55 protein-coding genes and 1 pseudogene (1 of these 56 only partly in view) are annotated in these 57,671 nt (G+C 33.0%); 36 read left to right on the top strand and 20 right to left on the bottom strand.

The window, feature by feature from the left end; all coding sequences use genetic code 11:
* Window positions 1–15: 15 nt before the first annotated feature.
* The 7 genes and pseudogenes from NNL09_RS24070 to tilS form a co-directional block, all read right to left on the bottom strand.
* Window positions 16–457: pseudogene (locus tag NNL09_RS24070) on the bottom strand (DUF4494 domain-containing protein); the annotation flags it as partial.
* 307 nt (window positions 458–764) lie between these two features.
* Window positions 765–2,636, bottom strand: a complete 1,872-nt coding sequence (locus NNL09_RS24075; RefSeq protein WP_196911457.1) for a DUF885 family protein — start codon at window positions 2,634–2,636, stop codon at window positions 765–767.
* Between the two features lie 27 nt (window positions 2,637–2,663).
* Complete coding sequence (locus tag NNL09_RS24080) at window positions 2,664–4,520, bottom strand: CocE/NonD family hydrolase (RefSeq protein WP_025664063.1); 1,857 nt, start codon at window positions 4,518–4,520, stop codon at window positions 2,664–2,666.
* A gap of 196 nt (window positions 4,521–4,716) precedes the next feature.
* Entirely contained in the window at window positions 4,717–7,047 is a 2,331-nt protein-coding gene (locus tag NNL09_RS24085; protein ID WP_196911456.1) for a spondin domain-containing protein, read from the bottom strand.
* Window positions 7,048–7,259: 212 nt separating this feature from the next.
* Window positions 7,260–7,907 carry a Crp/Fnr family transcriptional regulator gene (locus NNL09_RS24090; RefSeq protein ID WP_025664061.1) on the bottom strand — a complete coding sequence of 216 codons (648 nt, stop codon included), beginning with the start codon at window positions 7,905–7,907 and terminating at the stop codon, window positions 7,260–7,262.
* Window positions 7,908–8,004: 97 nt separating this feature from the next.
* Window positions 8,005–9,984, bottom strand: coding sequence for a thioredoxin family protein (locus NNL09_RS24095; protein ID WP_196911455.1), 1,980 nt, complete (start codon window positions 9,982–9,984; stop codon window positions 8,005–8,007).
* Window positions 9,984–11,330 (bottom strand): tRNA lysidine(34) synthetase TilS, encoded by a 1,347-nt coding sequence (gene tilS / locus NNL09_RS24100; protein WP_231389226.1) that lies wholly within the window; start codon window positions 11,328–11,330, stop codon window positions 9,984–9,986. Before tilS ends, NNL09_RS24095 begins: the two co-directional genes overlap by 1 nt.
* A gap of 129 nt (window positions 11,331–11,459) precedes the next feature.
* On the opposite strand from tilS, the gene NNL09_RS24105 reads away from it, so the two are divergent.
* Window positions 11,460–12,161, top strand: a complete 702-nt coding sequence (locus NNL09_RS24105; protein WP_196911454.1) for a hypothetical protein — start codon at window positions 11,460–11,462, stop codon at window positions 12,159–12,161.
* Window positions 12,162–12,200: 39 nt separating this feature from the next.
* On the opposite strand, the gene pabB is transcribed toward NNL09_RS24105, so the two are convergent.
* Window positions 12,201–13,505, bottom strand: a complete 1,305-nt coding sequence (pabB, locus tag NNL09_RS24110) for an aminodeoxychorismate synthase component I (RefSeq protein ID WP_196911453.1) — start codon at window positions 13,503–13,505, stop codon at window positions 12,201–12,203.
* Window positions 13,506–13,512: 7 nt separating this feature from the next.
* On the bottom strand, window positions 13,513–14,049 hold the full coding sequence (locus tag NNL09_RS24115) for an NADPH-dependent FMN reductase (protein WP_196911452.1): 537 nt from the start codon (window positions 14,047–14,049) through the stop codon (window positions 13,513–13,515).
* 88 nt (window positions 14,050–14,137) lie between these two features.
* On the opposite strand from NNL09_RS24115, the gene NNL09_RS24120 reads away from it, so the two are divergent.
* The 8 genes from NNL09_RS24120 to NNL09_RS24155 all read left to right on the top strand — a co-directional run bounded on the left by NNL09_RS24120 (window position 14,138) and on the right by NNL09_RS24155 (window position 21,772).
* Window positions 14,138–15,493 (top strand): DEAD/DEAH box helicase, encoded by a 1,356-nt coding sequence (locus tag NNL09_RS24120; protein ID WP_025664055.1) that lies wholly within the window; start codon window positions 14,138–14,140, stop codon window positions 15,491–15,493.
* 47 nt (window positions 15,494–15,540) lie between these two features.
* On the top strand, window positions 15,541–16,290 hold the full coding sequence (locus NNL09_RS24125) for an NYN domain-containing protein (RefSeq protein WP_025664054.1): 750 nt from the start codon (window positions 15,541–15,543) through the stop codon (window positions 16,288–16,290).
* Between the two features lie 25 nt (window positions 16,291–16,315).
* Window positions 16,316–17,308 carry a DUF1028 domain-containing protein gene (locus NNL09_RS24130; protein ID WP_196911451.1) on the top strand — a complete coding sequence of 331 codons (993 nt, stop codon included), beginning with the start codon at window positions 16,316–16,318 and terminating at the stop codon, window positions 17,306–17,308.
* An 81-nt stretch (window positions 17,309–17,389) separates the two neighbouring features.
* A complete protein-coding gene (locus NNL09_RS24135; protein WP_196911450.1) occupies window positions 17,390–18,409 on the top strand; it encodes a serine hydrolase in 1,020 nt (339 codons plus the stop codon).
* Window positions 18,410–18,428: 19 nt separating this feature from the next.
* Window positions 18,429–18,965 (top strand): metal-dependent hydrolase, encoded by a 537-nt coding sequence (locus tag NNL09_RS24140; RefSeq protein WP_025664051.1) that lies wholly within the window; start codon window positions 18,429–18,431, stop codon window positions 18,963–18,965.
* 13 nt (window positions 18,966–18,978) lie between these two features.
* Window positions 18,979–19,728: a subclass B1 metallo-beta-lactamase gene (gene bla, locus NNL09_RS24145; protein ID WP_196911449.1), complete on the top strand. Its 750-nt coding sequence runs from the start codon at window positions 18,979–18,981 to the stop codon at window positions 19,726–19,728.
* Window positions 19,729–19,731: 3 nt separating this feature from the next.
* Window positions 19,732–21,504 carry an ABC transporter ATP-binding protein gene (locus NNL09_RS24150; protein ID WP_196911448.1) on the top strand — a complete coding sequence of 591 codons (1,773 nt, stop codon included), beginning with the start codon at window positions 19,732–19,734 and terminating at the stop codon, window positions 21,502–21,504.
* A gap of 28 nt (window positions 21,505–21,532) precedes the next feature.
* Window positions 21,533–21,772 carry a CDGSH iron-sulfur domain-containing protein gene (locus NNL09_RS24155; protein ID WP_025664048.1) on the top strand — a complete coding sequence of 80 codons (240 nt, stop codon included), beginning with the start codon at window positions 21,533–21,535 and terminating at the stop codon, window positions 21,770–21,772.
* A gap of 76 nt (window positions 21,773–21,848) precedes the next feature.
* Here the strand turns inward: NNL09_RS24155 and NNL09_RS24160 are convergent, their stop codons facing one another.
* Genes NNL09_RS24160 through NNL09_RS24170 form a run of 3 tightly spaced genes read right to left on the bottom strand, consistent with a single transcriptional unit; the run spans window position 21,849 to window position 24,671 of the window.
* The gene (locus NNL09_RS24160; protein WP_196911447.1) at window positions 21,849–22,766 is read right to left on the bottom strand and encodes a redoxin family protein; all 918 of its coding nucleotides are present in this window, start codon (window positions 22,764–22,766) and stop codon (window positions 21,849–21,851) included.
* Between the two features lie 4 nt (window positions 22,767–22,770).
* On the bottom strand, window positions 22,771–23,208 hold the full coding sequence (locus NNL09_RS24165) for a MotA/TolQ/ExbB proton channel family protein (protein WP_196911446.1): 438 nt from the start codon (window positions 23,206–23,208) through the stop codon (window positions 22,771–22,773).
* Between the two features lie 23 nt (window positions 23,209–23,231).
* The gene (locus NNL09_RS24170) at window positions 23,232–24,671 is read right to left on the bottom strand and encodes a hypothetical protein (RefSeq protein ID WP_196911445.1); all 1,440 of its coding nucleotides are present in this window, start codon (window positions 24,669–24,671) and stop codon (window positions 23,232–23,234) included.
* Between the two features lie 216 nt (window positions 24,672–24,887).
* Between NNL09_RS24170 and NNL09_RS24175 the strand changes: the two genes are divergently transcribed.
* Together NNL09_RS24175 and NNL09_RS24180 are read left to right on the top strand one after the other, a co-directional pair.
* Window positions 24,888–25,958: a sensor histidine kinase gene (locus NNL09_RS24175; protein WP_025664044.1), complete on the top strand. Its 1,071-nt coding sequence runs from the start codon at window positions 24,888–24,890 to the stop codon at window positions 25,956–25,958.
* Window positions 25,955–26,665 (top strand): LytTR family DNA-binding domain-containing protein, encoded by a 711-nt coding sequence (locus NNL09_RS24180; RefSeq protein ID WP_196911444.1) that lies wholly within the window; start codon window positions 25,955–25,957, stop codon window positions 26,663–26,665. The genes NNL09_RS24175 and NNL09_RS24180 overlap by 4 nt, the downstream gene beginning before the upstream one ends.
* A 107-nt stretch (window positions 26,666–26,772) precedes the next feature.
* Here NNL09_RS24180 and lpdA read toward each other — a convergent pair whose 3' ends face one another.
* On the bottom strand, window positions 26,773–28,179 hold the full coding sequence (gene lpdA / locus NNL09_RS24185) for a dihydrolipoyl dehydrogenase (protein WP_196911443.1): 1,407 nt from the start codon (window positions 28,177–28,179) through the stop codon (window positions 26,773–26,775).
* Between the two features lie 251 nt (window positions 28,180–28,430).
* Here lpdA and NNL09_RS24190 point away from each other — a divergent pair, with 251 nt between their 5' ends.
* From NNL09_RS24190 to NNL09_RS24215, 6 genes are all read left to right on the top strand, one after another.
* Window positions 28,431–29,987 carry a hypothetical protein gene (locus NNL09_RS24190; protein ID WP_196911442.1) on the top strand — a complete coding sequence of 519 codons (1,557 nt, stop codon included), beginning with the start codon at window positions 28,431–28,433 and terminating at the stop codon, window positions 29,985–29,987.
* Window positions 29,988–30,127: 140 nt separating this feature from the next.
* Window positions 30,128–31,567 (top strand): hypothetical protein, encoded by a 1,440-nt coding sequence (locus tag NNL09_RS24195; RefSeq protein WP_025664040.1) that lies wholly within the window; start codon window positions 30,128–30,130, stop codon window positions 31,565–31,567.
* Between the two features lie 194 nt (window positions 31,568–31,761).
* Entirely contained in the window at window positions 31,762–32,304 is a 543-nt protein-coding gene (locus NNL09_RS24200) for a GNAT family N-acetyltransferase (protein WP_196911441.1), read from the top strand.
* Window positions 32,305–32,320: 16 nt separating this feature from the next.
* Complete coding sequence (locus tag NNL09_RS24205) at window positions 32,321–32,854, top strand: hypothetical protein (protein WP_196911440.1); 534 nt, start codon at window positions 32,321–32,323, stop codon at window positions 32,852–32,854.
* 52 nt (window positions 32,855–32,906) lie between these two features.
* The gene (lspA, locus tag NNL09_RS24210) at window positions 32,907–33,422 is read left to right on the top strand and encodes a signal peptidase II (RefSeq protein WP_196911439.1); all 516 of its coding nucleotides are present in this window, start codon (window positions 32,907–32,909) and stop codon (window positions 33,420–33,422) included.
* 2 nt (window positions 33,423–33,424) lie between these two features.
* The gene (locus tag NNL09_RS24215; protein ID WP_196911438.1) at window positions 33,425–34,030 is read left to right on the top strand and encodes a carboxymuconolactone decarboxylase family protein; all 606 of its coding nucleotides are present in this window, start codon (window positions 33,425–33,427) and stop codon (window positions 34,028–34,030) included.
* Here NNL09_RS24215 and NNL09_RS24220 read toward each other — a convergent pair.
* Window positions 34,021–34,719, bottom strand: a complete 699-nt coding sequence (locus NNL09_RS24220; RefSeq protein WP_025664035.1) for a hypothetical protein — start codon at window positions 34,717–34,719, stop codon at window positions 34,021–34,023. The genes NNL09_RS24215 and NNL09_RS24220 overlap by 10 nt on opposite strands.
* Before the next feature lie 227 nt (window positions 34,720–34,946).
* Window positions 34,947–36,221 (bottom strand): serine hydroxymethyltransferase, encoded by a 1,275-nt coding sequence (glyA, locus tag NNL09_RS24225; RefSeq protein WP_196911437.1) that lies wholly within the window; start codon window positions 36,219–36,221, stop codon window positions 34,947–34,949.
* A 343-nt stretch (window positions 36,222–36,564) separates the two neighbouring features.
* Between glyA and fahA the strand changes: the two genes are divergently transcribed.
* The 4 genes from fahA to NNL09_RS24245 all read left to right on the top strand — a co-directional run bounded on the left by fahA (window position 36,565) and on the right by NNL09_RS24245 (window position 40,644).
* Window positions 36,565–37,845, top strand: a complete 1,281-nt coding sequence (gene fahA / locus NNL09_RS24230; RefSeq protein WP_025664033.1) for a fumarylacetoacetase — start codon at window positions 36,565–36,567, stop codon at window positions 37,843–37,845.
* A gap of 107 nt (window positions 37,846–37,952) precedes the next feature.
* Complete coding sequence (locus NNL09_RS24235) at window positions 37,953–39,140, top strand: hypothetical protein (protein WP_196911436.1); 1,188 nt, start codon at window positions 37,953–37,955, stop codon at window positions 39,138–39,140.
* Window positions 39,141–39,210: 70 nt separating this feature from the next.
* Window positions 39,211–39,810 (top strand): Crp/Fnr family transcriptional regulator, encoded by a 600-nt coding sequence (locus NNL09_RS24240; RefSeq protein WP_025664031.1) that lies wholly within the window; start codon window positions 39,211–39,213, stop codon window positions 39,808–39,810.
* Between the two features lie 414 nt (window positions 39,811–40,224).
* The gene (locus NNL09_RS24245) at window positions 40,225–40,644 is read left to right on the top strand and encodes a group III truncated hemoglobin (RefSeq protein WP_196911435.1); all 420 of its coding nucleotides are present in this window, start codon (window positions 40,225–40,227) and stop codon (window positions 40,642–40,644) included.
* Window position 40,645: 1 nt separating this feature from the next.
* Here the strand turns inward: NNL09_RS24245 and ytxJ are convergent, their stop codons facing one another.
* Window positions 40,646–41,041, bottom strand: a complete 396-nt coding sequence (ytxJ, locus tag NNL09_RS24250; protein WP_025664028.1) for a bacillithiol system redox-active protein YtxJ — start codon at window positions 41,039–41,041, stop codon at window positions 40,646–40,648.
* Between the two features lie 202 nt (window positions 41,042–41,243).
* Here ytxJ and clpB point away from each other — a divergent pair, with 202 nt between their 5' ends.
* The 6 genes from clpB to NNL09_RS24275 all read left to right on the top strand — a co-directional run bounded on the left by clpB (window position 41,244) and on the right by NNL09_RS24275 (window position 46,813).
* The gene (gene clpB, locus NNL09_RS24255; protein ID WP_196911434.1) at window positions 41,244–43,844 is read left to right on the top strand and encodes an ATP-dependent chaperone ClpB; all 2,601 of its coding nucleotides are present in this window, start codon (window positions 41,244–41,246) and stop codon (window positions 43,842–43,844) included.
* A gap of 213 nt (window positions 43,845–44,057) precedes the next feature.
* Window positions 44,058–44,705: a hypothetical protein gene (locus tag NNL09_RS24260; protein ID WP_196911433.1), complete on the top strand. Its 648-nt coding sequence runs from the start codon at window positions 44,058–44,060 to the stop codon at window positions 44,703–44,705.
* A 116-nt stretch (window positions 44,706–44,821) separates the two neighbouring features.
* Window positions 44,822–45,418 carry a TetR/AcrR family transcriptional regulator gene (locus tag NNL09_RS24265; RefSeq protein ID WP_025664025.1) on the top strand — a complete coding sequence of 199 codons (597 nt, stop codon included), beginning with the start codon at window positions 44,822–44,824 and terminating at the stop codon, window positions 45,416–45,418.
* Between the two features lie 54 nt (window positions 45,419–45,472).
* Window positions 45,473–45,955 carry a thioesterase family protein gene (locus NNL09_RS24270; RefSeq protein WP_025664024.1) on the top strand — a complete coding sequence of 161 codons (483 nt, stop codon included), beginning with the start codon at window positions 45,473–45,475 and terminating at the stop codon, window positions 45,953–45,955.
* Window positions 45,956–46,010: 55 nt separating this feature from the next.
* The gene (locus NNL09_RS26240) at window positions 46,011–46,136 is read left to right on the top strand and encodes a hypothetical protein (protein WP_255409709.1); all 126 of its coding nucleotides are present in this window, start codon (window positions 46,011–46,013) and stop codon (window positions 46,134–46,136) included.
* Between the two features lie 164 nt (window positions 46,137–46,300).
* Complete coding sequence (locus NNL09_RS24275) at window positions 46,301–46,813, top strand: histidine phosphatase family protein (RefSeq protein WP_196911432.1); 513 nt, start codon at window positions 46,301–46,303, stop codon at window positions 46,811–46,813.
* Here the strand turns inward: NNL09_RS24275 and NNL09_RS24280 are convergent.
* Window positions 46,810–47,559, bottom strand: coding sequence for a DUF6503 family protein (locus tag NNL09_RS24280; protein WP_196911431.1), 750 nt, complete (start codon window positions 47,557–47,559; stop codon window positions 46,810–46,812). The two genes, NNL09_RS24275 and NNL09_RS24280, sit on opposite strands and share 4 nt — an antisense overlap.
* A gap of 210 nt (window positions 47,560–47,769) precedes the next feature.
* Between NNL09_RS24280 and NNL09_RS24285 the strand changes: the two genes are divergently transcribed.
* Entirely contained in the window at window positions 47,770–48,126 is a 357-nt protein-coding gene (locus NNL09_RS24285; RefSeq protein WP_025664021.1) for a DUF3887 domain-containing protein, read from the top strand.
* A gap of 94 nt (window positions 48,127–48,220) precedes the next feature.
* The gene (smpB, locus tag NNL09_RS24290; protein ID WP_025664020.1) at window positions 48,221–48,679 is read left to right on the top strand and encodes an SsrA-binding protein SmpB; all 459 of its coding nucleotides are present in this window, start codon (window positions 48,221–48,223) and stop codon (window positions 48,677–48,679) included.
* A gap of 63 nt (window positions 48,680–48,742) precedes the next feature.
* Here smpB and NNL09_RS24295 read toward each other — a convergent pair whose 3' ends face one another.
* Window positions 48,743–49,765, bottom strand: a complete 1,023-nt coding sequence (locus NNL09_RS24295; RefSeq protein WP_196911430.1) for an ankyrin repeat domain-containing protein — start codon at window positions 49,763–49,765, stop codon at window positions 48,743–48,745.
* A gap of 45 nt (window positions 49,766–49,810) precedes the next feature.
* Window positions 49,811–50,452 carry a protein-L-isoaspartate(D-aspartate) O-methyltransferase gene (locus tag NNL09_RS24300; protein WP_196911429.1) on the bottom strand — a complete coding sequence of 214 codons (642 nt, stop codon included), beginning with the start codon at window positions 50,450–50,452 and terminating at the stop codon, window positions 49,811–49,813.
* A 151-nt stretch (window positions 50,453–50,603) separates the two neighbouring features.
* Here NNL09_RS24300 and NNL09_RS24305 point away from each other — a divergent pair, with 151 nt between their 5' ends.
* Genes NNL09_RS24305 through NNL09_RS24320 form a run of 4 tightly spaced genes read left to right on the top strand, consistent with a single transcriptional unit; the run spans window position 50,604 to window position 54,366 of the window.
* Window positions 50,604–51,569: a Gfo/Idh/MocA family protein gene (locus tag NNL09_RS24305; RefSeq protein ID WP_025664017.1), complete on the top strand. Its 966-nt coding sequence runs from the start codon at window positions 50,604–50,606 to the stop codon at window positions 51,567–51,569.
* Between the two features lie 41 nt (window positions 51,570–51,610).
* The gene (locus NNL09_RS24310) at window positions 51,611–52,498 is read left to right on the top strand and encodes a 3-hydroxybutyryl-CoA dehydrogenase (RefSeq protein WP_074409360.1); all 888 of its coding nucleotides are present in this window, start codon (window positions 51,611–51,613) and stop codon (window positions 52,496–52,498) included.
* A gap of 33 nt (window positions 52,499–52,531) precedes the next feature.
* Window positions 52,532–53,128, top strand: coding sequence for a M23 family metallopeptidase (locus NNL09_RS24315; RefSeq protein ID WP_196911428.1), 597 nt, complete (start codon window positions 52,532–52,534; stop codon window positions 53,126–53,128).
* The gene (locus NNL09_RS24320; protein ID WP_196911427.1) at window positions 53,128–54,366 is read left to right on the top strand and encodes a DUF1015 domain-containing protein; all 1,239 of its coding nucleotides are present in this window, start codon (window positions 53,128–53,130) and stop codon (window positions 54,364–54,366) included. The genes NNL09_RS24315 and NNL09_RS24320 overlap by 1 nt, the downstream gene beginning before the upstream one ends.
* A gap of 107 nt (window positions 54,367–54,473) precedes the next feature.
* Here NNL09_RS24320 and NNL09_RS24325 read toward each other — a convergent pair whose 3' ends face one another.
* Window positions 54,474–55,109 (bottom strand): jacalin-like lectin, encoded by a 636-nt coding sequence (locus NNL09_RS24325; protein ID WP_025664013.1) that lies wholly within the window; start codon window positions 55,107–55,109, stop codon window positions 54,474–54,476.
* Between the two features lie 317 nt (window positions 55,110–55,426).
* On the opposite strand from NNL09_RS24325, the gene NNL09_RS24330 reads away from it, so the two are divergent.
* The 3 genes from NNL09_RS24330 to NNL09_RS24340 all read left to right on the top strand — a co-directional run.
* Window positions 55,427–56,089 carry a YggS family pyridoxal phosphate-dependent enzyme gene (locus NNL09_RS24330; RefSeq protein WP_196911426.1) on the top strand — a complete coding sequence of 221 codons (663 nt, stop codon included), beginning with the start codon at window positions 55,427–55,429 and terminating at the stop codon, window positions 56,087–56,089.
* 105 nt (window positions 56,090–56,194) lie between these two features.
* Window positions 56,195–57,568 (top strand): exonuclease domain-containing protein, encoded by a 1,374-nt coding sequence (locus NNL09_RS24335; protein ID WP_196911425.1) that lies wholly within the window; start codon window positions 56,195–56,197, stop codon window positions 57,566–57,568.
* Window positions 57,561–57,671 carry the beginning of a DUF3857 domain-containing protein gene (locus NNL09_RS24340; RefSeq protein WP_196911424.1) on the top strand. It continues 1,860 nt past the right edge of the window, so only the first 111 of its 1,971 coding nucleotides appear in the window; it begins with the start codon at window positions 57,561–57,563; its stop codon lies off the right edge, out of view. The genes NNL09_RS24335 and NNL09_RS24340 overlap by 8 nt, the downstream gene beginning before the upstream one ends.

The raw sequence follows: 57,671 nt of genomic DNA on the forward strand, positions 1-57,671 counted from the left end.
GAGCTTTATCAAATTGCTCTTCTTCGCCTGAGAAATAAGGAAAAACATCCATAATCGGAGATTCTGAAATTGCAGGTACTGTATAATCACTAACAGAGTCCTTCATCACACTAATGGTATTATCATAGGCTTCTTTTACATCATTAGCCTGTACCAACAGGTACATACTCGACTTTCTTTCCTTACCGCTTTCTTCATCATAAGAAACCAGGGCTACTTTTGACTTAAACCATCGATCAGAATTCTCAAAAGGATGTATCTCTGCAAAATTTGCAATCTTAATATTGGTGATTTTAAATTCTTCACTAATATATGCTGACATTTCTTCGTTAATTCTGGTTTCAGCTTCTGTATAGGATAAAGCATCTACCAGATAAGGTTCTGTCGTAACTTTCTGTACTCCAGATTCATCTATTTTTCTATACTTTACTTTACATTCATACCAAGTTGTGCTCATATCTTTTTTTTAGGATGGCAAATATATATTTTTAAAAAAACGCTAACCACGAATGCGCATAATAGATATTCACAATTTGAAAATTCTATGATTTCTTGATATGTACATTCTGTTATCTAAGCCCGAAAACAATAAACTAAAAAGACCTCACAGGTTTTAAAAACCTGTGAGGTCTGATTAAAAAAGCTATTCTCGATAGTCCTGCTGAGCTTGTCCAAGTGCAGTTTTTCTCCATTTCATTCCGAAAAACCACTCGAATTGACGTTTTTTATACCATTAACATCAAAATGCGCAATGGGTTAAAGTATTAAGAACCTACTTCTTCTTTGGTCTTATCTGCACTTTTACTAGCTACCCATTCTCCTATCAATTCTTCTAATATCGTAAGTGGTACAGCTCCATTAGTTAATACTACATCATGAAACTCTCTAATATCAAATGCATCTCCAAGAGTTTTTCTTGCATTTTCGCGTAGTTCAAGAATCTTAATCATTCCTATTTTATATGCTGTAGCCTGACTTGGCATAACAATATGGCGTTCTACCATTTTTACAGCATCACTTTCTGCATTAGGAGTATTATCTACATAATACTTAATTCCTTCTTCTCTACTCCATTTTTTGCTATGAATTCCTGTATCCACTACCAATCGGCAAGCTCTCCAAAGTTCCATTGCGAGTCTACCAAAATCTGAATACGGATCACTGTACATTCCTATTTCTTTTGGTAACAGCTCGGTATACAATCCCCAACCTTCTGTATATGCTGTATACCCACCAAATTTTCTAAATTTTGGGATGTCCTGTAATTCTTGTGCAATAGATCTCTGCATATGATGCCCGGGGATACCTTCGTGATATGCCAAAGCCTCCATCTGGTAGATTGGCATTGCTGTCATATCATATAAATTGGCATAATACGTTCCTGGTCTTGAGCCATCAGGAGTTCCACTTTGATAGAAGGCTTTTCCTGCACTTTTTTCTCTAAAAGGCTCTACTGCTTTTACAATAATATCTGCTTTGGGTTTGGTAATAAAAAGTTCATCAAGTTTGGATTTCATTGTATCGATTAATCCAACTGCTTGTTTAAGGTATGCTGCTTTTCCCTCTTCGGTATTCGCAAAATAGAACTTTTTATCTTCTTTCATATACTTGAAAAAATCCTGTAATGTTCCTTCATATTTAACTTGCTTCATAATATCCCGCATCTCATTATGAATACGAGCCACTTCTTTTAATCCAAGCTCATGAATCTGATCTGCTGTCATCGTAGTAGTAGTCGTACGTTGTAGTGCGTTATCATAAAACGCAGCTCCTTTAGGAAATTTCCAGCAGCCATCATCTGTAGTAGCTCTTTGTTGTTGTCCTTCTAATAATGTGATAAGATTATCATACGCTGGTTTTACACTTTCTACGAGTCCTTTTTCTGCTTTAGACACTAATTCGCTCTGTTCTTCATCAGATAATTTAAGTGTCGAGATTTTACTTTTGAAATCCGCTAATAACGTACTTTCCTGATTAGATTTATCAAATGGTTGCCCTGCAATAATATTACGACTATCATCAAGAACTTTGGCAAATACAAACTTAGGAGGAAGGATACCATTCTTTTCTCTAATCTTTATATTTTCTATCGCTTGGGTAAACATTTCATTGACACCATTTAATCTTGAAATATAAGCTTCTGCATCATTCTTGTCCTTGATTTTATGCATATTGATAAGAAAAGCAGGAATTCTTGATTGCATTCCAAACATTTGATTTACAGGATAGTCATAGAACCTGTATTGAAAGTCTGCAATCTCATTTTCGAGATCTTTTTTCATCAATTTATAGCTTAGAGCAGTTGCATCATTTAATTGAGATACGTCTACAGAGTCTTTTAAATAGGCAAGGCGTTCTTTTGCTCTTTCTAAATCTTCTGCTTCCTGTTTAGACGAAATATCATCCCATTTACCATAATCATCTGTTTTAATTCCTAAATACGTTTGCATCATTGGTGATTTGTCAATTTCTTGCTGAAACTGTGCTTCGAACCAATCGTTTAGTTTTTTTGATTGTTCTTCGATGATCTCTGCTTGTGAAGCAGTATCCTCTTCTGGCGCTTTTACTTCTTGTTTACAGCCGGTTAACGCCAGAAAAGAAGAAAATAGCAATACACTGATTTTTATTTTGGTCATGATAGTATCTATATTAGGGTTAATTGGTTACTTTAAAATCATAACTTCTATTGCAGAATCATGATATACTTTATGCGTTTGCTTGGTATAATCAGAAGCAGCTGCCTTAAAGATATTAGGAACATAAGTTTGTGGGTTTAAATCGATTAAAGGAAACCAGGTACTTTGCACCTGAACCTGTATTTTATGCCCTTTTTTAAACGTATGATGTATATCCTGTAGTTTAATATTTACATCTGTTTTTTGATTAGCAACAAAAGGTTCGGGTTTACTAAAATCATTTCGAAAACGCCCTCTCATCACTTCACTACGAACCATCATATGATAATTGGCCATTTTTAAATATTCCTGTGTTTCTTCGGTATCTTTGGCATCATTAGGATACACATCTATCAATTTTACTACCCAGTCTGCATCTGTACCTGTCGTAGCTACTTTTAGCTTTGCTAATACTTCTCCCGATAACGTCATGTCCTCGGTAAGAACAGGGGTTTCGAAAACTAACACATCGGGACGACGCGCTGCAAATCGTTGATCATCTGTCATATATTTTCTTGGTGTAAATACCATTTTAACATCTTCGGAATATGGAACTGGTTTTTTGGGGTCACTTATAAATTCTGAAACCCCGGCTCCACTTTTACCAGACAACTCATCATTGGCAGAAAGGTAGAATGTCTTTTTTTCTACATTTGCAGGTGGCCAACTTTCATAAGAATTCCACTCTTTTTTTCCGGTATCAAAAATTTGAACTTCTGGTAACCCGGTTTTTCCATCGGCATCTCCTTTTAAGAAATGATTAAAAAATGTAGTTTCTACATTTTTTTGAAAATTTAAAGAAAGGTCATCTCCAAAATATACATTACCAATAGCTTGGCGCTTTTTGGTTCTTGCCCAATCCCCATGACTCCATGGCCCAAATACCATAATATTATAATTATCACTTTTCTTTTCGATATTTTCATAGGTCTCAAAAGGACCATATAAGTCTTCGGCATCAAACAAACCTCCTACAGTCATTACTGCCGGTTTGATCGTTTGGTTTTTTAAGTGTTGAATTATCCCTCTTTTTTGCCAGAATTCATCATAATTCGGGTGTTCTTTTAATTGTGTCCAAAATACATTATCTTCTTTATAATACTGATCTAAAGTGCTTAAAGGTCCAGCATCCAGAAAGAATTGATATTGATCTTTACTTTTCAGGTCGGGAAAAGTATACCAACTCTCTGTTGTAGGTTTAGTTTTTTCATACCCAAAAACTGCTGTAGCTCTCCAATAGCTTAACAGATAGGCGCCATTATGATGAAAATCATCAAAAAAGAAATCCCCAATACATGCTTGTGGCGATACTGCTTTTAAAGCTGGGTGTGCATCTAATAAAGAATACGTTGCATAGAAACCAGGATATGAGATTCCCCATATTCCTACTTTTTTATTGGTATTCGGTACATTCTTCACCAACCAATCTATGGTATCATAGGTATCACTGGCTTCATCAAATTGTTTTCCTTTTTTACCAGGAATATAGGCTCTCATATTATCATAAACTCCTTCGCTCATCCAACGTCCACGTACATCTTGATAAACAACAATATTGCCTTCTTTCATTAAAAATTCATTCGGACCTATTTTAGATTTAAATTCATCTTTACCGTATGGTCTTGAACTATACGGAGTTCGATGCATTAAAATTGGGTATTTTTTTGAAGTATCCTTTGGTGTATAAATTGTAGTGTGAAGTTTAACACCATCTCTCATCACAATATCAACTTCTTGTTTTGTGTAGTGTTCTTTTACATTATAGGAATCTGCTTCCTGTGAGAACATAATACTTGTGTAAAGAAGTACTATGCTTCTTAAAAGAATAAATCTGACTGATCGCATTGGTTTTAGTTTAGTTTATTGCTGAAGATAAAAAAATGGTACTGCCAGCAAGATAGTTTTAAGGAGATTTTAACAACTTACTAGGTATGATAAAGCGAAACAAAAGAAAAACCTTTGACATTATCGCCAAAGGTTTTTAAAATCTAAGAACGATCTATATCCCCATATAAGATCTTTTTATTTGTTCTTAGTCACTCTATTGCGGTTGTATGTTAACTTCTATCAGGTTATACCCTCCTCTTGGATCTCCAAACCAGGTTACTCCCGGTGCACTATTAATAGTTCCTTTTCCAAATTGCACATCATCTAATGAAGATACTCTTCGAATTGCCGTATTATCATCTGCAGCTCCTGTATTAGCCGGGCCTTGTCTTGGAGCTTGAAACATTCCAAAACCTACATCTTCATCCTCTTCTGTTCCTGCATCAAAGAGATACGTTTGTTGACTATTTGAAATTCCTGATGTTGGAGTACCACTTGCATTAAATAAAGCCACACCATTATTATTATAACTTATAAACCAATCGTTTGTCTGTACCAACATCGTCCCGAAACCTAATTTATAACCTTGTCCATTAGGAACCTGAATTGTAAAAGTTAAAGATTCTCCTGGTCCAACAGGAGCTGTTTGTGTGCTTTTGGCTGTTGGCACTCCTAATCCTTTAAGGTATTCGTAAGCCATCTGATTATTACCATCTTCTGCAATTTGTTCTACTCCACTAGCTGCTCTTGCTGATTCCCCTTGTGTAAACCAAGGATCACTATTGGTATTAAAAGCATAGACAATGCCCGGAGAGAATACACTTATCGTTGATGATAATCGTAATGGAGCTCCCTGAGATCCGGTCTCGTTAAACCAATCATTTAAAGTACCTGGTTGTCCTGCTTCAGCGATTTCCTTTAATCCAAATCCTCTATCCGGTTCTCCTACAGTAAATAGAGGCGCATTCTGAGCATGCAGTACTACTAACCCCGGTGTTAACACGATTGGTGTAGCCCCAAGTGCCCCCACAAGATTGGTAAGTTTTAATGTAAAATATTTTGTTCCTGCATCATATGTTAATTCTGTTCTTAAATAACTGGTTACATCATCTGTTACCAACCTTACTGTATTGTCATCATCTGGAGTACCCGCTGTTGCACCATTCGGAACTGTTGCTATGGTTGCAGGATCTTCCTCTTCTGTACCAGCATCCCATAGATAAATTTGAGAGCTTATATCTCCTGTAATTGGGTTTTTGCTGGCGTCAAAGAGGTCTATCCCAACCATTTTTGGCGCAAAAAACCAATCATTGGTCGCTGCAGACATTGTTGCAAAGTTTAATTTTGCTCCCGGAACCGCTTTAAATTGAATAGAATAACTACCATTTACTGTTGTAACGGGTCCCGGTCCTGCTGCACCATCTGGAGTATTAAAAACCTTTGTTGCCAGATAATTGATTTTATTTGTAATCGTGATATTAAATGAAGTTGTATTGCTTTGTGTATCATTAGCATTACCAAAAGTAGTATTCACTGCCTCTGACCAATCTGTAGATGCATTTCCTTCTCCATCAAAAGCAATACTATAACTTGGTAATACTACTTGTGGCACAAAATCACCAGCAGTCCATATTCCGGCTGCTACGGCTACATTTTCTCTAGGACTTCCTCCTGCTCCCCATTGTACAAAATCTACTATAGCATCTGAGCTTGCAAAAGAATTATTAGAATATAGTCCTAATCCTTCGCTATCTCCTAGTTCACTCCAATTAACAACCAAAAACTCTCCTGGTGCCAGATTGTTATTACCACTTGTTATTGATGCGTTTTGGATTTGAAGATATCTTCCCGGTCCTAAACATAACCAATATGGATTAAGATCAACATTTACAGTTCCGTTATTATATAGTTCTATTAGGTTATCTTCTCCATAATTCACTTCATTAATTACTATAGAACGCACATTGTTATTAGGCATCATCAATACATTTTCTTCTCCAAAAGTAACAGAGGTAGTTTCTGCCCAATTTGCTGATCCGTTGCCTTCACCATCAAAAACAATACTGTTATCAGGATTGCCTATGGTAGGTATAAAATCATTTGCAGTCCATATCTCTGCTGCTACAGCAACATTTTCTCTAGGACTTCCTCCTGCTCCCCATTGCACAAAATCTACTATAGCATCTGAGCTTGCAAAAGAATCTGTAGAATAAAGACCTAGTCCTCCTGATGCATCAGGAAGATCGTATGATAATACCAAATACCCCCCAGCCGGAATAACAACACTACCGCTTTCTGGTGTTAAGCTTCCTATACGTTGGTATGTTCCTGGTCCTAAACATAACCAATAATTACTAAGGTCTGCTTCTTGGTTTCCTTTGTTAAAAATTTCTACCAAGTCTGTTCCTTGAAATTTGATTTCATTAAATACCACTTGGTTTACAACCTCATCAGGTTCTCCTGGGGGTGTTCCTGTATCATCATCATCGCTACAAGAAGTAAAGATGGATAGTCCTAAGAATACATAAAATAACGTTTTTTTCATAATTTGTGAATTTTTCTGTTCCTCAATTTTTGATCAAATTTAAGAGGGCAGAATGCTCACAAACGGTGACAAAAGTTACTGTTTACTGTTAAAAAAGTGTTATATCCCTATTTAACAAAGCATTTTTTCAATAAAAAGTTAAAAAACCTGTAGTATTCTAACATAAAAAGGTGCCTTTTCAGACACCTTTTCATCAATTTTATGGGGTAATTTCAGGACGGATAACCTTGTAGCAGTTCTATATGTCGTTTATGTTGAATTAATAAGTTTGAAGCTTGTAATTTTTTGGTTATTCTGGAAACTACTTCTCTAGAGGTTCCTAAATCCGATGCTATTTCTTTATGAGACATTTGGATCATATTACAATTTTGAAGCTTCGCTTTTTTGTTAAGAAAATTAACTAGTCTATCTTCAATTTTATAACAAACCACTTGTTTTGTTGTATTTAGAAGGTCTTCATAATTTCGTTGAAAATCCTTCAATATAATTCGTGTAAAAGATGGATACTTAACAAACCATTCTTTTACTTTATCAATAGGCAAACACAATACTTTGGTATCCTCTTCAGTTTTTGCTGAAAAACGGACTGCTTCCTGACTAAATAAGTGATTAAAACTAAGTATACAACATTGGTTAGGATGTATATAATATAAAAGAAATTCTACCTCATCTTCTTCGGCATACATTTTAATTAAACCATCTATAATGATTGGTAAGAAATTAAGATAAGCTCCTTGTTTTACTACATATTCACCTTTTGGGATATTTTTAAATTTCCCGAAAGAAATAATTTCATTTTTTAACGCTTCTTCAATAAAAGGGAAACATTGAGAAAGTTCTATTTTTTCAATAGGTATCATTCAACTTTATTACAGTTTGCACTAGTAAAGTCGAAAATTCTCTATGTACTTACAACAACATCATAATAAAAACTTATACTCTTATATAGTTATGTTATTATTTAGTAAAATTCTTTAGGCCTTTCTGTAACCATTTAAGATATTCATTTGTATCCGGAGTATAAGCAGTAGTCTTGTTGAGTAAATTCATATCTGCATCTAATAATGCATAATAAGGTTGTGAATTATTTTTGAAGTTTAAAGTCTGAAATGTTGCCCATTTATCTCCTACTGTCCTAATAGATTTAATTCTTCCATCAGGTTTTAAGAATTTAAATTGATCATCTTCTGATAACTTCTCTCGATCATCAACATACAAAGAGATTAAAACGTACTTATTCTTAAGGATATCGATAATTTCTGGGTGGCTCCATACTTGTTCTTCCATTTTACGGCAATTCACGCAAGCCCAACCTGTAAAATCAAGCATAATAGGTTTGTTTTGGGCTTTGGCAGCTTGTACTCCTGCTTCAAAATCGGTATATGCATTAAGTCCTAAAGGTCCATGAGCTTCTTTTTCATAAATACTATAAAATAATGGTGGAGGAAAACCACTTAGCAATTTTAGATTCGCATAAGCCGTATTCGTAAGCCCAGGAACCAAATAAATAACAAATGCCAAGGTAATAATACCCAGAGTTTTTCTTCCTTTACTTAATTTTTGTATTGGGCTATCGTGGGGAAAGCGTATTTTTCCGAAAAGGTATAAGACCATACCCAAGCCAATTACTATCCAAATACCTATAAATATTTCTCTTTTTAAAATCCCCCAATGCTCAACAAGATCTGCATTTGAAAGGAATTTAAATGCTAATGCCAGTTCGATAAAGCCCAGGACTACTTTTACAGCATTTAACCATCCACCACTTTTTGGTAAAGAATTTAACCAATTAGGAAATAACGCAAATAGTGCAAACGGTAATGCTAAGGCTAATCCAAAGCCTCCCATACCAAAACTTAATTGCATCGCTCCCCCATCACTACTTAGAGAACCTCCTAGTAATGATCCCAAAATAGGTCCTGTACACGAGAAGGATACCAGAGCTAGTGTTAATGCCATAAAGAATATACCTATCACTCCCCCAATACTTGTAGCTTTACTATCAAGCTTGGTACTCCAGGAAGCTGGTAAGGTAATTTCGAAATAACCAAAAAAGGATATTGCAAATACAATAAAAATGACAAAGAAGACAATATTAAGCGTCACATTTGTCGAAATATTATTCAATATCTCTGGATCTAATGAGTCTAACAAATGAAAAGGAAGACTTAATAAAATATAAATAATGAATATAAAAAAACCATACAAAATAGCATTAAATAATCCTTTTTTACGATCCTTGGCTCCTTTGGTAAAAAAAGAAACCGTAAGAGGTATCATAGGAAATACACAAGGTGTTAATAAGGCAATTAATCCTCCCAAAAACCCTAAAAGGAAAATATTAAAATAACTTTTCTCCTCTACTTGTTCTGAAGGAAAAACATCTTTACCTTTTATATCAATATATAATGCTTCAGACTTTTTTTGGTCCTCTGCTGTAATACTAGCCAGATCTCCTTTATTTTCGATTGCTTCTCCAGAAAGATTGATGTCAAATTCTACAACCTCTGGAGCCAGACATTTCTCATCATCGCAAACCGAAAAAAATACTTCTGCTTTAATTTGCTGCAGTGTCTTGTCTATACGCTTGATTTTTTGAGAAAAAGTCACTTTATCTTCAAAATACTTCACATCCATCTCGAAGATATTATCAAACTTCTCGATACCTTTAGGTTCTATCGTTTCTCCAATAAGTGCATAACTCTCTGGAGTATTATTATAAGTAAACTCTGTTGGTGTTGGAGCTATCTCATCGCTATCTGCTTCATTTTGAGAATATAAATGCCACCCTTCATCAAGAGTCGCCTCAAAGTATAAAACAAAAGTATCATCAGTTTCCTTCTCTATAGTAGCTTTCCACTTAATAGGATCCAGTGTTTGTGAAAAAAGCGTTGTAGAAAATAAAACAGTGGCAAGTAATAATAAGAGATGTCGCATCAGGCTATTGTAATTTTAAGTATTTGTTTTGTTTGGGGTATTATTTTAAATCTATTATCTGCTCTATAGTTTATAATCCAAATTATTTCTTTTCCAGAACATAATAACCATACTCTTTCTTTGGCTAGTAAAGATAATTTTTCATCTTTAAAATATTTACTCAATTTCTTTTTTCCTTTCATTCCCAGAGGATAAAAATAGTCGCCTTCTTTCCATTTTCTTACAGTTAATGGATACTTTAACTTTTCTTTATCAACATAAATGGTCTTCAGATCAATATCCGATATTTCAGATATCATCTTAAATTTGAGTGTTCCCGGGGGAATCATTAACATACTTTCGGCTTCAGGTATGCTATAATTGCGATCCTCTATTTTTTCTGATATCGGACTCAATAACAAATATTCTCTATCCTTTACCAAACGATGGGTTCCCGAAAAAATCTGCTTCCCGGACTGACCAGTGATCATATGTTCTATATCACCCCATGCTGTAAAACCATATTCTTTTAATAAAAAATACAGGCTAGCTTTTGGGTCTCCGTAATCCATTAATCTATTAATAGGTATTTTAATGATATCATTTTCTGAAACCTCGAACAACTCTTTTTTAAGTTGAGTTACCTGATTTTTAATAAATTCGTTACTCTGTTTTAGGTATTCTAAGGTGGTATTAAAATTCTCTAAAAACTGAGGATTAACACTTTTTAACTCTGGAATTACATCAAGACGAAGTTTATTTCTAAGATACTTTGCACTCTTATTACTACTATCTTCTCTCCATTGCCAATTATTCTTTTTTGCATACACCAAAATTTGCGTTCTCGAAAAAGGTAATAACGGCCGTACAAAAATCCCATTAACTTCTGGTATACCCGTTAATCCTTCTATTCCTGTACCTCTCGACAGGTTAATTAAAAAAGTCTCTAGATTATCATCTGTATGATGCGCAGTAAGAATATAATCAAACTGATGTTCTAGAGCTAATTTCTTAAACCAATCATAGCGTAACTCTCTGGCTGCCATCTGTATTGACAAATTATGATCTACAGCATAATTTTTGGTATCAAATTGTGTAATAAAAACCGAAGATTGAAGTTCATCAGACAATTGAGTAACAAAGTTTGCATCCTCATCACTTTCTCCTCCTCTAAGTTTAAAATTACAATGCGCAATACTATATTTCAGATGTAATGCCTGGCAAAGCCTTACAAGTATAACACTATCTAATCCACCACTACACGCAATTAGTAGTTTGCTTTCCGATAGAAATGAAAGGTTTTCGGTAATATGATTTTTAAACTCTTGTAACAACAGATTCTGGATTGAAGTTTTTCGATTTTTCAAATATACGATTTTGAATTACGATAACCATTTTCTACCAAATTACATTTTACATATTGATTATCAGGTTTTTAACATTTTTTTCGATTTGTTTTTCTTATTTTTAGAAAGCAACTCTTAAATTACTGATAAATGAATAGGACACATGAATTACAAGAATTTTATGAGGCAGATGATCAAAGGGAATTTAGTAAAAAATTATTATCCATTGTACCACACTTACATCCCTATGTAAAACACAGATTATATATTGCAGAAAGCGTAGGCATTTTACCTCAGAACATGTATTGCTCTAATGGTATTATAGACGATGCAATATTGAAACTTTATCATGATGATCTTGATGTCGAAATAGACACCTTATCTCTAGAACTTCAACTTTTTAAAATTGCCGATGAGCTTATTGATGAATTATACATTCGCGAAGGATGGCATCAAAAAAGTATTAGCACCAGTTATTTTCTTAAAGAAGAACTCGAAAGACTCGAAGAAAACTATACTGTAGAAGCAGATAACGAACTTATTATGAAAGAAGAATTAGATGATATTTGTTATCATCAAAATTCTGAAGAAAAACAGAATTTCATATACAATGATATGGATTCTGATATCCTTAAGGTTATAGATTCTGAACCTTCCCCTGAGTATAGAAAACAGAAGTTATTAGGTAAATTCTATAGTTGGCTCCCCATAGAGACTTCTAAAATTATTGATCTTTTTGTTTTCGGAAAATTAAATTTTGAAGAAATTGCTAAAATTAAAGAGATAACTGCACAAGAAGTCAAAGAAATTATCATTGATGTACGGAAGAGTTTTAGGAGGAATCTTATTTAGTGAAGCGAGGAGCAGTTTATAATTACCTGTATACTTTTACTACATCCTTTCTAATACTTCTCGCATTGCTTTTGCCTTAAGTAAACATTCTTCGTATTCTTTATCGGGGTCTGACTTGGCAGTTATAGCTCCACCAACCGTATATGATATATATTGTCGCTCCTCATTATAGAGAATACTTCTGATTACTACATTAAAGTCAAAATCTCCATCTGGAGTAAAATACCCCACGGCTCCACTATATAAACCTCTTTTAGATTTTTCGAGGTTTTCTATGATTTGCATTGCAGAAATCTTAGGTGCTCCGGTCATACTTCCCATTGGGAAAGTTGTTTTGATAACATCAACAGGAGAAATGGTATCATTAATTGTAGAAGTTACCGTAGATATCATTTGATGCACTTGTTTAAAGGAATACACCTTACACAATTCTTCAACAATAACCGACCCTTTGGTTGCAGTTCGTGATAAATCATTTCGTACCAGATCTACAATCATTACATTTTCTGATCGCTCTTTAGGGTCACCATAAAGGCTTGATACTAGCCTCTTATCCTCATTAATATCTTGTGATCTTTTTGCCGTTCCTTTTATGGGTTGTGAAATTACTTTTTGTCCTTCTTTTCGCAAATAGCGTTCTGGTGAAGCCGATAGCAAATAGTGATCATTCATCCTAAAAAATGTGGCAAAAGGAGGTTTTGAAATATCGTTTAAGTGGTAGTATGTCTGTAAAGGATCAATACAACTGTTTTTTGCAAAAAACTCCTGACAGAAATTCGCTTCATAAATATCTCCTCGGTGTATATGGGCAAGCATTTCATTTACCTTCTCTTTATATTCATCTTTTGTGATACGCAAGCTTATTTTTACCTTACCACAAGGTTGCTCTGTAATATCTTTTTTGAGTAATGAATACTCAGAGATTACCTTAAAATCTTCCTCCATTTCATCATCTACCATTCTCAAATAATGCATTTCAAGAATATTTCCTTTGAGCAGAAAAAGTTTTTTAGGTTGAAAAAAGTACAAATCCGGAAAACATAACTCGTCCTTATTTTCAGAAACTAAATCTTCTGTATCATTTTTAAGATCATAAGAAAGATAACCAAAAATCCAATCCGAAGTTACGCTTTGATATTCTTTTAGCTTATCAAAGCCATTATAATAATCGGTTTTAATCGTCGTAAAAGCATCTACCGCCAATACGGCATCATAACTAGAATATTGCTGTGAGTAGCGGTTAGAATCTAGCCAAATAGCCTCTTCAAATTGCTGTCCCCAATGTAATAGCTTGCTTTTAAATTCTGAAAAATCTTCTAAAGTATATTGTTGAACACTTCGCACTTACTCGTTAGATTTGATGTGCAAAAGTACTGAGAACTTCGTTTAATCCCAATAAAAGTGTCTCATCTGTTACAGTATTGGATTCTATAGAAAAATTATCATAAAAAGAAGGAAAACTAAAACTCTCTACAATTTCGGCACCAAATCTGGGAAACACATTTTTAGCAAATTCTAATGAGCTTAATCCTCCTCTTTTTCCGGGAGAAGTACTCATTAATAAGATCTTCTTTCCTTCCAGAAAATTACGATCTAGTCTAGATAACCAATCTATTACATTTTTAAAAAAAACACTCCAGCTCCCATTATGTTCATTTACCGAAATAATCAACGCATCAGCCTCAGAAATTTCTTGTTTTAGCCCCATAACCATCCCGGGAAAACCAGCTTTTTTTTCTTCATCTTCACTATACATTGGCATAGCATAATTTACCAGGTTAATTATTCTTATATCATGTCCCTTTATTTCTGAAACTACAAACTCTACAAGTTTCTGATTAATAGAAGTACTGCTATTAGAACCTGCAAAGGCAATAATTTTCTTCATTAGTATCGTATTAGAAAGTCAAAAGTAACCAAAATGTTCACAGTCCCAAAATAAGGCTACCTTTGTAGCATCAAAAAAAATAGATCAATTGACTTTTCAAGATTTAAATCTAAATACACAACTTCTTAATGCCCTTGATGATTTAGGGTTTGAGACCCCTACACCTATTCAGGAAAAAGCTTTTGCCCCTGTAATGTCTGGAAAAGATGTTGTAGGTATTGCACAAACAGGTACAGGTAAAACATATGCCTATATGCTTCCGATTTTAAGGATGCTAAAATATTCTGTACAACAAAACCCAAGAATATTGGTATTAGTTCCTACACGAGAACTTGTTGTACAGGTAGTTGATGAAATCGAAAAACTTTCTACGTATATCAATGTGCGAATAACAGGAGTGTATGGAGGTACGAATATCAATACACAAAAACAAGCCGTTTCGCAAGGATTAGATATTATAGTTGCTACTCCAGGGCGTTTATATGACCTGGCTGTAAGCAGAGCTTTACAACTTAAATCTATTCAGAAACTGGTAATCGATGAAGTGGATGTAATGCTGGATTTAGGATTTAGACATCAATTGATGAATATTTTTGATATCCTTCCGCGGCAGCGACAAAATATTATGTTTTCGGCTACAATGACAGATGAAGTAGACCAAATGATTTCGGAAATATTTATCAAACCACAAAAAATATCAATTGCCAAAAGCGGAACACCTCTTGAAAACATCAAACAGTATGGTTACAAGATTCCAAATTTTTATACAAAAGTTAATCTGCTCGAACAATTGCTTTCTGATAAAGAAACCTATCACAAAACACTAATTTTTGTTGGTTTTAAAAAGATCGCCGATCGTTTATTTGAGCAGTTAGAAAAAAAATATGCAGACGAGATTTGTATTATCCACTCTAATAAAACTCAAAACTATAGATTACGAAGTATAGAGCAGTTTAGAAAAGGAGAAAATCGAATATTGATCGCTACAGATGTAATGGCCAGAGGTTTGGACATAGAAAATGTAAGCCAGGTAATTAATCTCGATACTCCAGAATATCCAGAAAATTATATGCACCGTATCGGTAGAACCGGTCGCGCAGAAAAAGAAGGAGTCTCGTTTGTACTTACTACAGAAAAAGAACAAGAACATCTAGAGGCTATCGAAAGTTTGATGGAAATGAAAATCGAGCAATTAGACATTCCCTCTGGTGTAGAAATTTCTGACCAACTTACTCCAGAAGAACAACCCAAGGTTAAAGAAATCAACAATCCTCATAAACGTCCTAATCATGAGGTTGGAGCCTCTTTTCATGAAAAGAAAGAAAAAAACAAAAAAGTAAATCTGGGAGGTTCATACCAAAGAGAGATTAAGAAAAAATATAAAAAACCTAAAACTAAAGGAGATAAAACATATAATTTAAGAAATAAAAAAAAGAAGCGATAATGTAACTGATTTTGCTTTTTTAGATTAAACTCTTCTAATACCTTTTTATGGATTTAAATCTTGCAGTACTAATAGATGGTGATAATATACCATCTACATATATAAAAGAAATGATGGAAGAAATTGCAAAATATGGCAATCCAACTATCAAAAGAATTTATGGAGATTGGACTAAACCAGATCTTACTAAATGGAAAAAGATTCTTCTGGAAAATGCAATAACACCTATCCAGCAATATGGATATACAAAAGGTAAAAATGCTACAGATTCTGCAATGATTATAGACGCAATGGATATTCTATATTCTGAAAAAGTGAATGGCTTTTGTTTAGTATCTAGTGATAGTGATTTTACACGTTTAGCGACGAGGCTTAGAGAAGCGGGAATGAAAGTTTTTGGAATAGGAGAAAAAAAGACACCAAATCCATTTATTGTAGCTTGTGATAAATTTATTTACCTCGAAATCCTTAAATATGAAGCAGAAGAAAATGAATCAGAATCTATTAATACCAAAGCCATTTCTACAAATAGTGTTGATAAAATTACTTCAAAAGAGATTAAATTAATTTCACATACTATTTCCGACGTAGCCGATGATGATGGATGGGCTTTTCTTGGAGATGTTGGTAGTTTGTTACAAAAAAAACAACCAAATTTTGATTCCAGAAACTACGGTTTTCAGAAATTAACTCCTTTAATCAAGTCTATTAAAAATTTTGAAATTGAACAACGTGAAGCTGCTAAAGGAAGGTCTAAATTGATCTATGTTCGGAATAAAAGACAAAAGAAAAAATAAGTTAATTGTAACAAAAAATACAGACATGAAATCATTAGTATTAAAAGGAGGAGTACTTTTTATGATTCTAATATCTTTTCAGATAGAAGCTCAACAGGTCTATAAAGAAAAGTTTGCACATACTTTTTCTATTGTAGCAAGAGATAAAACTACCGGAGAAATGGCTGTAGGAGTTCAAAGTCACTGGTTCTCTGTAGGATCGATTGTATCCTGGGGGCAATCTGGTGTTGGTGTAGTAGCAACACAATCCTTTGTTAATCCTTCATACGGTCCTAATGGACTTACACTTATGTCTGAAGGTAAAAGTGCAAAAGAAGCACTAGATCTCCTTGTAGCTAAAGATGATGGAAAAGATTTCAGACAAGTAGCCTTTCTGGATGCAAAAGGTAATACAGCTGCTTTTACTGGTGAAAAATGCATTGTCTCTGCACATCATATTGTTGGAGATAATTATGCTGTACAAGCCAATATGATGCTTAATGACAAAGTGGTCCCTGCAATGGCCAAGGCTTTTGAAGAGTATAAAGATCTATCCCTGGCCGATCGCGTAGTCAAAGTACTTATCGCTGCTCAGGAAGCTGGAGGGGACATTAGAGGTAAGCAATCTGCTGCACTGGTAGTTGTGAATGCAAAACCAGCCAAAAACACCTGGGAAGATAAAAAAGTAAATCTAAGGGTAGATGATCATGCAACACCATTAGTAGAATTACAACGCCTGTTGCAAGTACATAAAGCTTATGAATATATGAATAAGGGAGATCTGGCAGTAGAAGCTGGAGATATGGAGATGGCGCTTGCAGCCTATGGAGCTGCAGAACAATTGTTTCCCGAAAATTTAGAAATGAAATATTGGAAAGCAATAGCATTGGCTAATAATAAAAGGCTGGATGAAGCATTACCTGTATTAAAGCAAATTTTTGATAAAGATGAAAACTGGAGAGAACTTACCAAAAGGCTCCCAAAATCAGGATTATTAACCGTATCAGAAGCACAGCTTGATCAAATCCTTGCATTATAGAATACGTATTAAAGTTTCAAATTTTCATTAACCACTATCTTTACTCATAAATTTGCACTTCTTAATAAACACATCAAATCAATGAAAAGTAAATTATCCCCAGTACTTATCTTTTTTGTTCTGCTTGTTGCATGTAAAGAATCAAAAAAGAATACTTCTATAAATGAGAAACCATTATCTAAGGAAATAGTACGCAATGAAAATGATATCTATTCGGTATTAGTTTCTAAGAATAATCAAATTGTATTTGAAGAATATTATAATGGTAAAACATCAGGGAATGTATCAAACGTTCAGTCTCTTACCAAAGGGGTTATGAGTATTCTTATTGGAATTGCAATCGATAAAAAATTTATTACCAGTGAAAATGAAACCATTGATACATACTTCACTGATGAATTCAAAAATATTGAAGACGAGAGAAAAAAGACGATTACTATTAAACACTTGCTAAATCAAACCTCTGGACTTTCATGGAAAGGCTTCTTAGAGCATCAAAACTGGATAAATAGCGAGACCCCAATAGCATTTGTCTTACAAAAAAAATTGGAGCACACTCCTGGAGATACATATAATTACAATACCGGCGCTACCCACCTGCTATCTGCTATCCTAAATAAATCTACAGGAAAAACAACTCTTGAGTTTGCAAATGAAAATTTGTTCAATGCATTAGCTATTAATACTGTAAATTGGGAAAAACGAAATGATGGTCATTATGATGGTGGTGGTCTTGGATTAGAAATGAAGCCTGGTGATCTTTTAAAAATAGGTCAATTATTAGAGCAAAAGGGTACATATAATGGTGTTGAAATAGTTTCTAAACCATGGGTAGAAAAACTATTTGATGTAAACGAAAAATTAGCTACCGATTGGGGACTAAGGAATTCTAAACATGGTTTTTGTTGGTATCAAGCAAATCTTAATGGGGATCGTATTGATTATGGAATGGGATATGGCGGACAATTCATAATCATGATTGCTGATAAAAACTTGGTGATTGTTACAACACATAATCACGATACCCCAAACGGAATTAAACAACAAATCAAATTCTTAAATGGAAAACTTCCATTACTAATTGAAAAATACGGTAATTAACACCTGTAATATTTTATAAATGGCCTCTATCTTTGCCCATGGATTTACAGCATATGCCTTTGGTAAAAGTTTTTCGAAAGAAATATATACCAAAAAGTTATGGGTATTAGGAATTATCTGTTCCATCCTTCCTGACGCAGATGTTATAGGTTTTAAATTTGGTATAACATATGAAAGTTTTTGGGGGCATAGAGGGTTTTCGCATTCATTACTCTTTGCTTTACTTCTGGGGATTATAGTTACTTTTATTTTCTATTTTAAAAAAGCATATACCAAAACAGGAGTTGCACTAATTTTATATTTTACCGTTTGCACGGCTTTTCATGGCGTTCTTGATGCCATGACTACAGGGGGACTTGGGATTGCATTCTTCTCTCCTTTTGATACTACCCGATATTTTTTTCCGTGGCGACCGATTCAGGTATCCCCAATTGGTGCTAGTAAGTTTTTTAGTACCTGGGGCATTAAAGTATTGTTAAGTGAGTTGATCTGGGTCGCCATACCAACAAGTATTTATATCTTAGTGATTCGTTATTTCAGAAAACGAAAAAACTAACTTCAAAAAAACAATGAGAAACACGATTAAACCTCTATTTTTTTTAGTGGTATTATTATGCATATACTCATGTAAAAAAGAGCATACACCTGATGTCATTACAGTTTCTGAAGAGCTTAAAATTACTAAACTTAATGAGCATAGTTATATTCATACATCCTATCTAAATACCAAAAATTTTGGAAAAGTACCTTGTAATGGTATGATTATTATTGATAATGCTGAAGCATTGATATTTGATACACCAACTAATGATTCTATATCTGGACTATTAATAAATTGGGTTCAAAAAAACTTAAAATGCGAGGTCAAAGGAGTTGTTGCTACACATTTCCATGGGGATTGTTTAGGTGGTTTAAATGAGTTTCATAAAAGAAAAATTTCTTCATATGCCAGCAATGCAACCATACGTCTGGCTAAAAATAAAAACTATACAATTCCGCAAAATGGATTTGACACACAACATAAATTAAAAGTTGGAAATAGAAAAGTACTCAATACATTTTATGGAGAAGGTCATACTTCTGATAATATTGTAAGTTATTTCCCTGATGAAAAAGTACTCTTTGGTGGTTGTTTGATAAAATCAAAAGGAGCTAAAAAAGGAAATCTTGAAGATGCCAATATAAAAGAGTGGTCAACTACTGTTGCTAAAATCAAAGAAAAGTATCCCGATGTAGAAATTGTAATACCAGGACATGGAGCCTATGGCGGACAGGAGTTATTAGCGTATACTATTTCTCTATTTAAAACTGAACAATAATATATGAGAGAATTTCAAAATAACACTTCACCAAAAAGCAAAAGAAAATCAAAAGTTACTATAGGGCAAGCTTTTAAAACCATCATATGGCCTCGAAGAAATCTTGTTTTTATTGGATTATTATTAATTGTACTAAGTAGGTTGGCTAGCCTGGTATTACCTATGGCCAGTAAATATCTAATGGATGATGTTATCGCCAAAAAAGATTATGAAATGCTAAAAATGCTTTTGATTAGTGTAAGTTTGGCAATTTTGGTACAAGCAGTAACATCATTTCTTTTAACCCGAATATTAAGTGTACAAGCACAATTTCTAATTTCAGAATTAAGGGCACAAGTACAGAAAAAAGTGCTCTCTTTACCTATTAGTTTCTTCGACAATACAAAATCTGGAGCATTAGTATCTCGTATTATGAGTGATGTAGAAGGTGTTCGTAATCTTATTGGTACTGGATTAGTACAATTAGTTGGAGGTACAATTACGGCTATTATCTCATTGGTATTACTCATCAGAATTAGCCCTTCGATGACATTGTTTGTACTGGTTCCTGTATCTGTATTTGGAATTGTAGCTTTAAAAGCATTCAAATATATTCGTCCAATCTTCAGGAAACGAGGAGTTATCAATGCAGAAGTTAAAGGTCGATTAACCGAAACTCTTGCCGGAGTACGGGTAATAAAAGGATTTAATGCCGAGGCACAGGAAAACAAAACTTTCGAAGAAGGAGTAGATCGACTATTTCAAAATGTAAAAAAGAGTTTAACAGCTACGGCATTAATGACCAGTTCTTCAACATTTTTATTGGGTATTGCTTCTACCGGAATTATGGGAATAGGTGGATATAAAATTATGATTGATGAATTAACCATTGGTGATTTTCTTTCGTTTACACTACTACTGGGATTTATGATTGCACCCATTGTACAAATGAGTAATATCGGAAGCCAGTTAACCGAAGCACTGGCAGGACTGGATCGTACCGAAGAACTCATGAATATGACTCCAGAAGAAGAAATAGAGGATAGAAACATCACTTTAGAACATATAACAGGAGATATCACCTTTGATAATGTTTCCTTTTCTTATGAAGAGGGAAAAGAGGTACTACATGGTATTAGTTTTAAAGCTCCTTCGGGATCTGTAACTGCTTTGGTAGGTAGCTCTGGTTCTGGTAAATCTACAATCGCCGGATTAGCAGCTACATTCTTAAACCCAAAATCAGGAATCATCACTATTGATGATAATGACATTTCTAAAGTAAAGTTACATAGTTACCGACGTAATCTGGGAGTTGTATTACAAGATGAATTCTTGTTTGAAGGTTCTATTAGAGAAAATATTTTATTTCCTAACCCAGAGGCTACAGAAGCACAATTGCAACAAGCTGTAAAAGCTTCATACGTGAATGAGTTTACAGATCGTTTTGACGATGGATTAGATACGCTAATAGGAGAACGAGGTGTAAAACTTTCTGGAGGACAACGACAGCGAATTGCCATTGCAAGAGCTATTCTGGCAAATCCTAAAATTATTATTCTTGATGAAGCAACATCAAACCTGGATACAGAAAGCGAAGCTTTAATTCAAAAAAGTCTTGGTGAATTAATGAAAGGTAGAACCACTTTTGTTATTGCACATAGATTAAGTACAATCAAAAAAGCAGATCAAATTTTGGTTATCGAGTCTGGTAACATAGCCGAACACGGTAATCATGATGAACTTATTGCTGCAAAAGGCAGATATTTTGACTTATACACATATCAAGCTAGAATTTAGTATTTTTAGAATACAAAAAATCAAGCTTATGAAAAATAACATTAGAGGTGGTGATGCGCCAATCGCATGCCAATTAGAGGTTGACAAAAACTATGCTTGGTGTTCTTGTGGTCATAGTACAGATCAACCGTTTTGCAATGGTAATCATAAAAATACAGGAGGTTCTCCTCCTATCATTTTTTGTGTAGAAGAAACAAGAGAGGCTTATTTATGTACTTGTAAACAGACCAACGATCCTCCATATTGTGATGGATCACACAACAATTAAAAAAACTGTTTATTGATCATGACGAGGTAGCATTATAAAAGTGATTTGCTACCTCTATCATTAAGATCGATATATATTACTGTATCGTTTTTTGGTTTTGATTGAATGATTGTAATTTATTTTTATCCTTTAATGCTATTTTGGAGTATTCTAAGTCATTGCTTTGTTTAAAAGTTCCTTCAGGGTTAACAATGCAATGAAAAGGAATCTCTGAAAAATAAAACTTCTGCATTGTTTCTGGATCATTACCATTGGTGTTCAATTGGACTCCTTTTGGATTTTTATTGGTTATATATTTTAACCACCGCTTTGTATCTCGATCTATTGAAATATCAATAAATATAATACTCTCATCCTCTCCAAATTCATTTTTCATTTGTTCGAGTATCGGTTTTTCTGCTATACAAGGAGGGCACCATGTGGCCCAAAAAGTGATATATAATGTTTTTCCTCTATAACTATTTAAAGAAATTAAATTTCCTTCTGAATCAATATATTCTATATCTGGCACATAATTATCTGAGGTTGTACTAAAATCCCATAACTTCTGAGCATGTACTAAGTCTCCACCCTGTGTTACTTTAAATCCTTTTTGTAATAAAATCAGAGGTTGAGAAAGTAGAAAATAAGTAAACACAAAAATCAAAATAAAGGCAGAAGATACTTTATATAATTTTTTCACCTCTTTTCTTGAGACTATCAGTGTCAAAACTCCAATGATGATAAGTACTAATGCAAAAGGGAAATACAAAAATCTAAATGGTTTAAAAATCAAAAGTGACAAAAACAGAAAAGGAAGATACTGTATAGAAGTATTCTTATTTATCATTCCACTTACATAAAACCCTAATATGCATATCAAAATAGGCACCCATTTTAGTAGTGCAGGATTATAAATAGGGAGTATTTTGAGAAATAGAAAAAACAATGCAAATAATAGTATTGCGAAAGAAAGAATTCCCAAAAGAATTTTAAAAATTGATTTTTTGATCATAACTCTACTCTTTTTCTTTAGTTATCCATGTAAAAATAATTGTAGCAATTCTTGAAACTATGAAAACAAAAAAACCAAAGACTGCAGGAAGTGCAGATACTTTTAATCCACTTGCAAAAACATGAGTAGAGATTTCATCTATTATTTCGACTTTATCAAACATCCCTACAATACCTATTAACTGGCCTAATAATCCCCATACTAATGTTAAAAGCCCTATAGAATTGATTAGGTTAATATATTTCTCTGAAGGAATACCTTTTTGTATAACGACCCATATGTTTTTTATAATGATAAGCAATACGATCAGAAACAGAACAACTATCGGTATCATAAAAAACATTCCTCCCTCTTCTATTCTATCACCAAGGGATGTAAAGATCGATGAAGTTTCTTTTTGTAAAATAAACAGCTTTGCAATATTGAGCATTAAATTGGCCATTCTATAAAATCTATTTTAAAAAGTTATTTTTTGATAATTTCTATTTCTGGATACTCTTTTTGGATAAAAGTTTCTTTCATTTCTAACGATTGTCGTTTAACATATTTATTAAAAAAAGCAAGAATCAATTGATTAGTAATATAAGACATTCTATCTGGATCGATTTCTCCTGTTTCTGTAAGTGAATGGATTTTTGACCAATACCCCAGATCCCCAAAATTAGCATGACCTGTCGACTTTATTGTAACCAAGTAGTAATCATTTTTTGCAACTTGATCGTATACATAGAAGTTTGGAGTGAAAAATTTATCATAATCCCTGTCGGCATGCATCACCAGGAGTGGTGCTTTCAGCGTAGTATCGATTACTCTTCCAAATTGCGCTCCATCCATATTAATTACTCCTTTAATCTTTTTATTTACCGATGCATTTTGCACTACTGCTGCCCCACCCCATGAATGTCCCAATAATCCAACTTGATTCATATTCAATTTTTGATATAAAAAGTTACTCGAATCCTCGTTTAATATAGCCAATTGATCTACGACAAAGGAAATATCATTCGACCATCTATCAAGGCTTTCAAAATATGGTAAATATTGTATGAGTTCATAGGCTGCCTTATTGCCACGCTTATCTTTTGCATTGAGTGCTAAATCCATTTTTTCATGTACAAAACCAAAATCTACCTCTGTATTCATGTCGTCAATATTTTTTTGACTCCATTTGATTCGTTTTCCTTGATATTCTGAAAGAAAGGATTCATATGTATGATGTATCGCAAAAACCACATATCCCTGACTTACAATTTCCTCAATAATCGAAGTATACATTTCACTATTCCATAATAATCCATGGGATAAAATTATAATAGGTAACTGTTTATTTTTTATGATAGGAAGTGACTTTTGAGTATGAGTCTTTGTAAGATCAAAATGTGTAGCAATAATAGCAGGCATACCTTTACTTTCTACAAAAGCTTCTGCGTATCCATGATCCATATAACGTATCGGTTTTGTAATTTCATGGTCAGAAGGATAATATACATTTATTGTTAACTTTCTATAATCCCCTTTTTCTTTTGTAAGTGTTTCTTTTCGTGTTTTATCTTCAAGATATAATGACTCTAATCCCACTGAAAAAGTACCTGAAGGTTCTGGAAACTTAATCACAGGCATTATGATGCAAAGAACAATACTAATTAAGGTAATAATCAATCCTAAACTAACTAATGAAACCTTTGCTATTTTTTTAATGTTGGAAACATAGTATAATACAATACTTATCAAAAGTGTGGTATATCCTAAATACATCTGCCATCGAATTCCTTCGATTAGCCAATGAAGTACAAAAAAAACAATGCTAATGTAAAAAAGCCATTTTTTGATCTTTAAATATTGTGCAAAAAAACAGATTAAAAACCCTGTTAATGAAAGAAGTAAAAAAAGTTCTAAGATTCGCATTGATTCTTCTATTATTTATTTTGAATCAAAACTAACCACATTAGATTTACGTTATTGGGTATTTGCGACTAACTACCGAATTAGCTTTGTTTATACCTTAAATAGTATCAAAAATGTGGTAAACCTGTAAAAAACCATATCAATTTGGCTTTTTATCTCGTTAACAATGCTGTTTAAAAAAATATATTGATATTACACTCTATTTTTGTTTAGCCAATGATTTCTAAAGAGTTTGTATTAAAAATAATTGTAGAATTATTACTTCATATCATCTTTTGGATTGTAGTATTGGTTTGCTATACCTATTTCTTTGGGCATAATACAGACAACATAAGTTATGTTTTTTCTTTTTCGTTATTCTTAATGCCGGTAACCATTGGGACTACCTATACTGTAATTAACCATCTCATTCCAAAATACCTATTAAAAGAGAAGTATTTACTATTCTTATTATACTGCATATATACTATCATTATTTCTGCTTTTTTTATCACTATTTCATTCTTTTATGGATTGATTTTTTTATCATCCCTAAAATTAGAAGGCATGGCCCCTATGACCAGAAGTCCTTTTTTTCTGTTTATTGCGGTATATTTTGTAGTCTTTGTTGCCAGTGCTTTTAGTTTGGTACGACATAATTATAAATCAAACTCAGCAAACCGAGAACTGCAACATAAAGTCTTAGAGGCTCAGCTTAAACTTAAAGAACAAGAATTACATTATCTCAAAATGCAAATTCATCCTCATTTTTTATTCAATACGTTAAACACGATGTATGGATTTGCGCTAAAAAAATCTGAAGAAACTCCAGAAATGATCTTGAGGCTTTCGAACCTATTAGATTACCTCTTATATCAGGTAGATAAACCTTTGGTATCATTAAAACAAGAATTAGATCATATCAAAGACTATGTTACCTTAGAAAAAATGCGATTTAATGATACGCTGGAGGTAACTATGAATTTTGAAAATGTAGACGATTCTATTCACATTGCTCCTATGCTCTTAATTCCGTTTGTAGAAAATAGTTTTAAGCATGGCCAAATAAGGAATAAAAAACTATCTGTTTACATGAAATTAAGGTATATAAATAACATAGTACATTTTAGTATAAAAAATTCAATTTATAGCTCGTCTGAAAATGCCCCAGATGGTATTGGTTTGTCTAACATTAAAAAAAGGCTTTCCTCGTTGTATGCAGATCATCATGAGTTACTAATTTCTAAAGATGAGCAGTGGCATAGTGTCGAATTAAAACTAAACACTTCTAAAACAAAAAACCTATGAGCACCAAAATATCCTGTATCATAGTAGATGATGAACCCACAGCAAGAGAGATTATCTCCTCTCACCTGTCAAAAATTGATCGTATTGAGGTTATAGCGACATGTAGTAACGCTCTAGAAGCGTTTAATTGTATTAATACTCAAAAAGTAGATCTTATTTTTCTAGATATAAATATGCCTGAGATTTCGGGAATTTCTTTTGCGAAATCTATTAATAAGGATATCAAAATTATATTTACTACTGCCTATCGCGAATATGCTATTGATGGCTTTGATCTTCATGCAGTAGATTATTTATTAAAACCTATCGCTTATGAACGATTACTAAATGCCATACATAATTATTTTGAAGTCTATCATAAGACAGAATCATCAAAAACTATCGAAACCAGTTCGAATGAATTTATTTTTGTTCGATCAGATCGAAGAATGAAAAAAGTTGATTTTGCCGAAATTATTTATATCGAAAGTTATAGCGACTATGTAAAAATCCATTGTTCATCAAATACTATTGTCACAAGAGAAACAATAAGTACAATCGAATCCAAATTACCTCAGCAATATTTTATGCGAACCCATCGATCTTATATTATTGCTATTTCGAGAATAGATTCCTTTTCTAACGAAGAAATTATAGTTGGTAAAAAGTCTATCCCTATTAGCAGAAATTACAAAGCCGAAGTATTATCAAGATTAGAGAATATGTAAGTATAAATAACTACCTAAAAATTCTAAGCCTGTTAAAGATTATAAAAACTTCAACAGGCTTAGTTTTACATTAATGTATTATGTTTTTTTACTACTTCCTAATTTGATTAAGAGTGTAACGCTCTATTATCTGTGGCAGCAAGAGCTGCTTCTTTTACTGCTTCTGTAAACGTTGGGTGTGCATGAGACATACGAGAAATATCTTCGGCAGATGCTCTAAACTCCATTGCAGTAACTGCTTCTGCAATAAGATCTGCACAACGTGCTCCAATCATATGAACGCCCAATACCTCATCTGTTACTTCGTCTGCAAGTATTTTCACAAAACCATCAAGATCCCCACTAGCACGTGATCTACCTAATGCTCTAAAAGAAAACTGTCCTGATTTATATTTTACTCCAGCTTCTTTTAATTCTTCTTCCGTTTTACCTACCGCAGCTACTTCTGGCCAGGTATATACTACTCCTGGGATCAGATTGTAATCAATATGCGGTTTCTGTCCTGCTAGAGTTTCAGCAACAAAAACTCCTTCTTCTTCTGCTTTATGTGCCAGCATTGCTCCTTTTATTACATCACCTATCGCATAAATATTAGAAGCACTCGTTTGTAAATGATCATTAACCTCAACCTGTCCTCTATCATTAAGTTTTACTCCAGCAGCTTCTGCATTTAATCCATCGGTATAAGGTCTACGGCCAACAGATACCAAGCAGTAATCTCCTTTAAATTCTACCGGATTTCCTTTTTTATCATCTGCAGTTACCGTTACTTCATCTCCAGAAAGCGATACTCCTGTTACCTTATGAGAGGTATAAATTTTGGATTTCTGTTTTTTCATTACTTTCTGTAATTCTCTAGATAGTGCTTTATCCATTCCAGGAATAATTCGATCCATATATTCTATTACAGAAACTTCTGCTCCCAAACGACGATATACTTGCCCTAATTCTAATCCAATTACTCCACCCCCAATAATAATTAGGTGTTTTGGCACTTCTTTTAGTTTAAGTGCTTCTGTAGATGTAATTACTCTCTTTTTATCAATTTCGATAAATGGTAGTGTCGATGGTTTAGAACCAGTAGCAATTATCGTGTTTTTAGCTTCGATTATTTCTACAGTCCCATCTGTTTTTGTAATATTTATATGCGTAGCATCTTTAAATGATCCTACACCCTCAAAAACATCTATCTTATTTTTTTTCATCAAAAAACTAACTCCGTCACAAGTCTGATCTACCACAGTTTGTTTACGGGCAATCATCTTTTCTAGATTGATCTTTACATCACCAGGAATCTCGATCCCATGATCTGCAAAATGCTTTACAGCATGCTCATAATGGTGAGAAGAATCTAACAATGCCTTACTGGGAATACACCCTACATTAAGACAAGTTCCTCCAAGTGTTGAATATTTTTCGATTATTGCGGTTTTCATTCCCAGTTGTGCGCATCGAATAGCGGCCACATATCCACCAGGTCCAGAGCCAATTACGGCTACATCATATGTACTCATAATAGATTATTATGTTGTGCGTGTTAATTATGAACAACAAATGTACAAATGTTTTGCTTCTTACAGAAGCACTGATCTTGTCAAATTTTCATTATAAAGCAATATTAGGGCAATCAAAAAGTTATACTTTAATTCATAGTAAAGAATGAATTAATGAAAGAATGAGATCATGAAGCCATCAAAAAACAAAAATCTTTGCTAATTTGCAGCTTCGATACTTTATTTACTCTTAATGACCTTTTGATATAATTATGCGATATCTATCAACTCTTTTTTTGCTTGCTGTACTAGTTTTATGGAGCTCCTGCCGTAATGATTTTGAGTCAAATCCAAGTACAGGAAATTTGAATTTCTCGACAGACACCTTATTTCTAGATACCGTTTTTACCAATATAGGTTCTAGTACCTATAGTTTTAAAGTATATAATCGTACCAGCGATGATTTTACCATTCCTGCAATTGCGCTGGAGCGTGGTGAAAACTCTAATTACAGGCTTAATGTTGATGGTATCCCCGGAAAATCCTTTGAGAATATTCAGGTCTTAGCCAAGGATAGTATTTTTGTTTTTGTAGAAACAACAACAGATATCACTAATCAAACAGCAGATGTAGAGTTTTTATATACGGATCGAGTATTATTTGATACAGGAGGAAATCAACAGGATGTTGATCTGGTAACTCTAATAAAAGATGCCGTATTTTTGTTTCCTTCTCGGGATGCCATGACAGGTGAGACAGAAACGTTATTACTCGGTCTTGATAATGAAAATAATGAAATTAGAATTGAAGGTTTCTTTCTGGAAGATGATCAACTCAACTTCACCAACGAAAAACCTTATGTCGTTTATGGATATGCTGCTATACCTAGCGGAAAAACACTTACTATAGATGCAGGTGCAAGAATACACTTTCATACTAATTCTGGGATTATAGCTGCAAACGGTGCAACCCTTACCGTAAACGGTGAACTAAGTACAGATCCAGAGCTTCTTGAAAATGAAGTAATTTTTGAAAGTGATCGCTTAGAACCTGGTTTTAGTGATATCCCGGGGCAATGGGGAACTATCTGGCTTACTGCAGGAAGCACAGGTCATTCTATAAATCATGCAACCATAAAAAATGCAACAGTAGGAATACTAATGGACTCTAATGACGGAGGCTCAGATCCGACACTTACTATTAAAAATACCCAGATCTATAACAGTTCTAATGTAGGACTTCTGGCGCGTACAGGTAATGTACTGGGGGAAAACCTGGTAATTAATAATGCCGGGCAAGTATCTCTTAACTGTTCACTAGGCGGCACCTATAATTTTAACCACTGTACGTTTACAAATTATTCTAGTATCGGAACTGGATTTAGGGAGCTCCCAACAGTATTGATTGACAACAATTTACGAGTAAATGAAACCGATGTAGTTGTCGCAGATTTACTTGAAGCAAATTTTACAAACTGTATTATCTATGGAAATCAAGATCTAGAATTAATATTTAGTAAAATTGATGGCACAGCATTCAATTATAATTTCAAGAACTGCTTAATTAGGTTTAATGATTTTGGTGACCAGTTTGCCGGAAATCCTTTATACGATTTTACCAATACTGCTCTGTATGAAAATATTATTTTAAATGAAGAACCTGATTTTAAAACTCCGCTTGAAAACATGCTCGGTATTGGTGAAAATTCTGCTGCTAATGGTAAAGCTTCTATTCCTACCTCGGGAACCGATATTTTAGGAACTCTTCGCAGTACTACTGCTCCCGATATAGGTGCATATGAAAGTACAGCCTTTGAAGAAGAAAATTGATTTATAATATCATTCTTCATAGCATATGTCTACATCTAAAATAGAAAGAGGGCAAAAACCGTATTTTTACTTATAGGAAACAATTACGATAAAGGTTAGATTTGAAAAAGTAACTATTTACTAACTAACACTTTACACAAATGAAAACTAAATTTGCCAACCTTGCAAGTTCTTCACTAGTGGCTTGTCTTGTAATCTTTGTTATTGTTATTTCATGTAAAACAGACAAAAAAGAAAAAACAGATCAACAACCTGTTGCTTATGAAAATGTACAGGAAAAAAGTAACGATTGTAATTGCGAACCTGCATGGTTTCCTCATACTCAAACACCTCCTCCAGAAGAAGGCAAAGGAAGTCCATTTGATACCACTAGTACAACAAATTGTATTTTTCAGCAATGGTCCTGGCAAAAATTCTTGTGGTTAACCAAACCAGAAAACGGAAAAACTGTTTTCGAAAATAAGTTAATACAGGTTAGTGATTTAATGATTCCCGTAGAACCTCAATCAGGATTATCTTTAGTTCTTAAAGATATAGAACAAGCCGGTTCTGATGGAGTCTTAAAAACCAATTCTCAATTTAATTCGAGCATAAGTAAATCTGATACGGTTTACTACTCTATTCATATTAACGACACCTTAAAAGTTGCTGCCGATCATTTTAAAACTGCTATCCTGGATGGATCCATTCCTCATAATAATACCGAAACATTTCCTATAGGGTCATTAGAATTAAAAGTTTCGTGGGTAAAAACCAGTGCAATACCAACAGATAAGCTTTCGACATATTACCAAACCAAAGCAGCTATCTATGAAAATGGTGCATATGTTAAAAGTGATGTTGCTTTATTAGGAATGCATGTAGTTGGGGTTGTCATAAATCATCCAGAATTTATATGGGCAACTTTTGAACATAATGATATGGCCCCCTACTATGATTGGAGTACCAATATAGTATCTTCTACCGATGAAAAATTATTATATGGTAAAGGAAATACTTCATCTCTAGACGGAATTACATGGAGTGGCAATCAACCCAAAGAACCCAATAAAGCTTTTACACTTTTCGAATTTGGAGTTCCCAGAACGCAGGGTAACGGTTTTATGGAAACCAGCCAGAAAGAGCCGAAAAACTATGATAATATAAAAAACATCAATTCTTGTGTTGCTTCAAAGCTTAAAGATGTATGGAAAAACTATTTTTATAACGGAGGAATTTGGATCGATACCGATGGGCTACCTCCACAAAAACAAGCAGATACCATCCAAAAATTAGCAGGTAATATATCTCATGCTACAAAAGGATCTATTGCAAGAGGATCTTTAAATCTTTCTAACCTTACTATGGAAACCTATACACAGACTTTCCAGAGTGATGTACATGATATTAATGTAAATAACTTGGTCAATTGCTTTGTTTGCCATAACTCAGAGAATTTCAACGAAGATAAAGCTAAATCACCGTTATACTTAAGTCATATTTTTAATGCTTATCTGCAACATGGAGCAGGAAAAACACACGATGAAATTAACACATTAAAAATCAAAGAATTTAACGAACAGTTTATGAAAAAAGGGTAAAATTTCTATATTCAATCCAACCAAAACTGCTCGTGTTTGCTATTCTAAAACACGAGCAGTTTTCTATTTCATTACGTATTAAACTCGATTCATCCTAAGAATTCTCGAAACTTAAACAATAAAGGCAACAAATCATTACATTTGAATACATTTATAAAAACGAAAACTTATAATCTATTTTTCAGTCTATTACAATGAATTCATACATTTTTACCTCTCAGCGATTAGGTTTCCGTAATTGGACCCTCGATGATTTAGAAACATTAGCCGAAATCAATACTGACGATGATGTGATGGAGTTTTTTCCATTTAAGCCATCAAAAGAAGATACTAAAGCATTTATTATAAGAATGCAGGGAATGTACGCAGAAAAAGGGTTTTGTTATTTTGCTGTTGATCTGCTGGATAATGCCGAATGCATAGGGTTTATAGGTATGTGTGAACAAACTTATTTAGAAAAGCTAGGATCTTTTGTAGATATCGGTTGGCGACTCAAAAAAAGCATCTGGAACAAAGGATATGCTACCGAAGGTGCCAAAGCTTGTTTAGATTTTGGTTTTAATACTATTGGATTAGATAAAATCTACTCTGTAGCACCTGCAATTAACATAAAATCAGAGTTAATTATGAAAAAGATTGGGATGCAACAAATCGAAACCTTTGAACACCCAAAATTATTAGATAATGAACGATTGAAATGCTGTGTGTTGTATGAGAGAAAAAGGATACTAGAATAATTAAAAAACAATTATTATGTCAAAATTTAAAATTATAGCCATAGTATTAATTACTTTTCTATGTTTTACACGAATAGCCATAGCTCAAGAAGATGCAGTACACAAAAAAATTAATGCAGACATGTATGGTAATTTCTCTAAAGCATTTGAAACTTTAGATTATCACTTATTTGCTTCTATACACAGCAAAGAAATGATTCGAATTTCGGGAAATGGTGGTGAAATTAAAAAAGCAAATGCTTACTTAAAAGGTTATGAAAAACGATGGAGTGTTCCTTCCAAAAAACCTGCTCCAATTGATTTTAGATTATTTGAAAGAATCTACTCTGATTCCCTGGTTTCTGATAGAGGAATTTACAGAGTTACTTATATTGATGACAGTAATCAAACAAAACACTCCTATGGGCAGTTTCATGTTATATTAAAGATAGAAGATAAAAGCTGGAAAATATGGGTCGATTATGATTCTGATGAAAATAAAAGTATTAATAAAGATAGTTATGATGCCGCTTTTTCTATTTCTGAATATAAAAAATACTGGAAACACTAAGATAGTCTGAAGTTTCTATTACATTTGAAAAACACTTACTGCAATTATACACATGAAGATTACAAGAAAAATAAGAATCATACTCATTCTCTCTCTGGTCTTACTAAATATAAGTTGTGATCAGATTTCAAAAAATGTTGTTCGGCAAACGATCGAACCTTTTGAGCGTATAGAAGTTTTTAAGGATAGTTTTGTATTGACTAAAGTCGAAAATACTGGTGCTGCCTATAGTCTGGGATCAGATTTGGCTCCAATCTTAAAAATACTTTTATTACAAATTCTTCCAATACTGGTGTTATTACTATTATTAAGACAGATATTAATTAAGACAAATTATTCTAGAGAAACAATCATAGGTTTTGCTTTTATTATCGGTGGCGGAATCGGAAATCTTTTTGATCGTATTGTATATGGATCGGTAACTGATTTTTTGATTTTAGATTTAGGGATCATAAAAACCGAAATATTTAACCTTGCCGATGTTTCAATTTTTTTAGGTTCAATTTTAGTTTTAATTACTACTTTTTTTAATAAAAAAGAAACTATTTTTAAAGAAAAAATTCAATAACAATGAGTTGGATTAAAGAGATATCATATACCGATGCAACGGGTCAATTAAAAAAAATCTATAACCGTATTAAAGGCCCCGATAACAATGTAGATAATGTATTGTCTATACATAGTTTACGACCACATACTCTGGTAGGTCATATGGGTTTATATAAAAATGTATTACACAACTCTAATAATACATTGCCAAAATGGTACTTAGAAACTCTTGGTGTATATGTAAGTAGTCTTAATCAATGTAGCTATTGTGTAGATCATCACTCGGTTGGATTAAAACGACTATTGAATGATGATACCAGGTTTAAGGAAATTTTGTCCTGTTTATCCAAAGATGAATTGAAAAATCATTTTAAGTATCAATATTTGGCAGGGCTTCAATATGCTAAGAAGTTAACGTTATCACATCATACTATTACCGAATCAGATATTCATAATCTTAGAGATCAAAATTTATCTGATGGAGAGATTCTCGAAATCAACCAGGTAGTAAGCTATTTTAATTATGTAAATAGAACAGTAGTAGGTTTAGGAGTTAATACTGATGGAGATATTATTGGACTTTCACCCAATGATAGTGATGACGCCCAGAATTGGAGTCATTCCTGAATATTGTTACCTGTTTTAAGATCATAAGAATTGATAGTAGTATAATGTTTCCATTTCTTTTGAAATATAGAATCATTGTCGATATATCGTTTTCCTGATTCATAATAAATAAACTCATCTCTTCCTGTTAACTCGGGATCATTAGATATTATGCTGTAAAAATTAGCGTACTCTTCTTTTTCTTTCTGTAATGTGTTACGAAGAGAAATAAAAACATTTGACTCTGGATCAGATTTTTTCCAGATATCATATTCTGTCGCATTTGAAACATACCTAATAGTATGCAATAAACTATCCTTAATTTTTATATCCATACCATCGGTATAATATATTCCTTTGTTTGTATAATCTATATTTTTCATACAAAACCGATTCTTATTGTATGACAAAATCCCATGTTCACCAATGGGAGTAAGCCCATGTACTTTTCTTACTATAATAAAACCAAAATCTTTATCCGAAATTTTTTCTATTAGCAATATAGCCTTGTATACAGAATGATTATGTATTGTATCTCGAAAAAAAGCATATCCATCTACAAGATCATAACGCCCTTCTATACTTGGAATTTCACGAATATTTAAGGTGTCTTCCTTTTTTTCAACACGTTCAACCTCCTGTTCTAAGTTTTCTTTTTTTACACTTTCTTCAGATGGTTTGGACGTTAACTTACTACAGCCAGATAACATAAGTAGTACACAAAATAAAATTTGGACATGACGTATATACATGATAATTCTATAAGTAAAAGTTTTATGATAACAATATAATCAAAAAGTGCACTGTCATGTTATATGACAGTGCACTTTCTTTTAATTTCATATTTAAAACAAACTGGCTTACGCTTTTTTCCATGTTGTAAAAAATTGCATTTACAAGTGAGCTAAAAAAATCTAAAAACCAATTTAATAAAGTATTATCCTACAAATAAAGGCTTATCTGCCATCATCGCATTTACATCATCTGCGATAGTATGTAGTTTTTCTTCGCTTTCAACATTTTGGATTACCTGATCGATCAATTCGACAATAGCTATCATATCATTTTCTCTCAATCCTCGAGTGGTAACAGCTGCTACACCGATACGAATTCCTGATGTTACAAACGGGGATTTATCATCAAATGGCACCATGTTTTTATTTACCGTAATTTCTGCAACACCCAATGCTTCTTCTGCTTGTTTACCAGTTACTCCTTTATTTCGTAAATCGATAAGCATCATATGATTATCGGTACCGCCAGAAATAACTTCATACCCTTTCTTTACGAATGCTTCGGCCATAACTGCTGCATTTTTCTTTACCTGCACGATATAATGTAAAAACTCATCTGTTAATGCTTCTCCAAATGCGATTGCTTTTGCAGCAATAATATGCTCTAATGGGCCTCCTTGATTACCAGGAAATACGGCACTATCAAATAATGAAGACATCATTCGTTTTTTACCATTTTTTAAGGTTATCCCAAAAGGGTTTTCAAAATCTTCTCCCATCAAAATAAGCCCCCCTCGTGGTCCTCGCAATGTTTTATGAGTTGTCGTAGTCACCACATGACAATGTGGTACAGGATCAGAGATTACTCCTTTTGCAATTAACCCTGCAGGATGAGCAATATCTGCAAAAAGAATTGCTCCTACACTATCTGCTATCTCTCTAAATCTTTCATAATCAATCTCTCGCGAATAAGCAGATGCTCCTGCAATAATCAATTGCGGTTTTTCTGCTGTAGCTATTTCCTGAATCTTATCATAATTTAACCTTCCGGTCTCCTTCTCTACCCCGTAAAAAACAGGAGTATATAATTTACCCGAGAAATTAACCGGTGAACCATGAGTCAAATGTCCTCCATGAGAAAGATCAAAACCTAATATTTTATCACCTGGTTTAAGACATGCATGATATACTGCTGTATTAGCTTGTGAACCAGAATGAGGTTGCACATTAGCATATGCTGCGCCAAACAATTCTTTAGCTCTATCAATAGCAATCTGTTCTATAACATCTACTACGGCACATCCCCCGTAATAGCGTTTACCAGGGTATCCTTCGGCATATTTATTAGTAAGTACAGACCCAGCAGCTTCCATCACTTGTTCACTCACAAAGTTTTCTGAAGCAATAAGTTCTAATCCGTTGATTTGACGTTCTTTTTCGTCCTGAATTAAATCAAAAATTTGTTCGTCGCGTTGCATGAATTTATTATTTATTAGTAAAGGCGTAAAAATAGGAAATCCATTCCTTAAATCGACCTAAATAGTCCCTAATAAATAAGAACATCTTGTTCTTTTTCTGAATTCATGTTTCCTGCCATACATCACTGATAATTTTGCATTAATACTGATCAAATATTACGAAGTGAAACATTTTTGGGTTTCAAAAAAACGCAACAAATAAGTAATCTCATCTTGGTATTGTACTATTAATAACATATCTTATCATTATTTTAATTATTTTTCACATAATTAAAAACTTTTAACCATTCGAAAATTATATATTTGATCATAAAAATTACCAACAACATATAAAAGAACAATAATGCCCATAACTGCAAATTATCCAGATAGAAAGACATGGATTGAAACATTTCCTAATACGGATTTTCCTATACAGAATATTCCTTTTGGTGTATTTCTTACCCGAGATGATATTATTACTATAGGAACCAGGATTGGTGATACTGCTATTGACCTAGGAGCGCTTCATCAACTCGGTTATTTTGATGGGATCCCATTAACAGATGATATTTTTTTACAGGATTCTTTAAATGATTTTATTTCTGATGGAAAAAAAACATGGAGATTAGTTCGTAATAGAATTGCTGAAATTTTTGATGCCGAAAACAATTCCTTAAAAAATAACGAAAAACACAGGCAAGAGGTTTTATTCTCTCTAGATGAAATCGAAATGCAACTACCGGTTAGCATTGGAGATTATACTGATTTTTATAGCAGTATCGAGCATGCAACTAACGTAGGAAAAATGTTTAGAGATCCCGAGAATGCTTTGCTTCCTAATTGGCTACATATGCCTGTTGGATATCATGGCCGCAGCAGCTCTATTATTCCTTCTGGTATCCCTGTACACCGACCACAAGGTCAAAAACTAACCAATGGTGCTAAAGAACCTATTTTTGGTCCTTCGAGACTAGTTGATTTTGAGCTCGAAATGGCTTTTATTACTACCGATGCCAACCAATTAGGTGAACCAATTCCTATCGAAGAAGCAGAAGATTATATATTTGGAATGGTATTATTTAATGATTGGAGTGCAAGAGATATTCAGAAGTGGGAGTATGTTCCACTAGGTCCATTTTTAGGTAAAAACTTTGCTTCATCTATATCTCCGTGGATTGTAACTCTTGATGCTTTAGAACCTTATAGAACAGACGGACCTAAACCACTAAAAAAGCAACTATCTTACCTTCAATATAAAGGAAAAAAGAGTTTCGATATAAACCTAGAAGTTGCCATTCAACCAGAAAAAGCAGTAGAAACTGTTGTGTCTAAAAGTAATTTTAAGCATATGTACTGGACAATGGCACAACAACTTACTCATCATACAGTAAATGGATGCCCCGTTAATTCTGGAGATCTTATGGGTAGTGGAACATTATCTGGCCCGACACCAGATTCGTATGGGTCAATGTTAGAATTAAGCTGGCGTGGAGAAAAACCTCTACAACTTAATGAAGGAGGTAGTCGTAAATTTATTGATGATAATGATACTGTGATTATGAGAGGGTATTGCGAAAAAGACGGAGTTCGAATTGGATTTGGTGAAGTCTCTACCAAGTTACTCCCTGTGTTTAAAAAATAAAGAACGTACAAACCATTATATAACCTCGGAAAAATAGTTTTCGAGGTTTTTTTATTATCTTTTGGCATCAAAGTTGTTTTCAATACCCAAATCAAAATATTATTGATATGAAAAAACTACTACTCCTACTACTTACAACTACAATTATTTTTTCATGTAGCAGTGTTAAAAAAACTGAAAAGGCACTTAACACAGGAAATTATGATCAAGCTATAAATATTGCTTTAAACAAGCTTAGAACAAACAAAGGAAAAAAAGGAAAACAACCTATTATCCTTATGCTAGAACAAGCATATGCAAAAGCTCTAGATCGAGACAATAATGCCATTGCATATCTAGAAAAAGAAGGAAATCCTGCAAACCTTGAACGTATTTATAATACATATTTATCCCTAAAGAATAGACAAGAACGTATAAAACCATTGTTACCACTATATCTTGTTGAAGAAGGTCGTAACGCTAACTTTATGCTACACAACTATGATCAAAAGATTATAAATACAAAAGATAAACTTTCTCAATACTTATTTAATAATGCCAAAGCTTTATTAACCTCTGCCAAAAGAAAAGCAGATTATAGAGCAGTATATGAAGATTTAAACTACCTGAACAAAATTACTCCTAACTACAAAAATACGCGAGAGATGATTGATGAAGCTCATCAAAAAGGGACCGATTTTGTAAAAGTAACGATGAAGAATAGAACCGATGTTATTATTCCTAAGAGACTAGAAAGTGACTTACTTAATTTTGGAACATATGGCCTTAATGATCTATGGACAGTATATCATAGTCAACCTCAAAAATCTATCCCATATGATTATGCTATGGAAGTAGAATTAAGAGAAATTAATATATCTCCAGAACAAATTAAGGAGCGTCAATTACAAAAAGAAAAGTTGATTAAAGATGGTTGGGAATATCTACTTGATGAAAATGACGAAATCGTAATTGATGATAAAGGCGAAAAAGTGAAAGTAGACAGAATGGTAAAAGTACATTGTGAGTATTATGAATTCACACAGTTTAAAGCTACGAATGTTGTGGGTAATGTTCAATATCGAGACTTAAGAACAAGACAACTGCTAGATGCTTTTCCTATTGCAAGCGAATACGTTTTTCAACATATTTATGCAAATTATAATGGAGACAAACGAGCTTTAGAAGATGGTTTGTTAGGATATTTAGGGTTAAAATCAGTACCATTTCCTTCTAATGAGCAAATGGTATATGATTCTGGAGAAGATTTAAAAAACAAATTGAAGAATATTATTACTAATTATCGTTTTAAATAATACATTACACTATAATTATAATGTTATTCGATCTTAATAGATTGGTACTACATAATAGAGAATTGTAAGTATGATCGATCACACAAGTTTACTTAATTCGGGGGCGGTACTAAAAAAATATAAACGAGGAGAGTTTCTTTTTAGAGAAGGTTCTATTGCCCGTTATTATTATCAGGTACACCAGGGAGAGATTAAAATGAATAATTATAATCAGGAAGGGAAAGAATACATACAAGGTATTTTTACCAAAGAAAAAAGCTTTGGTGAACCTCCTTTATTTGCAGATTTTAAATATCCAGCCAATGCAGAAGCTATTGTAGATTCTGAGGTCTGGCAATTACCAAAAGAAAAATTCTTAAAATTTTTAGAAGAAAACCCTGATATTCATCATAAATTCACCAGTACACTAGCTTTACGGTTATATTACAAAGCAATTATGGTCTCTGAAATATCTACTCAAGAACCAGAACATCGTATTCTTAGAATTCTTGATTACTTCAAAAAAAATAGCGACCCAAACACAATAGAATCAAATACATACAAAGTAGAACTAACCAGACAACAACTTGCCGATCTAACTGGATTACGCGTAGAAACTGTTATAAGAAGCATCAAAAAACTAGAGCAAAAAGGAGAACTCTTTATTAAAGACAGGAAAGTATATCGATAATTTTCACCTTCAATTTACTTTTTTATGATTAAGATCATAAAACCATGACGCTTCCTTGAAATACCTTTGAATAACACTAAAAGTAATTGTTATGTATTCGAAGTTATTAAAGGATTTTAAGGAAATGTATATGGCATATATACCATTAATGATTATTCTTTCCAGTTGTTTAGGGTCTGTTGCAGCAATGTACATTCTTATGCAGGACAGATCTTTTTCGCAAGTCGTTCAATTATCTCTTTGCGTAATCGTTTGTATGGCATTTAATGCATCTATTCTAGCTCAAATGAAAGCTAAATTTGTATTCAATCTATTAATTGCGAGTCTGGTAATTAATACTCTTTTAGTATTACTGAATATCGCCTTTTATTAATGTAAATAAGAAGCTATAAGACTTCTTAGAACAAAAAACAAATGAAAGTGATTCCTAAAAATGATATCAGAAATAGAGATGATGTAGCAATCTTAGTTTCTATATTTTATAAAAAAATCAGAAAAGAAGAGCACTTAGGCCCTATTTTTAATCATATGATAAAAGATTGGGACAAACATTTAGATAGATTAATCGATTTTTGGGAAACCAACCTCTTATTTGTTCCAAAATTTAAAGGAAACCCAATTGAAATTCATAAACAAGTAGATCGAACATTTAATCATAGCATTACAAATGTACACTTTGGAATATGGTTACAACTATGGATCGCCACAATAGACGACCTTTTTGAAGGTGAACTCGCTACTTTAGCTAAAAATCGCGCCAGAAAAATGAGTACAACATTATTCGTAAAAATGTTTCAGGATAGACCTTCTCACAAAATGATTCCAAACAAATAATTTATACAAACTGATGCAATACCTGAGGTGTAATCATACTATGTGAAGAGTGATGCACGGTAACGCCATTTCTAATAACAATAAATTGTGGTGATTCGTGAAATACTTGAAATTTTGCAGCTACTTCTGCAGATACATCACGATGATTCAATAAATCAAGATAATACAAATCTATTTGATCTTCTGTAATATCAAAACTGCTTTCAAAATTACGAATTACCATTCTACTAATACCACAACGAGTCGAATGCTTAAAAATAGCCTGCGTTTTAGTCTTTGATGCCTTTGTAATTTCCTCTAATTGCGAAACAGAATTAAGTACTTGCCATGGCAAAGCTTGTTTTTCTTGCTTAGGCTCTTTCTCTTCTGATCCAAATAATTTACCAAATATTCCCATTTTTTTCTTTAATATGAATGACCACAAACTTAGTCAATTGATTTTTAAAATTGACTATAATCATATATTGGTCGTAACAAAATTCGTAACTTTACATTACGTCAAAAAGTCAGCAAAACCAAGTAATTACAAGACATTTTGACGCATTACCAAAGTAGGAATATTATTTGATTCTCTACTAGAAAACTCAAAATAAGAGACTATGAATTTTAATAATTTCACTATAAAATCACAAGAAGCCATACAACAAGCTCAACAGCTTGCTCAAGGTTTTGGACATCAACAAATAGAAAATGAACACATTTTTAAAGCTATTTTTAATGTAGATGAGAATGTGCTTCCATTTTTGCTAAAAAAGTTAAATGTAAACCTCGATCTTTTACAACAAGTTCTTGATAGTACACTAGAAAGCTTTCCTAAAGTTTCTGGTGGGGAATTACAGCTATCAAGAGAGGCCGGAAAATCATTAAATGAAGCAAGTATTATTGCTAAAAAAATGAATGACGAGTATGTTTCTATTGAACATCTGGTGATTGCCATTTTTAAATCTAAAAGTAAGATTGCACAAATCCTAAAAGATCAGGGAGTAACAGAAAAACATTTAACCGAAGCTATTAATGAGATCAGAAAAGGCGAGCGAGTAACATCGCAAAATGCCGAAGAGACCTACCAAGCTCTAAGCAAATATGCTAAGAATCTTAACGAAATGGCAGAAAGCGGAAAATTAGACCCTGTTATTGGTCGTGATGAAGAAATCCGAAGGATATTACAAATCCTTTCTCGCCGTACCAAAAACAATCCAATGCTGGTTGGTGAGCCCGGAGTAGGTAAAACTGCTATTGCCGAAGGATTAGCTCATCGAATTATTGCAGGAGATATTCCCGAAAATCTAAAGAACAAACAAATTTTTTCTTTAGATATGGGAGCATTAATTGCCGGAGCCAAATTTAAAGGAGAATTTGAAGAACGTCTTAAATCTGTTGTAAAAGAAGTAACTTCTAGCGATGGCGACATCGTACTATTTATTGATGAAATCCATACTCTTGTAGGTGCAGGAGGTGGCCAGGGAGCTATGGATGCTGCTAATATCCTAAAACCAGCTTTAGCAAGAGGAGAACTTCGCGCAATTGGAGCCACAACTCTGGATGAATATCAAAAGTATTTTGAAAAAGATAAAGCTCTGGAAAGGCGTTTTCAAAAAGTTACAGTCGATGAGCCGGATACAGAAAGTGCGATATCTATTCTTAGAGGAATTAAAGAAAAATATGAAACACATCATAAAGTACGTATAAAAGACGAAGCTATAATCGCTGCGGTAGAATTGTCACAGCGCTATATCACAAATAGATTTTTACCCGATAAGGCTATTGATTTAATGGATGAAGCTGCTTCTAAATTACGAATGGAAATTAATTCTAAACCCGAAGAACTCGATGTGCTTGATAGAAAGATTATGCAACTTGAAATTGAAATCGAAGCCATAAAACGAGAAGACGATGAAACCAAGTTAAAAGCACTTAATGGTGATCTTGCGAATATTAAAGAAGAACGTAATGAGATTTTCTCTAAATGGCAAAACGAGAAAGAAGTTGTAGACGCTATTCAAAATGCAAAAACAGATATTGAAGAATTTAAACTTGAAGCAGAACGTGCAGAGAGGAATGGAGATTATGGAAAAGTAGCCGAACTACGATATGGAAAAATAAAAGAAGCTCAAGAGCGACTGGATGAATTACAAAAGCAGTTAAATGAGCAACAAAGTAAATCTTCACTTATTAAAGAAGAAGTGACCAATGATGATATTGCAGAAGTAATAGCAAAATGGACAGGGATACCGGTAACCAAAATGCTACAAAGTGAACGCGAAAAATTGTTGGTACTCGAAGAAGAATTACAAAAACGTGTAGTTGGACAAACCGAAGCCATACAAGCTGTTAGTGATGCTGTAAGAAGAAGTCGTGCAGGTTTACAAGATCAAAAAAAGCCAATCGGATCATTCCTATTTCTAGGAACTACCGGGGTAGGTAAAACAGAATTAGCAAAAGCGCTGGCAGAATATCTCTTTAATGATGAAACTGCTATGACCCGAATAGATATGAGTGAATATCAGGAACGTCATGCAGTAAGCAGACTAATGGGTGCACCTCCCGGATATGTAGGATATGATGAAGGTGGGCAATTAACTGAAGCGGTTCGAAGAAAACCATACTCTGTAGTCTTACTAGACGAGATAGAAAAAGCACATCCAGATACGTTTAATGTGTTACTACAAGTATTGGATGAAGGTCGTTTGACCGATAATAAAGGTAGAGTTGCCGATTTTAGAAACACCATCATTATCATGACCAGCAACATGGGTAGCCATATTATACAAGAAAAATTTGAAACCATCAAAGATATGGATACCGCTATGGAAGCTGCCAAAGTTGAAGTATTAGGGATATTAAAACAATCTGTTCGTCCAGAGTTTTTAAACAGAATAGATGATATCATTATGTTTTCTCCGCTTACCAAAGCTAACATCAACGAAATTGTAAAGCTTCAGTTAAAACATGTTTCTAAAATGCTGGCAGAGCAACACATAACTTTGGATGCTACAGAACAAGCTATAGCCTATCTTTCTGAAAGAGGTTTTCAACCAGAATTTGGCGCCAGACCAGTGAAACGTACAATTCAAAAAGAAGTTTTAAATAAACTATCAAAAGAAATTCTAGCAGGTAAAATTTCTACAGAAAGTGTAATTTTACTTGATGAATTTGATAGTAATCTAGTATTTAGAAATCAGGAAAATTTGGTTTCTTAATTAATCTATAATAGTAATTTTACCTAAAAACAGAGCTATTGGTTTAAAAAAAATCAATAGCTCTATTAGTTTTAAACAAAAAAATCAACAATATTATATTTTGTTGAGCAGCACGGATTACGGTTTTACCGTAGATATTAACAAAATTATTCCTACAATGGTTAATAACTAAATAAAGAAAAAAACAAGGTTTTTAAGTACATTGCTTCCTCAATGAGACCAACCATATTGTTTGCACTTTTATTAATTTCACACATCTCCCTGGGCCAAAGCAAAAAGGGAGCCTTATCTGATATTAGAAATAAATATCAATTAATCCGAGAATTAGTAGATACCAATACACTTAGACAACACCATACCGATTATTCTTGTGATGAATCAACAGAAAAAGGGTCGCTTACTTTTTATTATAATGGTACCGAGTTAAAACATATCGTACACACATATACTCTAGGGCATGTAAAATTTAGAGATGAATTTTATATTTGGGATAATCAATTATTTTTCCAATATGCTATTCATAAGGTCTGGTATAAAGATTATGAAAGAAGTCGTTCTGGTAAGCTCAGGCTAGCAGATGTTGTATTAACACTTGAAGAACGCTTTTATTTTAAAGATAGAAACGTTATAAAATGCCAGTTTAAAGATTTTGAAAATAGGAGTAGTAGTCCAAAAAAAATCAAAACTAACAATATTAGAAACATAAATGTGGGATGTGATCAGGCTCAAGTTGCTCTTGAAAAATTTGATCTTTTACTCGATTTTCAAAAAATGAAGATAGAAGATGCTTGTAACCTACCAAAAAGTATTACCAATACAGAACCTTTGGATCATATTTATGGTAATATCCGCCAGAATTAAAGATTCCTTTTTTTATTAAGCTCTCTTCAAAACATGTTAAAATAAAATATTTGTGATGTTAAAAAATATACCGATTGGTATTTTTTAGTATATTTGATTATATTTTTTAGTAAAACATGCTTACCAAAGCCGAACAAACTGCAGAATTTATAATTCAAACTGTTGCTCCCATTTTTAACAAAAACGGGTATGCTGCAACAAGTTTGAGCGACATCACCAAAGCTACCGGGCTTACTAAAGGTGCTATCTATGGTAATTTTAAAAATAAAGAAGAATTAGCTATTGCTGCTTTTAAGATGACCGAAGGAAATATGATTGGTCGAATAGCCGATCATCAAGCTTTAAGTAAATCACCTATCGAGAAATTGTTTTTGGTTACCGACTTTTATCGAAACTATTATAATTTTACTCAAGAGGTAGGCGGCTGCCCTGTACTTAATATGGGAGTTGATGCAAAATATCAGGTTCCTGTTCTTTTTAAACACGTAAAATCTGCAATCTCTAAAATCCAGAACAATGTTGCTAAACTTATAGATGCCGGAAAAGAATGTAAAGAAATAAAAGAGGAAGTAGACTCGATGCTATATGCAAAACGATTGTATAGCATGATCACGGGGGCTATTTTTATGACCCATACTATGGAAGATAATAGTTATTTACTTGAAACCATGGATCAGATAGATGCTATGATCCATAAAAACCTAAAACGATAATTATCATTTTTTTTAACTATAAATATACCGATTGGTATAAAAATAAATTAAATCATGACATTAACTAAAATACCAGAAAGCAAAGCAAAAATAAGATTTCAGGATTGTGACCCTTTTAACCATCTTAATAATGCAGCATATATTAATTATATGATCAATGCACGAGAAGATCAGATTGATCAATACTACAACCTTGATATTTTTAAACTAGCAAAAACCGAGGGCATTAGTTGGGTAGTAGGCACAAACCAGATTGCTTATTTAAAACCGGCCTTACTTATGGAGAATGTTATTATCGATTCTCAACTTATACGATATACAGAAAATCAATTACATGTAGAAATCAGAATGTGGAACCATGATAAAACCGAGCTTAAGGCTATATTATGGAGTTCTTTTGTACATTTTAATTTATTACAACAAAAGCGTTGGAATCACGATCAACAACTCATGGAGCTATTTAAAAACATAATAGAACCCATATCTGCTACTAGTTTTGAAGAAAGAATTTTACAATTAAAACCACAAAAAGTGTAACATTTCCATTTTTTATTCGTCTTAATATAGAACGTAACCATTTAAAACTGGCCATATGAAATCTTCTGGCGATTTAGGCTCTTCTAATAAAAGAAGAAGCTCCTATATTTATATAGGATTTTTTATCATTGCTATTCTATCCATGGGTATCGTTATTTGGCAAATGGGAATGTTAGAATAATAGAATCAGGTATAAAAAAGTTATTATTATTTTTATAATAGCTATTTTTATACCTGATATTATTTAGTTTTATGTCATGACTTAAGCATAATTTAAAATTTCAATACTTCCGAAATAATAATTATGCAGTACTGTCTGGCCTCTAAGACAATAAACACAAACAAATGAAACCTATATTCTTTTTACTTATTTTTCTTTCTTCTTGGGTTGGTTCTTGTCAAAGTAATGCACCTCAACAAGAAGTAACTACTACATATTTTTTAGTTAGACACGCCGAAAAGGATCTTAGCGATCCAAGTAATCGAAATCCAAACCTTACAGAGGCTGGAAAAATGCGATCAGAAAACTGGGCAAAAATGCTTGTTGATGTACCGGTAGATATGGTATATACCACAGACTATATTAGAACCAGAAAAACGGCAGAGCCAATTGCCAAAAGTAAAAATGTAGAACTCACTTTATATAATCCTAGAAATTTAAACGATATCGAGTTTCAGGAAAAAACAAAAGGAAAGACCGTTGTGGTTGTTGGTCATAGCAATACAACACCTTCCTTTGTTAATAAAATTATTGGTAAAGAAAAGTATAGCTCTATAGATGAAAAAATCTATGGAAAGCTATTCATTATAAAAATTACTGGTGATATAATTACCGATACAGTGCTTACTATAAACTAACAACAGTCTCTTTCAATATAAACATAAATATCCTCTAGCTCTATTTTTGAAAGTAATTTTAGTTGCTTTTTTTCAAATAGTTTATCCAGTTTATGTAGTGGTGTGGTTAAGTCTTCTGTTTTATAATTTTTATAATCTACAAAACGTATTCCGTTTATATTTCTTGGATCATAGGCTTCTCTAAATCGTATTCCTCCCCCATTCACAGCATATTTATATGCTAGATAATCTACGGTAAAGTTCTCCTTGTTGATCCAGTACATAAACTCATCTTCAAAATCGGTTCCGCCGCCTTCTTGATCAAAAGTTACTTTAATTTTATAATACAAGGATCCATTGATAACCGATTCACCAACTAGTTTTTTATGTACTGCCGGAGCATTAAGTCCATACGGAAGGCTAGCAAAATAATGTACAGAATTCACTCCATCACTTATTTTTGTAATCAAAGAATCTGCAACTGCTACAGGGCAATTCTCTATAGTCCTTTTTAAACCAGAATTATTTATCACATCATGAGTTATCCCTTTAGGTCCATTTACAAATCTCTCTAATTCATATACTCCTTCTCCTCTTTTACTTCGATATTGTTTCCCTCTAAAAACGAAATGTATAATGGCCCTATCATAATTAGTTCCTCCTGCCTTTTCTATTGTTTTATCCACTATTTCCTGAGCAGAAAACTGGGAAAAAGCAGCGGTAACAGAAGAGAAAACAAATACTAATACTATAAAATAACGTTGCATAAAAATTGCTTTAAAAAACTAAATTAATCTTTCTCTTTTCATTAATTGTAACAATTTTGTTAAACTAAATAACAGATACAACTAATTATTTTTTTAGACGAAAACCCAGTTTTATACTTACTCTATAAAATGTGAATTGAAGGTTGTTTTTTTTTAATTTTAACGAAAAGATAATTATTTTGCAATACCTAACCCCAAAATGAGAATGCTATGAAATATATAATCTTACTGTTAACTTGTTTTACCATTCAATATGGTTTTGCCCAGGATGCGAGTACTTATGAAAGTACGACAAAGACTTTTCTAGAAAATTTTAATGCACAAGATGTAAATGCTATTTTTGATATGTACACTTCAGAAATGCAAGAAAGTATGACAAAAGAGGGGGTATCTAATTTTATAAATGGTTGTTTCGAGCAATTCGGCAGTATAAAAAAGATAACTTTTGTTGAAACTGCCGAAGGGGTTTATAGTTATAAAGTAGCATTTGACAAAGCAACTTTAGCGATGGACCTTCAACTTAGTGCAGATGGTAAGATTTCAACAATACAATTTCAAGAGCTATAAAAAGTATTTAGAATATTCGTTTTTGTTTAAAGCTTTCTTTCAGGAAAGCTTTGTACTTTTGTAGGCGTTTACAAAAGTATTTCGGAATACACATATGAATCCAAATAAAATCAACATATTAAACCGTAAGGCCAAATTTGAATATGAATTCCTGGATAAATATACTGCAGGAATCAAACTCGTTGGCACAGAAATAAAGGCTATAAGAGAAGGAAAAGCAAATATTGCAGAGAGTTTCTGTGAGTTTAATAACAATGAATTATTTGTTATTAATATGCATATAGAAGAGTATTCTCATGCCACTTATTTTAATCATAATCCCAAAAGTGAACGGAAACTATTACTTAACAAAAAGGAGTTAAAAAAACTTGAAAAAGAAGTAAAAAACTCTGGATTAACCATTATACCAACCAAATTATTCATAAATGATCGTGGGCTAGCAAAGCTTAATATTGTTCTTGCACGTGGTAAAAAGATGTACGATAAACGAGAAACAATTAAAGACAGGGATAATAAAAGGAATCTTGATCGTATTAAAAAAGAATATAGATAATTTACGCCATGAAAATTGTATAAATTACTAACACTATTTTTTTAATAAAACATCTAATTACAATCAAACACTATTACCCAATAATTCTTCTATTATTTTCTTTACAGAAGTCGAATCGACTATAGACAATAGAGAATAAATTTCATTACATTTTTTAATATTATAATGATCTGCCAGATATTTTATCAAATTTATATCTTCTAATAAAACTGCTTGATGAAAAGCGGTAAAACCATCATTATCTACTGAGTATAAGTTCGCTTTTTCTTCTATAAAAAATTCTATTAAACTTCTGTTTTCTTTACTTATACTTGAAATTAAAGGTGTCGATCCTCTATATTTTTCACTTCGAACGTTAATATTTGCTCCCTTCTGCAGTAAAATTTTAGCCATTTCTACAGATTGCACCATAAGTAATATAGGGTCTTCTTCTGCTATGGATTCAATTCCATTATCTAATAATAATTCTACTAATTCAAAAAAATCGTTATTCACTGCATTCTGCAAGGGAGTTATAGATGAACTAGGTAAACCATTAGGGTTTGCTCCTCTATCTATCAAAAACTTCGCAATTGTTACTCCGGGTACAATATCATATTCTTTTTTTCTATCTCTTATTCGATATGGCTCTGTGCAATAATTTAGAAAAGGTACATCTGATCCTTCGTGCATATCAAGGTTAATACCTGTATCGATCAATATTTTTGCAATTTCGATATGCTCTCCTTCAATTGCTATTTTCAAAGTTGCCTGCAAACCTTCATCTGCTCCATTTTCTAATAAAAATTCAACTACTTTTTCATCCCCTTTTCGAGCTGCATGTTCTATTGGCAAAAAAATATCACACTCTACATTTACATCTACATTATAGGACAGCAGAAGTTTTACAACCTCTAACCTTTCGTCTTTTTTCCAGGAAGAAATAACTCTATAAAGTATAGTTTCAAAAGGGTATTCAGGTTCCTGATAATTAACATCTGCTCCTTCTTCTAATAACAATTTAATTTTTGTTATATCATCAGAACTATATTTTCTTTTGTCTACAAGCTTAAATAATTCTATTGTGATTGGCTTTTGTTCTTCCATAACACTAATTTTTAAAAGAGTATTATTTCAATACTTATTCTTTTTCTAATTCTTATCCTCTAACAAAGGAACAAATCTAAACTCTCCGAATTCTCGTTTTTCGAACTCTGTTTCACTTTTACGAACAAAAAGTGTCATTATTTGTACATCCTCTCCTACCGGGATTACTAGACAGCCATTAATTTGTAGTTGCCCTAATAATGGTTTTGGAACAAAAGGAGCTCCTGCTGTCACTATAATTCCATTGTACGGTGCATGCTCTACTAAGCCTTTATACCCATCTCCAAACGACAAGTGTTTTGGTCTATATCCAAGTTTAGACAAAAACAATTTTGTTTTTTTAAACAATTCTTTTTGACGTTCTATACTATACACTTTTGCTCCCATTTCGCATAAAACTGCAGTTTGGTATCCCGAACCAGTGCCAATTTCTAACACCTTATCCCCTTTTTTTATTTCCAATAATTCTGTTTGAAACGCTACAGTATAGGGTTGAGAAATGGTTTGATCTGCTGCAATCGGAAAAGCTTTATCCTGATATGCATGATCTTCAAATCCAGAATCCATAAATAAGTGCCTGGGTATCTTTCCTATAGCAGATAACACTGTTTTATTTTTGATTCCTTTTTTAATCAATACGTCTACTAATTGTTTTCTTTTTCCGGCATGTCTAAGGGTATCTTTCACTATTCTAAGGGTTATTTAGCAGGCTAAAATTACATAAAGATTTTAAAGATTTGCAAACTATTTCTTTCTTCGAACTAAAATTTTGCATTTTAGATATAATTAGGATTTAAAATTTATAAATAATACTATTTTTGTGTAAAATCAATATATTATGCTCAAAGCCGGAGTACTCGGTGCGGGACACCTTGGTAAAATCCATTTACGTCTTCTACAACAATCAGAAAATTATGACCTTATAGGTTTCTACGATGCTAGCGAAACCCAAGCTAAATCTATAGCAGAAGAATTTGGCTATCAACTCTTTAACTCTATTGAAGAATTAATTGATGCTGTAGATGTAGTTGATATTGTTACCCCAACTTTTGCTCATTTTGATGTAGCTAAGCAAGCAATAAAAGCAGGCAAACACGTCTTTATAGAAAAACCAATTACTAATACTGTAGCAGAAGCCCAACAGCTTATTGAGTTGGCAAATGCACATCATGTAAAAGGACAAGTAGGACATGTAGAACGTTTTAATCCTGCATACACTGCAGTAGCTAGCAAGATTGACAATCCAATGTTTATCGAATCGCACAGATTAGCAGAATTTAACCCCAGAGGCACAGATGTTCCTGTAGTTCTTGATCTTATGATTCATGATATAGATGCTATACTAAGTGTAGTGCACTCTGAAGTAAAACACATTAGTGCCAGTGGAGTATCTGTAATTAGTGAAACTCCTGATATCGCTAATGCTCGAATAGAATTTGAAAATGGTTGTGTAGCTAACCTTACTGCCAGTAGAATTTCTCTTAAGAATATGCGAAAATCCAGGTTTTTTCAGCGCGATGCCTATATCTCGGTTGATTTCTTTGAAAAAAAATGTGAGGTCGTAAAGATGAAAGATGCTCCTGAGACTCCAGATGATTTTGCTATGATATTGCAAAATGCCGAAGGTGTGAAAAAACAAATTTATTTTGACAATCCTAATGTTCCTTCTAATAATGCAATATTAGATGAATTAGACACCTTTGCAGAAGCCATAAAAAATGATACTACACCTGTGGTATCTTTAGAGCAAGGAAAAAAGGCATTAGAAGTTGCCTTAAAAATCATTGACTGCTTTACTCATTAAAAACAAAATTTACACATACATATCAAATAAACAATATACATATGAAAAACATTGCAGTAATCGGTGCAGGAACTATGGGGAATGGTATTGCACATACTTTTGCTCAAAAAGGCTTTAAAGTACAGCTTATTGATATTTCTCAGCAATCTTTGGATAAAGGCTTAGCTACAATCACAAAGAATTTAGACAGGATGATCGCTAAAGAAAAAATATCAGAAGCCGATAAGGAAGCTACACTTGCCAATATCTCTACTTATACAAATATCAAAGAAGGAGTAGAATATGCAGGTCTTGTTGTTGAAGCCGCTACAGAAAATGTAGATTTAAAGCTAAAAATTTTCAAAGAGCTTAGTGAGGCATGTCCAGAAGATACAATTTTAGCTTCTAATACTTCATCAATATCGATTACACAAATTGCTGCTGTAACCAATCGTCCTGAGATGGTTATAGGCATGCATTTTATGAATCCCGTACCTATTATGAAATTAGTTGAGATCATTAGAGGATACAATACCTCTGATGAAGTGACTTCTACTATCATGGAACTGTCTAAAACACTAGGTAAAATCCCTGTAGAAGTAAATGATTACCCTGGATTTGTAGCAAATCGTATCCTCATGCCAATGATTAATGAATCAATAGAAACTTTATATAATGGTGTCGCAGGAGTATCAGAGATTGATACCGTTATGAAATTAGGAATGGCACACCCTATGGGGCCATTACAATTAGCAGATTTTATTGGTCTTGATGTTTGCCTTTCTATTCTTAATGTAATGTATGATGGTTTCAAAAACCCAAAATATGCGCCTTGCCCATTATTAGTTAATATGGTTATGGCCGGTAAACTTGGAGTAAAAAGTGGAGAAGGGTTCTATGATTATTCTGAAAGCAGAAAAGCAGAAAATGTATCTAAGCAGTTTATATAGTTCGTAATTTAGTATTTACTTCCTGATTTTACGATGAACAAAATTCTGGTGCTCACTATAGCCTTAACCTTGATTTCCTGTAAAAACAGAAATGAAACATTCAGCCTTGCTATTGATGACAATCAAGATCCTTATCAGATCTACACTTCTCTTTTTGAGAAAAATCCAGAATTTATCGCTTCTGATTTTGATTATCCAATTGGTAAACCAAATGCTGAAGGCTATTATAATGCCCAAAAATTTAGAGAAAACAATCACTTAGGTGATGACTGGAATGGTATTGGAGGAGGTAATACAGATCTAGGAGATCCCATATACGCCATTGCTAATGGATATGTTACTTTTGCTAAAGATATTAAAGGAGGTTGGGGTAATGTTATAAGAGTAATACATAGGTACAAAGGAAAATATTATGAATCTGTATATGCACATTGCGATTCTATACTTGTAAAAGAAGGAGATTTTGTGAAAAAAGGTGCTTTAATAGCAACTATAGGTAATGCAAATGGCATATATTTGGCTCATTTGCACCTAGAAATCAGAGATGATATTTTTATGGAAATCGGTGGTGGATATGCAAATGACCGATCTGGATATCTGGATCCAACAAAATTTATAAATAATAATTAATGGCAAAAATTCATCCGTTTAAAGCTATACGACCAACAAGAGATAAAGTAAATCTGGTTGCTTCGAGATCATATCAAAGTTACACTTCTTTTGAGCGAGATTCTAGAATGGATTATAATCCTTATTCTTTTTTACATATTGTAAACCCTGGGTATAAATACCATAAGGAGATATCTGGCGAAGAACGTTATAAGTTAGTTCGAAATCGATATCTGGAGTTTAAAGAAGATCAAATTTTTATGCAAGAGGATAGTCCTTGTTATTACATTTACAAAATTGTAAATCGTGAACAAGAATCATTTTGTGGTATTATAGCTGCTGCCAGTACAGAAGATTATCATAATGATGTTATCAAAAAACATGAAGATACACTTCAAGATCGTGAAAGTACTTTTAAAGAGTATCTAAAAACAGTTGGCTTTAATGCAGAACCTGTATTACTTACCTATCCTGATAATGATTCTATTTCAAAAATTATTTCAGAAACCGTTGGAGCAAGAGCAGAATATGAATTTACAACTACAAATCGTGATACACATTACCTATGGAAAATAGAGGATCAAAAATCTATTCGCGAGATACAAGAAGCCTTTTCTTCTATTAAAACTATATATATAGCAGATGGCCATCATCGTTCTGCCTCATCTCACCTACTATCTCAGGATTTAAAAGAAAATAACCCTGAGCATAACGGTAATGAAGCTTATAATTTTTTTATGAGCTATTTGATCCCTGAATCTGATTTAAAAATTTATGAATTTAATCGATTAGTAAAAGATCTAAACGGATTATCCAAAGAAGAATTTCTAATCAAATTAGATGAATGGTTTCGTATCGAAAATAGAGGGCCAGAAGTATACAGGCCTTCAAAACCTCATCATTTTAGTATGTATATTGACAATGAGTTTTATTCGTTATATCTAAGAAAAACAACTTATGAATTTACAGATGCATTAGAGGAATTAGACGCACAGATTTTATATAAAACGGTATTAAAACCTATTTTAGGCATAGAAGATTTGCGTACAGATAATCGTATTGAATACTCACATGGTAAGAATGGAATTGTAAAAGTGAAAAGTGATGTTGATAATGGAGAGTACAAAGTTGGATTTGGACTTTTTCCCGCATCAGTAGAGCAAGTCAAAAAAATTGCAGACGAAGGATTAAAAATGCCTCCGAAGAGTACTTATATAGAACCAAAATTAAGAAGTGGTATCACTATTTATGAGTTTTAACATTAACAATCATTTTTATTTATAAACTATAAAGGATGCTTGAAATTCAAGCATCCTTTATCTTTTTTCAATACACTTTGGTTTTAAGAGAATTGAATAACTATACTTTATAGGGTATGCACATAAAACCCAATTCTATCAATATTTGATCCTGAACGGCCATAGAAACCTAAGATTTCAAATCCACTAGGTGGGATTGAAGCATTAAAATAGCTACCTCCATTACCGCCATGGGTAAATGTTTTTTTATTAGTATAGATGGTTAACTTATCCAAACGACTCCCACTTCTTCCTGAAATTCTTCTTATATGCTCATCACTGCTAAAAAAATGAAGGTAATAACTACCTCCATTACCACCTCTATTCACACCTATATAAATAGTACCAGAAGGTGATTTATAGTAAACGATCAATTTGTCTACCCTACTACCTGTTCTCATGGCAATTGCATGAATTCTTGTACCACTAGGAGGGTTTACACTAAAAGCACTACCCCCATTACCTCCAAAAGGGCCAATAGAGTACGAATATGCTTTACTACTACTTTCTGTTACATTCTCCTCAAGAGGGATAGCATTTTTTAATTCCTTAGGAAAGCTCTCCCATTCTACCGATAGAGAATTAGTGTCATCATAAGTGGGTAACTCCTGGGTATTTCCTACCTCTTCTTTTATCTCATCTTTCTGACATGAGATCATAAGACTAAACAGTGTTAATACTGCTAGAAAAATTGATTTTTTCATAAAAATTTAATTTAAATTGGTTAAAATAAAATTGTTAATTATCGCTTTTAACTTCCTTTATAAAAGCACATTAAGATACGATCGCTACCAAAATTCCTAATATTAATTAACATATATATGAGAGTTGTACGATTTAAGCCACGAATACTTTTGACATCTGTAAAAATTAGAAATATGACCTAAATACTTACCCTTTATCCAGGAAAAAAGAGATTAATTATTTCATATAAAAAAGATCAAAATTAGCCTTTGATTTATAAATAAATAACGAATAATCAATATCAATAAAAAAATGATTTTAGATATCTTTGCAAACTATGAATGATATCGAAAAAAACCTTCTCGAAATAAAAACATCAATTCCTGAAGGAGTTACTCTGGTAGCAGTATCCAAAACTAAACCTGTTTCTGATCTAATGAACGCCTATGATGCTGGTCAGAGAATTTTTGGTGAAAATAAGATTCAAGAAATGGCCGAAAAGTGGGAAACTATGCCAAAGGACATTAGCTGGCATATGATCGGGCATGTACAAACTAATAAGGTTAAGTATATGGCTCCCTTTGTAGATCTCATTCATGCAGTAGATAGTTACAAATTACTTAAAGAGATCAACAAACAAGCAAAAAAACATAATAGAACTATTAACTGTCTCTTACAAATCAAAATTGCTAAAGAAGAAAGTAAATTTGGTTTATCAGAACAAGATGCTATCACTTTATTAAACACCGAAGAAGTTAAGAATTTAACCAATGTTAATATTCAAGGGCTTATGGGGATGGCAACTTTTACAGATGATGAGCAACAAATAAGTGATGAATTTAAAAAGATTGCTTCTTTTTCTGAAAACATAAAAACAAAATACCCTCAACTAAAAACCTTATCGATAGGTATGAGTGGAGATTACAAAATGGCTATTGACTTCGGAAGCACTATGGTTAGAATAGGAAGTTCTATTTTTGGAGCCAGAAATTACCAATAACACATACTTTTTGATCATTAGTACTTGATTTACCAAATTGATAAATAAAAAATAATAATGCCCCTTATTAAACTAAGCTTGAAAAAATAAAGATTACCGAACTATATGTATGCAATTTTAGATATTGAAACAACCGGAGGAAAATATAATGAAGAAGGAATTACTGAAATTGCTATTTATAAATTTGACGGACATGATGTAGTGGACCAATTTATAAGCCTCGTTAATCCAGAACGTCCCATACAGCCATTTGTAGCTAATCTTACCGGGATAAATAATCAAATGCTTCGTAATGCACCCAAGTTTTATGAAGTAGCCAAAAGAATTGTTGAAATTACTACCAACTGTATTATCGTTGCGCATAACTCTAGTTTTGATTACAGAATTTTAAGAACCGAATTCTCGAGATTAGGATTCGAATTCGAACGGCAATCTTTATGTACTGTAGAGCTTTCTAAAAAATTAATCCCAGATCAACAATCTTATAGTTTAGGTAAACTTGTTCGAGGACTTGGTATCCCTCTTTCTGACAGACACCGAGCCAATGGCGACGCCCTGGCTACGGTAAAATTATTTAAACTCTTACTCACAAAAGACATAGAGAAAAAAATAATTACAGAAACTGTTCGAACAGAGACTAAACGCCAGGTAGATGATAAGCTTCTTAGATTAATTGAAGACGCTCCTACAGCAACGGGAGTATATTATATGCATCGTGAGGACGGGACTGTCATCTATATTGGAAAAAGTAAAAACATAAAAAAACGCCTCAATCAACATTTTACAAACGACAATAGAAAATCTAAAAAAATACAAGAAGAGGTTGTTAGCGTAACATACGAGAATACAGGAAGTGAGCTTTTGGCATTGCTAAAAGAAAGCGAAGAGATAAAACGCAACAAACCTAAATACAATAGAGCACTACGTAAAACAAAATTTGATCAGGCCCTATACCAATTCACAGATGACAATGGGTATATAAATTTCAAAGTTCAAAAAGCAGATCATCGCAAAATAAGCATCACTACTTTTTCTAATAAACAACAAGCTAAGACTTATATGCATCGATGGACAGAAGAGTATAATTTATGCCAAAAATTAATGGGTCTGGATAATGGAGAAAGCAATTGTTTTAACTACACTATAAAACAGTGTCAGGGTGCTTGTATTTATAATGAATCTGCAGAAGAATATAATATCCGTGCACAAAAACTTATTTTCAATACTTCGTTTCAGAGTCAGGATATGATTATTGTGGATAGAGGAAGAGATATTGACGAACAAAGTGTAATATTGGTTGAAGAAGGAAAATTTAAAGGTATTGGGTACTTCAATCTCAATCATCAGATCAATAATATAGAGATTTTACGCTCTATTATTACCCCAATGACTCATAATAGAGATGCTCAACACATTATTCAAAGTTATGTGCGCACGCATAAAAGACTAAAGATTATCAAACTACAAAAAAATGTATAGAACTCTATTTTTTCTATTCTTAACTACTTTCTCTTTTTCAATAAGTGCTCAAGAAGCTTACAATGATAAAAATATGGTGGTAAGCATGATCGATTTGCAAAGT

Source organism: Aquimarina sp. EL_43, from assembly GCF_943422735.1.
In the GTDB taxonomy this organism is placed as follows: Bacteria; Bacteroidota; Bacteroidia; order Flavobacteriales; family Flavobacteriaceae; genus Aquimarina; species Aquimarina megaterium.

What these genes read in the sequence shown, in the direction of transcription:
- NNL09_RS24075 (WP_196911457.1), bottom strand. Translation starts at nt 2,636, where the DNA reads ATGACCAAAATAAAAATCAGTGTATTGCTATTTTCTTCTTTTCTGGCG.
- NNL09_RS24080 (WP_025664063.1), bottom strand. Translation starts at nt 4,520, where the DNA reads ATGCGATCAGTCAGATTTATTCTTTTAAGAAGCATAGTACTTCTTTAC.
- NNL09_RS24085 (WP_196911456.1), bottom strand. Translation starts at nt 7,047, where the DNA reads ATGAAAAAAACGTTATTTTATGTATTCTTAGGACTATCCATCTTTACT.
- NNL09_RS24090 (WP_025664061.1), bottom strand. Translation starts at nt 7,907, where the DNA reads ATGATACCTATTGAAAAAATAGAACTTTCTCAATGTTTCCCTTTTATT.
- NNL09_RS24095 (WP_196911455.1), bottom strand. Translation starts at nt 9,984, where the DNA reads ATGCGACATCTCTTATTATTACTTGCCACTGTTTTATTTTCTACAACG.
- NNL09_RS24105 (WP_196911454.1), top strand. Translation starts at nt 11,460, where the DNA reads ATGAATAGGACACATGAATTACAAGAATTTTATGAGGCAGATGATCAA.
- NNL09_RS24115 (WP_196911452.1), bottom strand. Translation starts at nt 14,049, where the DNA reads ATGAAGAAAATTATTGCCTTTGCAGGTTCTAATAGCAGTACTTCTATT.
- NNL09_RS24125 (WP_025664054.1), top strand. Translation starts at nt 15,541, where the DNA reads ATGGATTTAAATCTTGCAGTACTAATAGATGGTGATAATATACCATCT.
- NNL09_RS24130 (WP_196911451.1), top strand. Translation starts at nt 16,316, where the DNA reads ATGAAATCATTAGTATTAAAAGGAGGAGTACTTTTTATGATTCTAATA.
- NNL09_RS24135 (WP_196911450.1), top strand. Translation starts at nt 17,390, where the DNA reads ATGAAAAGTAAATTATCCCCAGTACTTATCTTTTTTGTTCTGCTTGTT.
- NNL09_RS24140 (WP_025664051.1), top strand. Translation starts at nt 18,429, where the DNA reads ATGGCCTCTATCTTTGCCCATGGATTTACAGCATATGCCTTTGGTAAA.
- bla (WP_196911449.1), top strand. Translation starts at nt 18,979, where the DNA reads ATGAGAAACACGATTAAACCTCTATTTTTTTTAGTGGTATTATTATGC.
- NNL09_RS24150 (WP_196911448.1), top strand. Translation starts at nt 19,732, where the DNA reads ATGAGAGAATTTCAAAATAACACTTCACCAAAAAGCAAAAGAAAATCA.
- NNL09_RS24155 (WP_025664048.1), top strand. Translation starts at nt 21,533, where the DNA reads ATGAAAAATAACATTAGAGGTGGTGATGCGCCAATCGCATGCCAATTA.
- NNL09_RS24160 (WP_196911447.1), bottom strand. Translation starts at nt 22,766, where the DNA reads ATGATCAAAAAATCAATTTTTAAAATTCTTTTGGGAATTCTTTCTTTC.
- NNL09_RS24165 (WP_196911446.1), bottom strand. Translation starts at nt 23,208, where the DNA reads ATGGCCAATTTAATGCTCAATATTGCAAAGCTGTTTATTTTACAAAAA.
- NNL09_RS24170 (WP_196911445.1), bottom strand. Translation starts at nt 24,671, where the DNA reads ATGCGAATCTTAGAACTTTTTTTACTTCTTTCATTAACAGGGTTTTTA.
- NNL09_RS24175 (WP_025664044.1), top strand. Translation starts at nt 24,888, where the DNA reads ATGATTTCTAAAGAGTTTGTATTAAAAATAATTGTAGAATTATTACTT.
- NNL09_RS24180 (WP_196911444.1), top strand. Translation starts at nt 25,955, where the DNA reads ATGAGCACCAAAATATCCTGTATCATAGTAGATGATGAACCCACAGCA.
- lpdA (WP_196911443.1), bottom strand. Translation starts at nt 28,179, where the DNA reads ATGAGTACATATGATGTAGCCGTAATTGGCTCTGGACCTGGTGGATAT.
- NNL09_RS24190 (WP_196911442.1), top strand. Translation starts at nt 28,431, where the DNA reads ATGCGATATCTATCAACTCTTTTTTTGCTTGCTGTACTAGTTTTATGG.
- NNL09_RS24195 (WP_025664040.1), top strand. Translation starts at nt 30,128, where the DNA reads ATGAAAACTAAATTTGCCAACCTTGCAAGTTCTTCACTAGTGGCTTGT.
- NNL09_RS24200 (WP_196911441.1), top strand. Translation starts at nt 31,762, where the DNA reads ATGAATTCATACATTTTTACCTCTCAGCGATTAGGTTTCCGTAATTGG.
- NNL09_RS24205 (WP_196911440.1), top strand. Translation starts at nt 32,321, where the DNA reads ATGTCAAAATTTAAAATTATAGCCATAGTATTAATTACTTTTCTATGT.
- lspA (WP_196911439.1), top strand. Translation starts at nt 32,907, where the DNA reads ATGAAGATTACAAGAAAAATAAGAATCATACTCATTCTCTCTCTGGTC.
- NNL09_RS24215 (WP_196911438.1), top strand. Translation starts at nt 33,425, where the DNA reads ATGAGTTGGATTAAAGAGATATCATATACCGATGCAACGGGTCAATTA.
- NNL09_RS24220 (WP_025664035.1), bottom strand. Translation starts at nt 34,719, where the DNA reads ATGTTATCTGGCTGTAGTAAGTTAACGTCCAAACCATCTGAAGAAAGT.
- glyA (WP_196911437.1), bottom strand. Translation starts at nt 36,221, where the DNA reads ATGCAACGCGACGAACAAATTTTTGATTTAATTCAGGACGAAAAAGAA.
- fahA (WP_025664033.1), top strand. Translation starts at nt 36,565, where the DNA reads ATGCCCATAACTGCAAATTATCCAGATAGAAAGACATGGATTGAAACA.
- NNL09_RS24235 (WP_196911436.1), top strand. Translation starts at nt 37,953, where the DNA reads ATGAAAAAACTACTACTCCTACTACTTACAACTACAATTATTTTTTCA.
- NNL09_RS24240 (WP_025664031.1), top strand. Translation starts at nt 39,211, where the DNA reads ATGATCGATCACACAAGTTTACTTAATTCGGGGGCGGTACTAAAAAAA.
- NNL09_RS24245 (WP_196911435.1), top strand. Translation starts at nt 40,225, where the DNA reads ATGAAAGTGATTCCTAAAAATGATATCAGAAATAGAGATGATGTAGCA.
- ytxJ (WP_025664028.1), bottom strand. Translation starts at nt 41,041, where the DNA reads ATGGGAATATTTGGTAAATTATTTGGATCAGAAGAGAAAGAGCCTAAG.
- clpB (WP_196911434.1), top strand. Translation starts at nt 41,244, where the DNA reads ATGAATTTTAATAATTTCACTATAAAATCACAAGAAGCCATACAACAA.
- NNL09_RS24260 (WP_196911433.1), top strand. Translation starts at nt 44,058, where the DNA reads ATGAGACCAACCATATTGTTTGCACTTTTATTAATTTCACACATCTCC.
- NNL09_RS24265 (WP_025664025.1), top strand. Translation starts at nt 44,822, where the DNA reads ATGCTTACCAAAGCCGAACAAACTGCAGAATTTATAATTCAAACTGTT.
- NNL09_RS24270 (WP_025664024.1), top strand. Translation starts at nt 45,473, where the DNA reads ATGACATTAACTAAAATACCAGAAAGCAAAGCAAAAATAAGATTTCAG.
- NNL09_RS26240 (WP_255409709.1), top strand. Translation starts at nt 46,011, where the DNA reads ATGAAATCTTCTGGCGATTTAGGCTCTTCTAATAAAAGAAGAAGCTCC.
- NNL09_RS24275 (WP_196911432.1), top strand. Translation starts at nt 46,301, where the DNA reads ATGAAACCTATATTCTTTTTACTTATTTTTCTTTCTTCTTGGGTTGGT.
- NNL09_RS24280 (WP_196911431.1), bottom strand. Translation starts at nt 47,559, where the DNA reads ATGCAACGTTATTTTATAGTATTAGTATTTGTTTTCTCTTCTGTTACC.
- NNL09_RS24285 (WP_025664021.1), top strand. Translation starts at nt 47,770, where the DNA reads ATGAAATATATAATCTTACTGTTAACTTGTTTTACCATTCAATATGGT.
- smpB (WP_025664020.1), top strand. Translation starts at nt 48,221, where the DNA reads ATGAATCCAAATAAAATCAACATATTAAACCGTAAGGCCAAATTTGAA.
- NNL09_RS24295 (WP_196911430.1), bottom strand. Translation starts at nt 49,765, where the DNA reads ATGGAAGAACAAAAGCCAATCACAATAGAATTATTTAAGCTTGTAGAC.
- NNL09_RS24305 (WP_025664017.1), top strand. Translation starts at nt 50,604, where the DNA reads ATGCTCAAAGCCGGAGTACTCGGTGCGGGACACCTTGGTAAAATCCAT.
- NNL09_RS24310 (WP_074409360.1), top strand. Translation starts at nt 51,611, where the DNA reads ATGAAAAACATTGCAGTAATCGGTGCAGGAACTATGGGGAATGGTATT.
- NNL09_RS24315 (WP_196911428.1), top strand. Translation starts at nt 52,532, where the DNA reads ATGAACAAAATTCTGGTGCTCACTATAGCCTTAACCTTGATTTCCTGT.
- NNL09_RS24320 (WP_196911427.1), top strand. Translation starts at nt 53,128, where the DNA reads ATGGCAAAAATTCATCCGTTTAAAGCTATACGACCAACAAGAGATAAA.
- NNL09_RS24325 (WP_025664013.1), bottom strand. Translation starts at nt 55,109, where the DNA reads ATGAAAAAATCAATTTTTCTAGCAGTATTAACACTGTTTAGTCTTATG.
- NNL09_RS24330 (WP_196911426.1), top strand. Translation starts at nt 55,427, where the DNA reads ATGAATGATATCGAAAAAAACCTTCTCGAAATAAAAACATCAATTCCT.
- NNL09_RS24335 (WP_196911425.1), top strand. Translation starts at nt 56,195, where the DNA reads ATGTATGCAATTTTAGATATTGAAACAACCGGAGGAAAATATAATGAA.